35 protein-coding genes (1 of these 35 running past the window's edge) are annotated in these 56852 nt (G+C 42.1%); 22 read left to right on the top strand and 13 right to left on the bottom strand.

Going from position 1 to position 56852, the window contains the following annotated elements:
- The 7 genes from IEY67_RS06175 to IEY67_RS06145 all read left to right on the top strand — a co-directional run.
- Positions 1-2841, top strand: a 2841-nt coding sequence (locus IEY67_RS06175) for a SusC/RagA family TonB-linked outer membrane protein (protein ID WP_189086820.1), incomplete at its 5' end; no start/stop codon positions are given.
- Between the two features lie 24 nt (positions 2842-2865).
- Positions 2866-4287 carry a RagB/SusD family nutrient uptake outer membrane protein gene (locus IEY67_RS06170; RefSeq protein WP_183669134.1) on the top strand — a complete coding sequence of 474 codons (1422 nt, stop codon included), beginning with the start codon at positions 2866-2868 and terminating at the stop codon, positions 4285-4287.
- 420 nt (positions 4288-4707) lie between these two features.
- Entirely contained in the window at positions 4708-5871 is a 1164-nt protein-coding gene (locus IEY67_RS06165; protein ID WP_122357032.1) for a site-specific integrase, read from the top strand.
- A gap of 224 nt (positions 5872-6095) precedes the next feature.
- Positions 6096-7370 carry a replication-associated recombination protein A gene (locus tag IEY67_RS06160; protein ID WP_183669136.1) on the top strand — a complete coding sequence of 425 codons (1275 nt, stop codon included), beginning with the start codon at positions 6096-6098 and terminating at the stop codon, positions 7368-7370.
- 185 nt (positions 7371-7555) lie between these two features.
- Positions 7556-8623, top strand: a complete 1068-nt coding sequence (gene serC / locus IEY67_RS06155; protein ID WP_122376099.1) for a 3-phosphoserine/phosphohydroxythreonine transaminase — start codon at positions 7556-7558, stop codon at positions 8621-8623.
- Positions 8624-8627: 4 nt separating this feature from the next.
- Positions 8628-9551: an NAD(P)-dependent oxidoreductase gene (locus IEY67_RS06150; protein ID WP_183669138.1), complete on the top strand. Its 924-nt coding sequence runs from the start codon at positions 8628-8630 to the stop codon at positions 9549-9551.
- A gap of 124 nt (positions 9552-9675) precedes the next feature.
- Complete coding sequence (locus IEY67_RS06145) at positions 9676-10923, top strand: DUF1015 domain-containing protein (RefSeq protein WP_183669140.1); 1248 nt, start codon at positions 9676-9678, stop codon at positions 10921-10923.
- 64 nt (positions 10924-10987) lie between these two features.
- Here IEY67_RS06145 and IEY67_RS06140 read toward each other — a convergent pair whose 3' ends face one another.
- Together IEY67_RS06140 and IEY67_RS06135 are read right to left on the bottom strand one after the other, a co-directional pair.
- The gene (locus IEY67_RS06140; RefSeq protein WP_122357026.1) at positions 10988-11539 is read right to left on the bottom strand and encodes a DUF4833 domain-containing protein; all 552 of its coding nucleotides are present in this window, start codon (positions 11537-11539) and stop codon (positions 10988-10990) included.
- A gap of 3 nt (positions 11540-11542) precedes the next feature.
- Positions 11543-12010, bottom strand: a complete 468-nt coding sequence (locus tag IEY67_RS06135) for a WbuC family cupin fold metalloprotein (protein WP_122357024.1) — start codon at positions 12008-12010, stop codon at positions 11543-11545.
- Between the two features lie 101 nt (positions 12011-12111).
- On the opposite strand from IEY67_RS06135, the gene IEY67_RS06130 reads away from it, so the two are divergent.
- Positions 12112-14847 carry a substrate-binding domain-containing protein gene (locus IEY67_RS06130; RefSeq protein WP_183669142.1) on the top strand — a complete coding sequence of 912 codons (2736 nt, stop codon included), beginning with the start codon at positions 12112-12114 and terminating at the stop codon, positions 14845-14847.
- 184 nt (positions 14848-15031) lie between these two features.
- Positions 15032-15901 carry a carbohydrate kinase family protein gene (locus IEY67_RS06125; RefSeq protein ID WP_370861579.1) on the top strand — a complete coding sequence of 290 codons (870 nt, stop codon included), beginning with the start codon at positions 15032-15034 and terminating at the stop codon, positions 15899-15901.
- 179 nt (positions 15902-16080) lie between these two features.
- On the opposite strand, the gene IEY67_RS06120 is transcribed toward IEY67_RS06125, so the two are convergent.
- Entirely contained in the window at positions 16081-16572 is a 492-nt protein-coding gene (locus tag IEY67_RS06120; RefSeq protein ID WP_007652658.1) for an SPOR domain-containing protein, read from the bottom strand.
- A gap of 85 nt (positions 16573-16657) precedes the next feature.
- Here IEY67_RS06120 and dpp5 point away from each other — a divergent pair, with 85 nt between their 5' ends.
- The 7 genes from dpp5 to IEY67_RS06085 all read left to right on the top strand — a co-directional run bounded on the left by dpp5 (position 16658) and on the right by IEY67_RS06085 (position 32045).
- Positions 16658-18763, top strand: coding sequence for a dipeptidyl-peptidase Dpp5 (gene dpp5, locus IEY67_RS06115; protein WP_183669147.1), 2106 nt, complete (start codon positions 16658-16660; stop codon positions 18761-18763).
- Positions 18764-19117: 354 nt separating this feature from the next.
- Positions 19118-19705 carry a DUF3575 domain-containing protein gene (locus IEY67_RS06110; RefSeq protein WP_122376103.1) on the top strand — a complete coding sequence of 196 codons (588 nt, stop codon included), beginning with the start codon at positions 19118-19120 and terminating at the stop codon, positions 19703-19705.
- A 12-nt stretch (positions 19706-19717) separates the two neighbouring features.
- Positions 19718-21181 carry a DUF3868 domain-containing protein gene (locus IEY67_RS06105; protein ID WP_183669149.1) on the top strand — a complete coding sequence of 488 codons (1464 nt, stop codon included), beginning with the start codon at positions 19718-19720 and terminating at the stop codon, positions 21179-21181.
- 30 nt (positions 21182-21211) lie between these two features.
- Positions 21212-23158: an Mfa1 family fimbria major subunit gene (locus IEY67_RS06100; RefSeq protein ID WP_183669151.1), complete on the top strand. Its 1947-nt coding sequence runs from the start codon at positions 21212-21214 to the stop codon at positions 23156-23158.
- A gap of 600 nt (positions 23159-23758) precedes the next feature.
- The gene (locus IEY67_RS06095; protein ID WP_183669153.1) at positions 23759-24862 is read left to right on the top strand and encodes a FimB/Mfa2 family fimbrial subunit; all 1104 of its coding nucleotides are present in this window, start codon (positions 23759-23761) and stop codon (positions 24860-24862) included.
- 18 nt (positions 24863-24880) lie between these two features.
- A complete protein-coding gene (locus IEY67_RS06090) occupies positions 24881-26236 on the top strand; it encodes a hypothetical protein (RefSeq protein WP_183669154.1) in 1356 nt (451 codons plus the stop codon).
- Between the two features lie 13 nt (positions 26237-26249).
- On the top strand, positions 26250-32045 hold the full coding sequence (locus tag IEY67_RS06085) for a T9SS type A sorting domain-containing protein (RefSeq protein WP_183669156.1): 5796 nt from the start codon (positions 26250-26252) through the stop codon (positions 32043-32045).
- A gap of 75 nt (positions 32046-32120) precedes the next feature.
- Here the strand turns inward: IEY67_RS06085 and IEY67_RS06080 are convergent, their stop codons facing one another.
- From IEY67_RS06080 to IEY67_RS06070, 3 genes are read right to left on the bottom strand one after another with little or no spacing between them, the layout of a single operon-like run.
- Positions 32121-33470: an MATE family efflux transporter gene (locus IEY67_RS06080; protein WP_183669158.1), complete on the bottom strand. Its 1350-nt coding sequence runs from the start codon at positions 33468-33470 to the stop codon at positions 32121-32123.
- On the bottom strand, positions 33467-34234 hold the full coding sequence (locus IEY67_RS06075) for a peptidylprolyl isomerase (protein WP_183669160.1): 768 nt from the start codon (positions 34232-34234) through the stop codon (positions 33467-33469). The genes IEY67_RS06080 and IEY67_RS06075 overlap by 4 nt, the downstream gene beginning before the upstream one ends.
- Positions 34235-34253: 19 nt before the next feature.
- A complete protein-coding gene (locus IEY67_RS06070; RefSeq protein ID WP_183669163.1) occupies positions 34254-34925 on the bottom strand; it encodes a peptidylprolyl isomerase in 672 nt (223 codons plus the stop codon).
- A gap of 126 nt (positions 34926-35051) precedes the next feature.
- Here IEY67_RS06070 and IEY67_RS06065 point away from each other — a divergent pair, with 126 nt between their 5' ends.
- Positions 35052-36335 carry a DcaP family trimeric outer membrane transporter gene (locus IEY67_RS06065; protein ID WP_122356999.1) on the top strand — a complete coding sequence of 428 codons (1284 nt, stop codon included), beginning with the start codon at positions 35052-35054 and terminating at the stop codon, positions 36333-36335.
- A 157-nt stretch (positions 36336-36492) separates the two neighbouring features.
- On the opposite strand, the gene IEY67_RS06060 is transcribed toward IEY67_RS06065, so the two are convergent.
- Together IEY67_RS06060 and IEY67_RS06055 are read right to left on the bottom strand one after the other, a co-directional pair.
- On the bottom strand, positions 36493-39924 hold the full coding sequence (locus IEY67_RS06060) for a hypothetical protein (protein WP_183669165.1): 3432 nt from the start codon (positions 39922-39924) through the stop codon (positions 36493-36495).
- Positions 39924-41405, bottom strand: a complete 1482-nt coding sequence (locus tag IEY67_RS06055) for a Hint domain-containing protein (RefSeq protein WP_183669167.1) — start codon at positions 41403-41405, stop codon at positions 39924-39926. Before IEY67_RS06055 ends, IEY67_RS06060 begins: the two co-directional genes overlap by 1 nt.
- 424 nt (positions 41406-41829) lie before the next feature.
- Here IEY67_RS06055 and IEY67_RS06050 point away from each other — a divergent pair, with 424 nt between their 5' ends.
- From IEY67_RS06050 to IEY67_RS06030, 5 genes are all read left to right on the top strand, one after another.
- Positions 41830-42846 (top strand): FecR family protein, encoded by a 1017-nt coding sequence (locus tag IEY67_RS06050; protein WP_183669169.1) that lies wholly within the window; start codon positions 41830-41832, stop codon positions 42844-42846.
- A gap of 226 nt (positions 42847-43072) precedes the next feature.
- The gene (locus IEY67_RS06045; RefSeq protein ID WP_229800971.1) at positions 43073-46501 is read left to right on the top strand and encodes a TonB-dependent receptor; all 3429 of its coding nucleotides are present in this window, start codon (positions 43073-43075) and stop codon (positions 46499-46501) included.
- Positions 46502-46537: 36 nt separating this feature from the next.
- Positions 46538-48358 (top strand): RagB/SusD family nutrient uptake outer membrane protein, encoded by a 1821-nt coding sequence (locus IEY67_RS06040; protein WP_122376114.1) that lies wholly within the window; start codon positions 46538-46540, stop codon positions 48356-48358.
- A gap of 79 nt (positions 48359-48437) precedes the next feature.
- The gene (locus IEY67_RS06035) at positions 48438-49340 is read left to right on the top strand and encodes an alkaline phosphatase family protein (protein WP_122356991.1); all 903 of its coding nucleotides are present in this window, start codon (positions 48438-48440) and stop codon (positions 49338-49340) included.
- A gap of 30 nt (positions 49341-49370) precedes the next feature.
- Positions 49371-50711 (top strand): sulfatase family protein, encoded by a 1341-nt coding sequence (locus tag IEY67_RS06030; protein ID WP_183669171.1) that lies wholly within the window; start codon positions 49371-49373, stop codon positions 50709-50711.
- Positions 50712-50714: 3 nt separating this feature from the next.
- On the opposite strand, the gene IEY67_RS06025 is transcribed toward IEY67_RS06030, so the two are convergent.
- From IEY67_RS06025 to IEY67_RS06005, 5 genes are all read right to left on the bottom strand, one after another.
- Positions 50715-51311 (bottom strand): RNA polymerase sigma-70 factor, encoded by a 597-nt coding sequence (locus IEY67_RS06025; protein ID WP_122356988.1) that lies wholly within the window; start codon positions 51309-51311, stop codon positions 50715-50717.
- A 117-nt stretch (positions 51312-51428) separates the two neighbouring features.
- Positions 51429-52340: a glycosyltransferase family protein gene (locus IEY67_RS06020; RefSeq protein ID WP_122376116.1), complete on the bottom strand. Its 912-nt coding sequence runs from the start codon at positions 52338-52340 to the stop codon at positions 51429-51431.
- A gap of 87 nt (positions 52341-52427) precedes the next feature.
- Complete coding sequence (locus IEY67_RS06015; protein ID WP_183669173.1) at positions 52428-54482, bottom strand: M1 family metallopeptidase; 2055 nt, start codon at positions 54480-54482, stop codon at positions 52428-52430.
- Positions 54483-54585: 103 nt separating this feature from the next.
- Positions 54586-56124, bottom strand: coding sequence for an alpha-N-arabinofuranosidase (locus IEY67_RS06010; RefSeq protein WP_183669176.1), 1539 nt, complete (start codon positions 56122-56124; stop codon positions 54586-54588).
- 133 nt (positions 56125-56257) lie between these two features.
- Positions 56258-56852, bottom strand: partial view of a hypothetical protein gene (locus tag IEY67_RS06005; RefSeq protein ID WP_229800970.1) — the final stretch only. The gene runs 1373 nt beyond the window's last position; 595 of the gene's 1968 nt are visible here — the last part of the coding sequence; its start codon lies off the right edge, out of view; it ends in the stop codon at positions 56258-56260.

The raw sequence follows: 56852 nt of genomic DNA, 5'->3' as shown, positions 1-56852 counted from the left end.
TCTCTGATGAAGATCGTTTTAAAGTCTTCAAATCTGGCTTTGGATGAAGTAGTAGTTACTGGTTATGGAGTAACAAAAAAGGCTGCGTTTACAGGAGCAGCAACGACTGTCGCTGCTACTGCTATCACGAAGCAAAATGACTCTAATCCGATTAAGGCGTTAGAAGGTTCCGTACCGGGCTTACAAATGAATATAGGATCGGGACAACCTGGGGCCCCGGCTAATATCTTCATTCGTGGTAAGAATTCATTTAATTCGGGGACTCAGCCTTTGTATATTATCGACGGAGTTCCTTTTAATGCAGACCCTGTGGGTGTAAGAGCCTCAGAAGAACAAACGGTCAGCCCTCTTTCAACTTTAAATGCTGCTGATATTGAGAGTATGACTGTTTTAAAAGATGCAACAGCTACATCAATCTACGGAGCACGTGCCGCAAATGGGGTAATTGTTATTAATACCAAAAAAGGTAAAGGGGGAAAGACTACTGTAAACTTTACTGCAAAAGTAGGTATGGAGATGATGCCTGGTATGCCATCGAGTTATAAGCCTTTAAATGCAGCAAAATACCGTGAGTTATCTGCAGAAGCATTTCTGAATGACTGGAATACTTATGGAGAAGATGGTGCTACTGCAGCTCTTCAGAGTGAAAATGGTTTGAATTACCCATATACGAATCAGGGAATGTCTGATTTATTTGATTTATATATGGGAGTTGAAAAACCGGCTGATGTAGATTGGTTGAAAGAAGTGACCCGCAATGGATTGATTCAGGAATATGGAGTTGATGTTCAAAACGGTGGGGCAACAGAATCTGCTCCAAAGTTTTTTGCTTCATTTAATTATATGGATAATAAATCCATCGTTAAAGGGAAAGACTTAACACGTTACTCGGTACGTTTTAATTTTGAACAAGCCCCGTCCAAAGTTGTTAAGTATGGGCTTAATACAAATTTATCCTATACTGAAAGTAATATGGGGTCAGGTGGAGGATATTTCAGTGATCCTGTTACCCAAGCTTATATGCAATCACCACTTACTCCGGTAAGAGATGAAAATGGTAATTGGAATTTTGATACTGTTAATGGTTATAACCCAGTTGCCCAAAGAAGCGATCTGGGAGATAAGAGTACAGCAAAACAGTATCGTGCAATTATCTCTCCTTATTTACAGATCAATTTTAATAAGAATTTATTTTTCCTTTCCCGTGGTGGAGTCGATTTATATTTTGTAGATGAATTTGGTTATTGGTCATTCCTACAACCACAAGGAGCTGATATGAGAGGTATGGGTGAAAATAATTATTCTACCCGCATGCTTTTGAGTATTACTAATACATTGAATTATATCAACACATTTAATGAAAAGCATAATGTAAACTTTCTGATTGGGCAGGAAGGTCAGCGTACTAATCTGAAGGAAGCCTATCTGGCAGGTTCAAACTATCCGGTGGACTATTTGAATCAGGTAGCCAATGCGGCTGTTCCTGGAAGTGCAGCAACTTATAAATATAATTTATTGTTAGCATCTTTCTTTGTAAATGCACAATATGATTATGATAGCAAATATTATTTATCCGGAAGTTTACGTTATGATGCTTCGTCTCGTTTTGGTAGTAATAATAGATGGGCTCCATTTTGGTCACTAGGCGCAAAATACAGAATCTCTAATGAGAGTTTTATGGAGCCTGCCAGCGATTGGCTGAATAACTTGACAATTCGTGCCAGCTATGGTACTTCTGGTAATCAGGAAGTAGGAGATGTGAGATATTATTCTGCTTCATCATGGTATACTTCTCGTGACTTGTATGATTTTGGATATAATTATAACGGTCTTCCGGGAAGTGGCCGTATGCAGTCCGGTAATCCTAATCTGAAATGGGAACAGACTGGAAAGTTCAATGTCGGAGTTGATTTCTCGTTTTTGGATCGTTTTTCTGTCGAAGCAGACTATTATCATCACATGACGAAAGATATGGTATTTGCTGTACCTGTATCGATGGTTACTGGTTTGGCTGAGAATTATATGAACGTAGGAAAGTTATTAAATCAGGGATTTGAATTTTCGGTGAACGCTCTTTTGATGAATGTAAAAGATTTTAACTGGAATATTACAGTGACTGGTTCAAAGAATATCAATGAAGTTAAAAAATTGAGTAACAATAATCCGATTGAAACTTCTACGTCAATTACTGAACCTGGCAAGCCTTTGTATCAGTTTAAGATGAAGGAATGGGCAGGTGTAGATCCGGAAACGGGTAATGGAACATGGTATTTGAATGAAACAGGAACTGAAACAACAGATAATTATAATAAGGCCGCAAAGAGATATGTCGGTACAGCCAATCCAAAGTTCCAGGGCTCTTTTACAAACAATATGAAATGGAAAGGTCTAGATTTCTCATTCCAGTTGAATTATTCGGTTGGTGCTAAGATTTATGGAAATAACTTGCGTTATGATGAACAGGTTGGTGGTAGTTTGGGACAGAACTTTACTGAATATGTTTATGAAAACCGTTGGAGACAGCCGGGAGATATAGCTGAGGTCCCTAAATTAATGTATAATGACGGCAGAGCTGTTAATCAGCATTCAACCAGATTCCTAATGAATGGTAGTTATTTAAAACTGCGCTCAATAACATTAGGATATACATTGCCGAAATCTATGATTCAAAAGCTGAGTATGAATAATCTTAGAGTATTTGTGAATGCGGATAATCTCTTCACTGTAACGGCTAAAGATTATAGAGGTTTTGATCCTTCCGGTATTGGTGCAGATGGAGTACAATGGTGGAACTTCCCGATACCGAGAAATTTTGTAGTAGGTTTAACTGTTGGATTTTAATTAATAATAAAGAGGAAATAGAGTATGAAAAATATATTTAAATGTATTTTGGTCGTTGCTTGTTCTGTAGGATTAGCTTCCTGTGACTTCGATCTGGAAACTTATCAGGCTATTCCTACGGAAAATGCATTTTCGACGGTCGCAGACGTACAGAATGGTTTAAATGGAGCTTATCAGTCTTTTGGTACTTATCGGTTTTATGGAAACAACGTAGTTGCTATTGGTGACTTAGCTTCCGATGTAGCAGTAGCCGATCCTAAATCGGGACATGGCGTTACTATAAACAGATATCAAATTACTGATACGGAGTCAATCCTTAAAGAAGCATGGGAGTATGGATTTAGAGTATTGGACCGTTGTGTCCGTATGATTGAAGGTGCAAATAATTTGTTGGCAACGAATGCCAAGTTATCCGATGAAGATAAATCAAATCTTGATTTGTATATGGCTCAGGGATATGCACTAAAAGCTCTGACAAACTTTTATCTGGTTAATCTCTTTGGCTTACCTTATCAACCAGGTCAAGCTAATGCGCAATTAGGATTACCTTTATTGGATAAAGAGCCGTTGGAACCTTTTGTAAATATTGAAAGAGCGACAGTCGCACAAACTTATGAGCTTATTCTTGATGATATAGCATCTGCAAAAACTTATATGGAAAATGCCGGAACAGATGCCAGCAGTTCTGTAAATCAGTTTTATCTGAATGAAGCGGCTATCTATGCATTAGAGGCACGTGTTAATTTCTTTATGGGTAATAATGATGTTGCAAAAGCTTCAGCAAAGAAAGCGATAGAACTGAGAGCTTCCGGAGAAGTATCGGATCTGGTTTATCAAACGATGTGGTCTGATATTGCAATTACCGCTGAAGATATTTTTACGGTTGCAAAAACGAATGACGACAATCTTTCTGCTAACGCATTGAATACATTGTATGGTTCATATGGAGCTGTTCTGTCTTCAGGTATTAAGACGTTATTCGGTCCGGAAGATATTCGCCTGAAATTAATTGATAAGAATAATCGCCCGTTAAAGTTTGATGGTATACCGGCAGCACAGGCGGTAAGTAATATTCCGGTGTTCAGAAAATCTGAAATGTATCTGATGATTGCTGAAATAGAGGCTTTAGCTGGAAATATTGCTGCATCACAGGAAGCTTTATTCTATACAGCTAAAAGAAATCCGGCTATAAAGAGTGCATCAGAATTGCCTTCTGCTAAAGACGCTTTGATCAAATTTATTTCCGAAGAGAATATACGCGAATTCTTTGAAGAAGGGCATCGTTGGTATGATGTCCGTAGAACAGGAGAGAAAATTACTCCGAATGTTACAGGTGTAACTGGCTTTGATGTTTCTGCATTTGTGTATCCGATCCCTGCAGACGAAATTAATGCTGGCTATTGTGATCAACAAAATGAAGGTTGGTCTGATGGATTACCTCAATAAATAATTGTAAATGAAAGAAAGGCCTGGGTTTATGCTCAGGCTTTTTTTTTTGTAGTTACTTGAATACGTATATATAGTAACCGATACATTCTCATTTTTATTTTTCCGGAGAATAAAAAAAATGAAGCTTTAAGTTTCACTTTTAGAACCAATTGCTTTTTAACGGTGATTTTGTATCCATTTTGGAAAGCTACTTCTTGTTTTTTGTTTTTTATGATTAGTAAGTCTCTTTTATCTTTGTAGGCTCATAGTAGAAATGAGTTTTCCGAATCGATTGTTTTTTAAGGCTGGATCGGGGTAGGATTTCGTCTTTTCGGGACTTAGGTAAATAAGTAATAACAAATTTTTAATTTGTCTTAGACATAAGAAAGAACTAATTATTGTTCCTTCGTGTTTCATTCAGAAAATAAATTATATATCATGGAAAAAGTAATTTATAACTTAGTGTTTAACCGTAAGAAGCAGTTAAACTCAGAGGGTAAAGCTTTGGTTCAGGTGGAGGCCTACTTGAACAAGCAGAAGAAGTATTTTTCGACAAAGGTTTATGTGAAGCCTTTTCAGTGGGATGCAAAGAGAAAAGCAGTAAAGAATCATCCTAATATGGAGTCTTTAAACCAGTATCTGACTAATTTTATTGCAGAATTAGAACAGCTGGAGCTTGAAATTGTGCATAGTGGCAAGGAGTTTTCGTTGAATGATCTGAAAGAGAAACCTGAGGCAGGTCAGACTTCTTTTTCTCTGTTTATGAAAAATGAGATAACTCAGAGTAATCTGAAATTGTCAACATTGAAGAATCATTTTTCGACATTGCAGGTTCTGTCTTCTTTTAAAACAGATGTGAGTTTTAATGATTTGAGTTTTAATTTCCTTTGTGATTTTGAGCATTATATGTTGGTGAATAAATATCACCGGAATACGATAGCCAAACATATGAAGCATTTAAAACGTTATATAAACCTGGCTATCAACAAGGATCTGTTCGATTTGCACCGTTATCCTTTCCGTAAATACAAGATAAAGTATATGGAAAGCAAAAGAACTCATCTGACTCCGGAAGAACTGGGACAATTGGAAAGTTTAAACCTGAAAGGTCGCCGGACGTTGCAACGGACGTTGGATATGTTCCTGTTCAGCTGTTATACCGGACTTCGTTTTTCGGATATTGTCAGTATTACGAGGGAGAATTTTCTTATTATCGATGATAAAGTTTGGTTGATCTATTCATCAGTCAAAACAGATGTCAATGTTCGCTTGCCTCTGTTTTTGCTGTTTGACGGGAAATCTCTTCCTATTTATGAGCGCTATAAAAATAATCCGTGGACTTTGTTTGATATGCCGGCTTCCTCCAATTCAAACGTGAACAAGCAATTACGCCGAATTTGTAAGATGGCGGATATAGATAAGAAAGTTTCATTTCACACAGCACGACATACGAATGCTACATTATTATTATATAATGGTGCAAATATTACGACTGTGCAGAAACTTTTGGGGCACAAAAGTGTGCGTACGACGGAGATATACAGTAATATTATGGACATGACTGTCGTTCGTGATCTTTCGAGTTTGTCAAGTATTAAATGATATTGGGTAACGGCATTAGGGAACGTAGAGGAAATCAGAAGAATTTCCTGTGTTCTCTAATGTTTGTTTGACAAAATGTTATACTTACAATGGTGTTGCTTCGGTATTGAGGCTGTATTGTTGTCTTTTTGTTATAAAAATCTGTTCTCAAACATTCGCTTGAATGAAAATTTTTACGCGGGTTATACTTTGAAAAGTAAATAAAATATACGACTTTTGTCTGCATGATGAATCAACCTTTAGCAGAAAGATTACGTCCGAAAACACTGGATGATTATATCGGACAGAAGCACCTTGTAGGGCAAGGAGCCGTGTTAAGGAAAATGATAGATGCAGGCCGTGTCCCTTCTTTTATTCTGTGGGGACCACCGGGTGTGGGTAAGACTACACTGGCACAGATCATTTCCAATAAACTGGAGGCACCTTTTTATACATTGAGTGCTATCAGTTCGGGAGTGAAGGATGTGCGTGATGTGATTGAAAAGGCAAAAAGTAATCGCTTTTTCAATACGGTATCTCCTATTTTGTTTATTGATGAAATACATCGTTTTAGTAAATCCCAGCAGGATTCTTTGCTGAATGCTGTTGAAACGGGGGTAGTTACATTGATCGGAGCGACAACGGAAAATCCATCTTTTGAAGTGATCCGTCCGTTATTATCGAGGTGTCAGGTCTATGTGCTCAAATCGTTGGATAAAAGTGATTTGCTTACATTGTTAAATCATGCGATCAAAGAAGATATCGTATTAAAGGAGAAGGATATTGTCCTGACAGAGACGGACGCCATGCTTCGTTATTCAGGTGGGGATGCCCGGAAATTACTGAATATACTGGAACTGGTCATATCTGCAGAAGAAACGGATAAGATCGAGATAACGGATCAGAAAGTGGTAGACCGTTTACAGGAGAATCCGGCGGCATACGATAAAGGTGGAGAGATGCATTATGATATTATTTCTGCTTTTATCAAATCGATCAGGGGAAGCGACCCCGATGGGGCTATTTATTGGTTGGCACGTATGGTGGCAGGAGGGGAGGACCCTGAGTTTATAGCCCGGCGGTTGGTGATCTCGGCATCGGAAGATATAGGGTTGGCTAATCCGAATGCATTATTACTGGCAAATGCCTGTTTCGATGCCTTGAAGAAGATCGGTTGGCCAGAAGGACGGATCATCCTGGCTGAAACGACCATTTATCTGGCCAGTAGTCCTAAGAGTAATTCAGCCTATATGGCGATAAATGATGCATTGGCATTGGTTGAACGCACCGGGAATCTTCCTGTTCCGCTTCATCTGCGGAACGCTCCGACAGCTTTGATGAAGGAGTTGGATTATGGTAAAGAGTATAAATATGCACATGATTATAAGAACAACTTTGTAGAACAGGAATATTTGCCTAAAGAAGTGCTGAACCAGCGCTTTTGGAAAGGACAGAGTAACCCGGCTGAACAGAAACTGATCGAACAAATGAAGAAATTGTGGGGAGATCGGTTTCAGTAATTGACAATTCATAATTGAAACTAGAAAATTAACGGTATAAAAGACGGTGAGAATGATAAATATGTACCTTTTTGCTAATAATTTTCGGGTTTTGATTTTCAAATTTCAATTTAATTCGTACATTAGCCGCCTGTTTTCGAAAAACACGTTACTTAAATAATATATAACATTAAAAAGAAATTGATATGAAGAAGCACAATTTTTCTGCAGGACCTTCTATTCTGAGCGAATACACGATTAAGAATGCAGCAGCAGCTGTTGAGAATTTCGCAGGTACAGGGTTATCAATTCTTGAAGTATCTCATAGAAGTAAAGAATTTGTTGCAGTAAACGACGAGGCCAGAGCTTTGATCAAAGAGTTACTGGATGTGCCGGCTGGTTACGAAGTTGTATTTCTGGGTGGTGGTGCCAGCATGCAGTTTTGTATGGTTCCTTTTAACTTGTTGAACAAAAAAGCTTCTTATCTGGATACGGGGACATGGGCCTCTAATGCGATCAAGGAAGCTAAGTTATTCGGAGAAGTTGACGTTGTCGCTTCTTCAAAGGAAGCTAACTACACCTATATTCCTAAAGGTTATACGGTTGCAGAAGATTCGGACTATTTCCACTTTACATCTAATAATACGATCTATGGTACGGAAATGCGTTATGATCCCGATTTGAATGTACGTCTGGTTTCCGACATGTCTTCTGATATTTTCTCTCGTCCGATCGATATCTCTAAATATGATGTGATTTATGCCGGTGCACAGAAAAATCTGGCGCCTGCAGGTGTAACTCTGGCTATTGTGCGTACAGAAGCTTTAGGTCATGTAGATCGTGCTATTCCTACAATGCTGAATTACAATACGCACATCAAAAAAGATTCAATGTTCAACACTCCTCCTGTATTTCCGATCTTTGCAGCATTGCAAACATTGAAATGGTATAAAGAGTTGGGTGGTGTTGCTGTTATTGAAAAGATGAATCTTGAAAAAGCGGCTATCTTGTATGATGAGATCGACCGTAATAGATTGTTCAAAGGTACAGCTGCTGTAGAAGACCGTTCTATTATGAACGTTTGTTTCGTTATGAATGACGAATACAAAGAGCTGGAAGATGAATTCAATAAGTTCGCATCTGCTGCCGGTATGGTGGGCATCAAGGGACACCGTTCTGTCGGTGGTTTCCGTGCTTCTCTTTATAACGCTATGCCGAAGAGCAGTGTAGAAGCTTTGGTTGCAACAATGAAAGAATTTGAAAAACTACATTGATCCTATGACAAAAGTATTAGTTGCTACAGATAAACCTTTCGCTGCGATAGCAGTGAAAGGTATTCGTGAAGTGGTTGAAGGTGCAGGTTATGAATTGGCTCTTCTGGAAAAATACACGGATAAAAGTCAATTGCTGGATGCTGTTAAAGATGCAAATGCGGTGATCATCCGTAGTGATATCATCGATGCTCCGGTATTGGATGCTGCCAAAGATTTAAAGATCGTAGTTCGTGCCGGTGCCGGTTACGACAATGTGGATCTGGCTGCTGCGACAGCTCATAATGTATGCGTGATGAATACGCCGGGGCAGAACTCCAACGCTGTGGCTGAATTGGTTTTCGGTATGCTTGTATATGCTGTCCGGAACTTCTATAACGGGACATCCGGAACAGAGCTGATGGGAAAGAAACTAGGTATTCTGGCTTATGGTAATGTCGGCCGTAATGTGGCACGTATCGCTAAAGGCTTCGGTATGGATGTATATGCTTACGACGCATTCTGTCCGGCTGAAGTGATTGAAAAAGACGGTGTAAAAGCAGTTGCTTCTACAGCCGATCTGTTCAAGACTTGCCAGATTGTATCTCTTCATATTCCGGCAACAGCCGAAACAAAAGGTTCTATCAATTTTGAATTGATGAATTCGATGCCTAAAGGTGCTATCGTTGTGAATACAGCCCGTAAGGAAGTGATAGACGAGGCCGGTTTGGCAAAGATGATGGAAGAACGTCCTGATTTTAAATATATCACGGATATCAAGCCGGCTATCGATACCGATCTGGCTGCCAAATATCCGGACCGTTATTTCGGAACACCAAAGAAGATGGGGGCCCAGACTGCTGAGGCTAATATCAATGCCGGTATTGCTGCTGCAAAACAGATCGTTGATTTCCTGCAGAACGGTAACGAGAAATTCAGAGTCAACAGATAAAATTGAGAATTGAGAATTGAGAATTGAAAATAGGCGGATCGGTTACACTCCCGGTGAATCATTCGCCGTAATAATTTTCAATTCTCAATTTTCAATTATTTAGTAACCAAATAGATTTACTACCATGGCAAAGATCAAACCTTTTAAAGGTATCCGTCCACCGAAGGATTTAATAAAAGATGTAGCTTCACGTCCTTATGATGTGCTTAACTCTGAAGAAGCGCGTGAAGAAGCAAAAGGTAACGAAAAATCATTATATCATATAATCAAACCGGAGATTGATTTTCCGCGGGGAACAGATGAACATGATCCGGCTGTTTATGAAAAGGCGGCAGAGAATTTTCAGAAATTCCAGGATAAAGGTTGGTTAGTCCAGGATCAGCAGGAACAATATTATGTTTATGCCCAGACGATGAACGGACGTACGCAGTACGGATTGGTTGTCTGCGCGTATGTCGATGATTATCTGAAAGGTAATATCAAAAAACATGAGTTGACCCGTCGTGATAAGGAAGAAGACCGTATGAAACATGTACGTGTCAATAATGCCAATATTGAGCCGGTATTCTTTGCCTACCCTGATAATGCGGAACTGGATGTTATTGTTAAGAAATATACGGCAAAAACTCCGGAATATGATTTCGTTGCAGAGTTGGATGGTTTCGGACATACATTCTGGATTATTGATGATAAGAATGATATTGCCCGTATCACGGAACTTTTCGAAGCAATGCCTTCCTTGTATATTGCAGACGGACATCACCGTTCGGCAGCTGCTGCTTTGGTGGGTGCGGAAAAGGCTAAGCAAAATCCGAATCACCGTGGAGATGAGGAATATAACTATTTTATGGCTGTCTGTTTCCCGGCAAATCAGTTGACTATTATCGATTACAACCGTGTGGTCAAAGATTTGAATGGATTGACGGAAGAAGAGTTCCTGAATAAACTAAAAGCTAATTTTATTGTAGAAGAGAAAGGTACGGAAATATATAAACCGACGGCTTTGCATAATTTTTCGCTTTATCTGGGTGGTAAATGGTATTCGTTGACTGCTAAACCCGGCACTTACGATGATAACGATCCGATCGGCGTATTGGATGTTACTATTTCTTCAAATCTGATCCTGGACGAAGTTTTAGGTATTAAAGACCTGCGCTCAGACAAACGTATAGACTTTGTTGGAGGTATCCGTGGATTGGGAGAATTGAAACGCCGTGTAGACAGTGGTGAAATGAAAGTGGCATTGGCCCTATATCCTGTAACTATGAAACAGTTGATGGATATAGCCGATACCGGAAATATCATGCCTCCTAAGACAACCTGGTTCGAACCGAAATTACGTTCGGGGCTGGTTATTCATAAATTGGTGTAAAAGTGGTTTGTCTGTAAGATAAATAAGAAAGCGAGTGTGTTTATTATAAACACACTCGCTTTTATTATTTCTTGACTCTTTCAGAAACTTTGGCTCCCGTACTGGTGGAAATTCCCTGTAGCTCTACATATTCGACACTTAAAGGACTACCGGATTTGGTTTGTACATAGAGAGATTCCAGTATGGCCGGTTGATTGTCGATCGTTGTCATACAGACATATTTTGAATCCTGCTTGCAGATCTTTAGTTTTTTACCAGAATAGGCTGTCAGGGTCACTTCACTGAAATCGTCTCCTTCCGAAACCAGTTTGTATCCGTATGCCATCTTTCGCTGGAAATAACTTAAACCGTTGGTTTCTCCCGGCCGTTCTTCCCGGTTGACCCAGTAGACGTTGAGGGGAGTTTTAGTGTTCAGCTTGCCGTTTTCCAGATTCACATCGTAGCAGACCAGGTTTTTGTTGGTACTCCGGGCTATATGGAAAAGTCTTTCGCTTGTCGGATAGGTGTTCTCTTCCGGGTTACCTGCATATGAGGTCGCAATAAGGGTAAAAAACAGAATCGTTACGATTGATATTACCCTTTTTCCTGTATGACTGATTCTATTGCTATTTTTCATCTTTTATATTTGAGTGGCCAGATAAGTCATATATTCTTTGACACCTTTCTTATCGTCCGGTTCAGGACTCCATGATGCCATGTTTTCAGGATGTAGAGGGGCAAAAGGTCCCGGTTTCACCTCGTAGACAACAGTATCCGGTTCCAGGACCAGCAGGCAATGCCAGATACCGGGTTTGATTTCCGCACCATACGAACCGGCCAACGGATCAAGTAAAACTTTTTCCGTGATATTCCCTTGGTCGTCGAAAATGAATACGACTGCTTTTCCGCGAAGTAGCAGGAATATCTCGTCTTTGTCGGGATTCAGGTGACGGTGCGGACGGATATAAGTGTCTGGTTCCATTGCATTCAACAAACGATTGACCGGATCGTCCAACCGTTCGTGGAAGTTGTAATTCATACGGAGACGAGGCGATTGCTTTGCCTGTTCAGAAGTCTTGTCAAGTAGTTGTTTATCGATTATTTTCATGTTATGCAACAATTGTTTGTGGGACGAATGTACAAAATAAATTTTGTCTGTTATGCCGATAATCCGTACTTTTGTACGAAACCCTGAAAATCGGCTGCTTCATGAAACCCGTTATATACCGTCTTTGTCTGTTGATATTTATTCTGTCCCTAACAATTTCCTGTAGGCGGGGAGGGGAGGAAAAGGAGTTTGTTGTGGGTGTTTCCCATAGCTCTATTAACGATAGCTGGCGGAAAGCGATGATGCTGGATATGCAGGTGAAGGCTTCAGACTATCCGGGGATGACTCTTGATGTGAAGGACGCTGATGAAGATAATGATACTCAGATCAAACAAATTCGTGAGTTGATAAAAAAGCGGGTCGATCTTATTATTATTTCCGCCAATGAATCGGAACCTATAACAACGGCTGCTGTCGAAGCCTACCGGGCTGGAATTCCGACCATTATAATAGACCGGAAAATCTATTCGGAGGAATATACCACGTTCATCGGGGCGGATAATTACGAAATCGGTCGTGCTGCCGGGTTGTTTGTCAATTCCTTGCTGAAAAAAGAGAAGACGACAATCGTCGAAGTATGGGGGCGTGAAGGTTCCTCTTCTGCCCTTGACCGCCATAATGGATTTAGCGATGCTCTTATTCATAATAACAATGTAACTGTGAAAACCGTATATGGTCGCTGGCATAGGGATGAAGCAAAAGTTAATATTGCAGCATTGGGATCTTTTGAGAATATAGATATTGTGTATGCGCATAATGATCCGATGGCACTGGCTGCCCGGGAGGCGATTATGGAAGTCGATCCGCAAGCTGCGGAAAGGATCAAGTTTATCGGTATAGATGCTTTACCCGGTAAGGGGAAAGGGATTGAAGCGGTTCGCGACGGTTATCTGACCGCTTCATTTGTTTATCCTACAGGGGGGAGTACCGCTATAAAAGTAGCCTGGCAGATCCTGAACGGAATGCCTGTCTCCAAACATTATGCATTGACATCGGCCCTGATCGATAAGGATAATGCCGGAACCATCTATCTGCAGACCGAACAATTGGCTGATTATCAGGATCAGATCGAGAAACAGCGCAATAATCTGGATAAGATGTTTTCGGAATATCGTTTCCTTCAAAATTCGGTCGGTCTGATCTTGTTGTTGCTGGGAATAGTGATCTTGCTGGCTCTCTATGTGATACATATCTTTCGTAAAGTACAACGAAAGAACCATGAGCTGAAACGAACGAACATACAGGTTGAACAGCAACGGGAAGAACTGGCTGTAGCAAACCGCAAGATCGAACAAGCAACAACACGAAAGTTACAGTTTTTTACCAATGTCTCCCATGAGATCAAAACACCGCTGACGCTGATACTCGGTCCGCTGAATAAGCTATCTAAAGAACTGCCTCCCGATTCGCCGATCGCAGATGACATACATCTGATAAAAAAGAATGCCGACCGCCTGAAACGGGTTGTCAGCCAGTTGCTCGATTTCCGTAAGGTCGAGAGTAATAAAATGAATATGCGGGTAACGGAAATAGACCTGGTTGTTTTTATAGAGGATGTCAAGTCTTATTTTGAGACGATGGCGCAAAGTAAGCAGATACAATATACTTTTCAGCACGATGTATCGTCTGTACACCTTTGGGTAGATACGGATAAAATGGAAAAGATTCTGGCCAACCTGCTGTCGAATGCCTTTAAGTTTACGCCTGATGGCGGAACTATTACGATCCGTTTACAGGATCATGCCGGGTATGTGACACTTTCGGTAGAAGATAACGGGAAAGGGATCCAGCCTCAGAATCTCTCTGCTGTTTTCGATCAGTTCTTTACCGGCGATAACCTTACCGGAACGGGTATCGGACTGCATCTGACCCATGAGTTTGTGAGTATGCACAAAGGCAGTATTCATGTGGAAAGCGAACCGGGAAAACGCACTGTCTTTTTTGTCGAGTTACCCAAAGGAAAATCTCATTTTGATGAAACCTGCACGTTTGCCCCTTCCGTCACCGAGCTGTCGAGCGGGGTAGCTAATCTGGACACCCGCGAGATGGACGAGATCGTGAACCGGACATATGATTATACGATCCTGGTCGTTGAAGACGATCCGGATATCAATGCTTACCTACAGAAAGAACTGAAATCGAATTTCCGTATTCTGACGGCTGTAAATGGAGTCGTAGCTATCGATATTCTGGCAAAAGAAAATATATCTCTGGTCATAAGTGATGTGATGATGCCCGAAATGAATGGTTACGAACTGTGTAAACAGGTTAAATCGAATATCGCATTCAGTCATATCCCGGTTATATTGCTGACTGCCTTGTCTGATGATAAGCAGCGGATGTACGGTATTGCCAGCGGTGCCGACGAATTTATCCAGAAACCTTTCAATATCGAAGAACTGAAACTTCGTATCGTTCGCCTGTTGGAAGAGCGTGCCCGGTTGAGGAATGCCTTTACGCAGGAACTTCAGTCGCCTGCCATTTCCAACCTGAAAATAGGCAAAACGGAAAGTATGGATGATTTATTTATGCGTAAGTTTATAGCTTTGATCGAAGAGTCTTATCCTGATTCTGATTTCAGTATAGAGAAAGCGAGTGATATGCTGGGGTTGTCGCGTGTGCACCTTTACCGGAAAGTAAAGGAACTGACCGGTGTCACGCCAACCGACTTTCTCCGTAACTATCGTTTGAAACGTGCAGCAGCCTTATTGAGGGAAAAAGGTCGCAATGTGAATGAAGTAGCTTATGCTACCGGTTTTAGTTCTCCACCTTATTTTTCCAAATGTTTTAAAGCGGCCTATAACATTACACCTACCGAATACCAGGAAAAGGAATAACAATTGTTACATACGTGTAACGTGAGTATAATCTCTCTGTAGATAACTCTTTTATGTAACGAGGATTATTCTTTTTGTAGCATGTGTTATCGTTTGTCTCCATTGTATCCCCTAGTTTTGCATCATCGAAAACTAAGGGAAAAGAAAATCTTATATTATAAAGAATTAGTAGACCATGGAACGAATGAAGCAACAAAACAAAAGACCGGTAGTAGTCGGTATAGGTGAACTTTTATGGGATTTACTTCCCACCGGTAAAACAGCAGGTGGTGCACCTATTAATTTTGTTTACCATGCATCCCGTCTGGGAGCAGAGGGATATGCTGTCAGTGCCATTGGTGATGATGAGGATGGAGTAGATATCTTGAAAGAACTGGATAAAAACTCTATTCAATACCTGATCGAAAAAGTCCCTTATCCTACAGGAACAGTCAAAGTCGAACTGAAGGAAGACGGGATACCGGAATATACGATTACAGAACGTGTTGCCTGGGATCATATGTCGCCCACATCGGATGCAGTCGATCTGGCAGAGCGGGCGGATGCCATTTGTTTCGGAGCATTGGCACAACGTTCGACACAGTCGCGTGAAACTATTCAGGCCATCCTGTCATTTGCTCCGGATACAGCCTATCGTTTGTTCGATATAAATCTGCGTCAGCATTATTATAATAAAGGATTGATAGAAGAATCGTTATATCTTTCCAATGTCCTGAAGATGAATAGCGATGAGATGAATCAGTTGAAAGAACTATTCGGACTGAACGGGACGGAAGATGAAATAGCAGCCTGGTTTATGGAGAAATATAACCTGAAAATGGTTGTCCTTACCGCAGGAGCTTCTTACAGTACGGTTTATACTCCGGATGAAGTTTCAACATTACCTATACCGGAAGTAGAGGTAGTCGATACGGTAGGTGCAGGAGATGCATTTTCAGCCGCTTTGATCATGTCGTTGCTCAATGGCGGTACATTGAAAGACGCCCACAGATATGCTGTGAAGATTGCGGCCTTCGTATGTTCCAGCAAAGGAGCATGGCCAGCTTACGAATAAGAAAGATAATTCATGTATGTATAGGTTTTTATAGTTTAAGGCAAAAAGATGGTTAGTTTTTAGGTTTTTAGTTTAGGTTGGTGAAAGCCCGGAATATCCGGGCTTTTTATATTTACAGGTAACAAAAGAAAAGGGACATCCGTGATGGATATCCCTTTTGTATTTAGCCGAATAGCTTATTAATATTGTCTTTCCAGTAACCATGCATCCTGGAAGTCAGGAGCATACTTTGCTTTGATAGCATCGCGGCTGTCGGCTGCATCAGCTTTATCATCGAAGCTGGCAACGATTACACGCAACATACCTTGTTCGTTTTCACCTAATACCGCATTGTAGCCTGCATTCTGCATACGCTCTTTCAAAGAGTAAGCGTTTGTCTTGTTTTTGAAGCTACCGATAACAACACTGTAGCGTTTCAGACGGCTGGCGTCTTCACCCTGTGCAGCGCTGATTCTTTCCGAGCGAGTCGTTGCCGTAGAAGTTCTGGGTTTAGAAACCGGTGCAACTTCTTCAACAATCTCTTCTTCTTGTTCTACTACCTCAACAGGAGCTGTAGATTCTTTTTCTTTGGCTTGTTCGTAAGCAGCCTTATAAGCACTCTGTTTAGGTTTACATGAGCCGAATGCTAATACCATACTTATAGCGGCTCCAAATAACCAAATCTTATTCATACTGTTCAGTTCTTAAATTACTTGTGCAAAGATATAAATTATATTTACTAATTTCGCACACAGAATATAATATATTATAATGTACATGAATAAATCTATTGCAACAATGGTTATGGCAACATCCGTATTACTAGGTGCTTGTAATCAGGAAGCTAAGAAAGCAGAAGACACAAAACCGGTTATCGGACGTTCGGAAATCAAAATTGCCGACGGCCGGATGACGCCCGAAGCTCTTTGGGCCATGGGACGTATCGGCGGAATGAATGTTTCGCCCGACGGACAAAAAGTAGTTTACACCGTAGCTTATTACAGTGTACCTCTCAACACCAGCAACCGTGAAGTATTCGTTATGAATGCCGACGGATCTGATAACAAACAGATTACGCACACTCCTTTTTCGGAGAACGAAGCGACCTGGATCAAAGGAGGCAAGAAGATCGCTTTCCTTTCCGGTGAAAGTGGCAGCAGCCAGCTTTGGGAAATGAATCCGGACGGGACCGAACGCCGTCAGTTGTCGAACTACGACGGCGATATCGAAGGTTTCGCTTTCTCACCGGATGAGAAGAAGGTTTTGTTTATCTCTCAGGTGAAGACCGTACCGAGTACAAAAGATAAATATCCGGATCTGGACAAAGCGACCGGTATTATCGTGACCGACCTGATGTACAAGCATTGGGATGAATGGGTGACAACGGCTCCGCATCCGTTTATTGCCGACTTCGACGGAAATAAAGTGGGTAGCCCGATCGATGTGCTGGAGGGCGAACCGTTTGAATCGCCGATGAAACCTTTCGGTGGTATCGAACAGTTGGCATGGAACACCACTTCCGATAAAGTAGCCTATACCTGTCGTAAGAAAACGGGTAAGGAATATGCTATTTCTACCAACTCGGATATTTATGTGTATGACCTGAATACAAAGCAGACGGTCAATATCAGTGAGGGAATCATGGGATATGATACGAATCCGCAGTATTCGCCTGATGGTAAATATATTGCCTGGCAGAGTATGGAGCGTGACGGCTACGAAGCCGATCAGAACCGCCTGATGGTGATGAACCTGGAAACTGGTGAAAAGACATTTGCCAGCAAGGACTTCGACTCCAATGTGGACGGTTTCTGCTGGAGTGCCGATGCGCGTTCAATCTATTTTACCGGTGTATGGCATGGTGAATCGCAGGTATATAAGATCGATCTGAATGACGGTAATAAATTGACAGCACTGACTTCCGGTATGTATGACTATGACTCTGTCAACCTGCTGGGGGAAAATAAGTTGATCGCTAAACGCCATTCCATGAGCATGGGAGATGAGATCTATACGATCGACCTGGCAGATAATAATAAGGTGACTCAACTGACGACTGAAAACAAGCAGATTTACGATCAGCTGGAGATGGGTAAGGTGGAAGGACGCTGGATGAAGACAACCGACGGCAAGCAGATGCTTACCTGGGTGATTTATCCGCCTCATTTCGATCCGAACAAGAAATACCCGACTTTGCTGTTCTGTGAAGGTGGTCCCCAGAGTCCGGTCAGCCAGTTTTGGTCTTACCGTTGGAATTTCCAGATCATGGCAGCCAACGATTATATTATCGTGGCCCCGAACCGTCGCGGTCTTCCGGGCTTCGGTATGGAATGGAACGAACAGATCAGCGGCGATTACGGCGGCCAGTGCATGAAAGACTATTTCACGGCTATCGATGAAATGGCGAAAGAACCGTATGTCGATAACGACCGCCTGGGTTGTGTCGGTGCCAGCTTCGGAGGCTTCTCTGTTTACTGGTTAGCCGGTCATCACGATAAACGTTTCAAAGCATTCATTGCTCATGACGGTATCTTCAATATGGAAATGCAATATCTGGAAACAGAAGAAATGTGGTTTGCCAACTGGGATATGGGGGGCGCTTACTGGGAAAAGAATAATCCGGTGGCTCAACGTACATTTGCCAACTCTCCGCATCGCTTTGTCGATAAGTGGGATACGCCTATTTTGTGTATCCACGGTGAAAAAGATTACCGCATCCTTGCCGGTCAGGGGATGGCTGCTTTCAATGCTGCCGTACTTCGTGGCGTTCCTGCCGAACTGTTGATCTACCCGGATGAAAACCACTGGGTGTTGAAACCGCAGAACGGTGTATTGTGGCAGCGCACATTCTTCGAATGGCTGGATAAGTGGGTGAAGAAGTAAAATAAAGGTAGAAGGGTATTTAGTACTTCTACGTTTTCAATATAAGGATTGCTTCGGTCATCTGTAAGAAATTGCAGATGACCGAAGCAATCCTTTTTTTTATTTGTTTTCTTTGAAATGTCATGAAATACATGTTATTTCGAACAACTATGTTAAAACTCCCCTGAATTTGTACTAAACTTCTCCAATCTGATACCATATGTCAGATGTGAGTGACTGCCTATTGTTCGAATATTTATTTTTGTAAAACGCGAAATGTCATGATTTACATGATATTTCGAAAAAAGCATTTATTGATGGTTTATCTGTACTGAAACACAGGTAAATATAAAGAGAACTAAAAGTACAGTATCTATGAGAAACGTTTTATTACTAATTCTAATCTGTTATACCAGCTTCGTTTCCGCTAAAGAAGGCATACAAACGGACAGAGGACCAGTGGTTGCAATAAAGACCAATATCCCTTATTGGGCTACAGCTACTTTCAATGCCGGTGTCGAATTTCGTTTAGCCCGAAAATGGACATTGGAGCTCGAGGCCGGCCTGAATCCTTTTTCCGGCAAGAATGATGATGGTAGCTACGGCAAGTCGTTGAAACATTTGCGTCTGCATCCGGAACTTCGCTATTGGTTTTGCGAAAGCTTTTACAAGAGCTTTATCGGTATTCACGTACCTTATATATTATATAATGTATCCGACATTAAATTGTTGGGTACCGAAGGCGAGCGTCATCAGGGGTGGGGTACCGGTGTCGGTATCAGTTACGGATACCAATGGCTACTGTCGAAACATTGGAACCTGGAAGCTACGGTAGGCGTAGGTTATTTATACCTTGAATCGGATAAATATCCCTGTACCAATTGTGGCAGCAAGATTGAGAAAGTAAAGAAACATTATTTCGGTCCGACACAGGCTGCGGTAAGTTTTATCTATTTATTCTAAAAGAACTCCCTTATGAAACGCTTACTAACTATAACAACCATGCTATTCGGTGCCGCAACGATCCTGTCGGCTCAGGAGACTGTCTCTGGAGCCGTGCAGGAAGGCACAATTTTAGTAGAACGGAAACTGGTGGAAAAGGCCGATTCTTTTCTGATTGTGGATATGACTGTCAATATCAGTAGTATAGAGGTTGATCGCAACCGTTCAGTCGTATGTACTCCGGTGCTTCAGCGGGGAGACAGCCTACGTTTGCTGCCCCCGATCGTTATCAATGGGCGCGACCGTCATATCCTGTATGAACGGCAAGAACACGATATACAGCCGGAATCCCGTTTTGTAGTACGCCGTTATAATAAGCAGGAACAGCGGCTAGATTATCATGTTCGTCTTCCGTTCTGTAAATGGATGGAAAAGTCCGAATTTGCTTTACTAACTGACCTTTGCGGTTGTGGTTGGGAAGCCTTGCAGAACGATCGTACTGTCTTATTCCCGGTCAATTTGGCCGAACCGGTCGTATTGGCTCCACAACTGGTTTATGTGGCTCCGCAGGCCGAAGCCGTAAAAAGTCGTTCACTGGAGGGCAGTGCCTTTCTTGATTTCCCTGTCAACAAAACGGAAATCTATCCGGACTATCGTAAGAATCCACAGGAACTGAGTAAGATACGAGAGACTATCGAATCGGTGCGCAATGATAAATACGCAACGATCACTGAAGTGGATATCAAAGGATATGCTTCACCTGAAGGCGGATATGCCAATAATGCTTATCTGGCAGAGTACCGTGCTAAGGCTTTATTGGATTATGTACGTAATATGTATGACTTCGGGAATGCCCGTATGCAGGTTAATTTCGAACCGGAAGATTGGGAGGGATTCGAACTGCGTGTCGAAGCTTCCAATCTTCCGGAAAAGGAAGAAATATTAGCGATCATCCGAGCCGATGAACCGGCCGATTGGGATAAACGTGAGTGGCGATTGAAGATGCTTGCGGGCGGAATGCCTTATAAGATATTGCTACGCGATATATATCCGGCCTTGCGCCATTCGGACTACGTAGTGAAGTACACGATACGCAACTTTACGGTAGAAGAGGCGAAGGAGTTGCTTTACACTGATCCCCGGCAGTTGAGTCTGGAGGAGATGTTTCGGGTGGCACAGACCTACGAGCCGGGCAGCGACCGTTTCAAGGAAGTGTTCGAAATAGCGGTCCGTATGTATCCGGACGATCCGATATCTAACCTGAATGCTGCCAATATCGCTATCAGTGAGGGTAAACTAGGGCAGGCAAAGCGTTATCTGGCAAAGACAACCGATACGCCCCAGCGGCAATTGGCGGAAGCGGCTATCTGTATGCTTGAGAACGATCTGGATCGGGCAGAGAAGTTGCTCACCCCGCTTGCCGCACACGAAGATTCACCGGTGGCCGAGGCTGCCCGTGGCAACCTGAAGCAGATCAAGTTGAAACGCGAAGAATAATTAAAATTAATAACGTAATTCTATAACACAATGAAAAAGAAAAACTTTTATGGCTTATGGGTGGCCGCGCTGTTAATGATGGCAGGAGGTTGCTCTGAAGAATTGGATGGAGGAGATGACATTAATGATAGGGGTGATGGCAAAGGCGAAGAGGCTTATGTGGCTGTCACTATCTCTTCACCTACGACAAAAGCTTTAACGAAAGCGAATCCTAATGGTGGTGAAAATGGGGATGGTTTTAATGATGGAACACAGGATGAAAGAAAGATCCATGATGTGACAGTGATTCTGTATGGAGATAATGACGGTGGGAGTTTAAATAGTGTAACAGATTGGAACCAAACAGTGACTGCTGAAAAAAAAATTGTCGCAGTAGGATATCATAAATTGGATAATCCTGAGATCGCTCATCCCGGAGGTAATAATCATTCAAGTGTGACAGTTAAAATAAAGTCTTTAATTCCGAATTCACTTATTGATAAGGAGTTTGGTTTGATTTGTGTGGCTAACATTGGGGAACAGTTACAGAAGGCAATTTCTGGAGAATCAGGTAAAAAGATTGAAACAGTTGGGCAGTTAGGAGATTATCTTGTTGGAAGCAAGATCGAAGACATAACAGGAGATGCTAAAGATCGTTTTGTCATGTCTACCCATACGATGAGTATTGATGGCCTGGGTACTTCCAAGGTAAGTATCAGTACAGGAAATAATGAAACGAATCCGGCTGTGACTACTGCTTTTATTGAACGTCTGGCTGCGAAGATAGAGGTAAAAAAAACAGGTGGAGATGACGGTTATACAATAACTGATACAGGAAAGGAAGATGGAAACGAAATAGGGAAAGTTTTCCTTAAGAACTTCACTATCGTCAACCAGTTACAGGCTGGTACTTATCTGTTGAAACGTGTGACGGGAATAATGGATGAACTTAACACTTCAAATGATAACGATACTTATATTGGAGATGAAACATCTACGCCTACACCAAGTGGCTTGGCTACAAATTTTGTCATAGATCCATGGACACGCGGAAAAGATGGCTCTTTTAATATGATAACAAGGGCAACGGATAAATATGCCGCAGAAGGCGGAAGTACAAACTACAATGACTTATATAAGAACAGTTTTACTAACCAACAAACAGATCAGGGAATATCAGATAAACTATATAGTGATTTATTTAAGGATGAAAATAAAGACAATTGTCAATCTATTGGTGATGCTAAACCTGTCTACACCATGGAAAATACGACCTCTAAAGCAATGCAATGGAACGGATATTCAACAGGTGCTATCTTTGAAGGGGTGTATGTTCCGAAAGAATGGTATGTAGTGGAATCAGACGGTAATTACAAGCTTAGTGATAAACCAATTCCTAATGATGGATATGATGATGGTACCGCTACTGCAACTTTTTACGTCTACAATACGAATATCTACAATAGTCTTTGGGCTGTGTTTGCTGATTGGTTTGAAGATAGTGTAAGGGAAATCTTAGGTGATGGTGAAACAGAGGGAGAAGTGTATAAGAAGTATATGGGACTTTTTGATAATGGGACTTTTGATGCTGCTACAGATCAAAAACTAAAAGGTATAGAAGAGAGCGACCCAACAGGCTATTTAAAAGCAACATTAGATAAAAATTTAAAATTCAGTGAATATGAGGAAAATCTTAGTGAAATTGGGGCAGATCTCTATGAAAACGGTATCTCTGCATACCCTGACGGTAAGAACTATTATAAATATTGGATCAGGCACTCAAATAATAATGACCCTGATGTAATGGGTGTTATGGAATTCGCTATCGTTCGTAATAACATATACAACCTGACAGTTACGAAAGTTTCAGGTATGGGTGAATCTCCATTCAAACCTACTGATCCGGAAAATCCCGATGAAGGACAAGATCATTACATCAGCGTCGAAATCTACGTCAAAGACTGGGTAGTCCGTGAGAACGGTGACATCGAACTCTAACCTGTCTGTCCTGGGTGAATCAGCACTACCATACTGACTTCCCCGGCACTATAAGGCTGACCTTTATAGTACTATAGTCACCGCCTGTCCAACACTATCGTGCTACAATCTTAGTCTGGCAGGCATGAAAAAATACGTACGCTTTTGGATAAAAAGCCGTACGTATTTCCAATAACGGATCGGCAGCTTTTCCTGAATGAGTAGGCACCTGTCCTCAAATGAGTCGGCACCCATTCAAAATAGTTGCCGACCCATTTGAAACCATAGCCGGAGCGGATTTTACCGGCGGAATATCCGCCTGATACCTGCTCAGAATAAAGTTTTTACAAAAACAGCGTCACTTCATTCACCCTTGTGCACTGTTTCTTGATAATCAAACAATATAAGGGTGAATGACCCTGTCTTTCCGGCGTCACCTCGATGAATGAATAGCTTCAAACCCGGTGACGCCGAAAAAAGACAACCCTTCACCTGTGTATATATTATATATCAACAGGTAAAAGACAAAAGATGGATGGTGATTCCAATTCTGATGAAAAAGAAAATAAATCAAGTCTGCTGACTGACAACATATAAACAAGCAATTAAAACAGATCGAACATGAAACGATTTATCAAAACTTATACCCGACTAATCTCTTCACTCCTGCTGCTGGGAGCGTCTGCCTGCGATTATATTCACGACGACTCATTGCCGCCGTGTGAATTTCGCCTGCATTACGTGTACGATTATAATATGAAATTCGCCGACGCATTCCAGCATGAAGTCGATCAGGTCACCCTCTTTATCTGCGACGACCAAGGTGTTTTTCTTCAGCAGCGACAGATAGAAGGCGACGAATTGAAAACCAATGATATCCGTCTAGACCTGTCCCCCGGTACCTACCATCTTGTTTCGTGGGCGGGACTCGACGACGGTACTTACCGCCTGCCTCAGCTGACACCCGGCACCTCTTCGGTCGAAGATATACGCGTTCGTACCCTTCGTCAGCCGGACGGTACGCAACCCCTCGAACTTCATCCTCTCTGGCATAGCCTCGACACCATCGTCGTGACCGGCCTTGCCCATGAGGAGCAGACAATAGGACTGGCCAAGGACACCAACAAACTGCGCTTTGTTCTCCAAAACGTAAAAGGCGACAATATGGACGTGAACGACTTCACCTTCCGCATCATTGCCGACAACGGTTACATGGACTACGACAACTCCTTGCTGTCCGACCCGAAAATCAGCTATCTCCCTTACTATACTGAAAACGTAGAGATAGCTGCCGATCCCGATCCTGAGTCTACGGTCTCTGACCAGCTGGTTGCCGTAGCCGAAATGAACACCATGCGTCTGATGGCGGGCGAAAACTATCGCCTGATCGTACAGCATAAGGGCTGGGAAAAAGATGTGCTGAATATCAACCTCAACAATTACCTTTTGCTCACCAAAATGGAAGGCCATGACATCAGTGCCCAGGAATATCTGGATCGTCAGGATGAATATTCTATCATCTTCTTCCTGACCCCGATTACCTGTCCGGATTGCCCTGACCCTGACCCAACGCCTGACCCAACGCCTGATCCTGACCCCGATCCTGAGCCAACCCCCGACCCAGATCCCGACCCGACACCTGATCCTGATCCGGTCATCGGTTATGCGTGCTACACCATCCAGGTAAAAGACTGGGTGATACGTTTGAATGAAACGGAGTTATAACCTATAAAGAAAGTGCATATGAAGTACCGATTAAGAAATACGTTCTTTTTCTCGCTTTTATTGGTTTTCTTATTTGCCTGTTCAAACGAAGAACCGGACGGTCTCCTGCCGGGAGACACTAAGACAGTCGACTTCCGGCTCATGCTCTCTGCCAGTCAGGAGGAAAACTCCCAAAATACAACGCAATATGAAGGTATGCGTAATATCCTTGTAGTTATTACAGATAACGATGGCAAAATATTGCAGAGAGAAGAGGAAGATTTACAATGGGAAGAGGGGAAGGAGGCTATATTAGAGGAAGGTTTTTCAATGGAAGTCCCGAAAGAAGCAGCTTATGTGTATGCTTTTTCTAATTTGAATAGTCCGTTGTTGGAGAACAATGAAAATATTCTGGAGGCGTTGGAGGTGGGGAAGACGCTGCCTGTCTCATTTGATGAGCAAGGTGTTTTAAATGGTAGTATTCCTGATGCAAAAATAAAGAATGATGTTAAAATAGTAGTGGATGAGCGGAACTCTATCCCTATGTCCAGTCATCCCCACAAATTGGAGTCCGAAATGGTGGAAATACCTTTGTATCGTATGATAGCAAAAGTGAAAATGAGTATCGAGAATAAGACAGCCGGAGAGGTTGCTGTGTCGAAGATGACCTTGGAAAAGTTCCAGAATGATAGAAAGATTTATATGCTTCCTTATAAGTCTTTGGAAAATATAAAAGAAGAGGATATCCCTTTATTTCCAGATAACGATGCTACTGAATTTAGTGATGTAGATAAGATATTTTTCGAGCAAGATGAGGAAAGTAGTTTTGAATTAGCTACGGCTGATAAAAGAGAGGCTATATTTTATGTGCATGAGTCTATGTTGGATGGACAAGATAATATCAAAGTGCAGACTACTATTCAACGACAGGAAGAAAAAGAACAGAATCTGACCGGTGTAACCCATTTTACTTATGTACGTCGTAACGACTTGTTGATCATTCCCTTGGTAATTAGTGATTACTCTTTGGAAGTGACAGTCAGCGAGCAGCGCGCTCCGATAGGAGGGTATCCTTTTACATACGAAATGTCTCTTGTACCTAGCCTGGCCTATTCGATCAAGAATTCGGGTGAGCTGACAATCAAACTGGCTTTGATACAACAGAACCTTGATGGAACCGGAGGTAGTGGCGTTCAGTTCACAACAAAGGATTGGCAGTTGACATCGGATGGAAATGATGCTATTACCTGGAAAGATAGTCAGCCGAATGAGGGGAATGAGGTCACTCAAGTGACACTAATGGTTCATAAGCAAGGTAGTGCCCAGTTGTCATTTACAGCAGTGACAGAAAACAATAAGGAAATCTCATATACAATAGAACTTATTTATAAATAAACAAAAAGTAAATATGAAAAGGTCTCGATACAATAAAATAGTACGACCGGCTTATCTCTTACATTTGTTGTTGGCAATAAGTTGTATCGCTTATGCTCAGACAAAGGAAGGGGAGTATGAGCGTGGACATATCTGGCATGAAAAGGTGGATACGGTATATGTGTATCCTGGAGAGCATACTCGTATGTTTATACAAACCAAGGCTAACGGAGGTATTTATGGCTTTTCACGTTGGATAGGATTGGGAGATGAGGCAAAGGATGAGAGCTGGTATAAGACGCATTTTACATGGTTGCCCCGAAATCCAGGTGGTTTTAAATATGACGAGAAGCTAAACTGTTATATTGCAAATGATAAGTCGACACCGGCAAGTCAGCCTCATTATCGTTATGTAGAATATATTGCGGATGACGGGCAGACAACAGATAATTCCGGTATTATCGACTCTTTAGCCTGGGACGGAAGTGCGTGGAATGATTGGCAATGGGAGAATGGTCAGAATTATATCAACCAATTGCCGACAGCAATTAATATTCGTCGAAAGTTTATTATCAAAGATGCAAAGGCAAGATATGCGCAATTGAAAGCGGCACAGGAAGCATATCAAAAGTCGGCTGAGACAAAGGGGGATAATGATGCGCTTGTTGAAGACGGTTACTTTGAAAAATATGAAGTACATACACCTCTTCGTACTGAAAAGAATCATGGTTCGAAAGACTGGGAAACCGGTGTTAACTTCCGTTTGAAGGAGAGTCTGGCAAATTATTATGTCAAAGACTATAGTGGTGATTCTCAGGATAGCATTCATTATCATTGTGCAAAATATGTTCGGTGGAGAGTGTTTGATGAAAATAAAAAGGCTGTAGCTTATTGTGATATAAGAGACGGTAGTACAAACAAAGATGTTCCTACAGGCGGATATGTTGTCGAGCATGAATTTCCGACTTTGGGCTGTAAATATTCTGAGTATACAGGGAAAGGCACTGATGAACCTGGAAAAAATACAAGTATTATTACCAATGCAGCTGTTTTCTATTGTATGAATTTGCAAGGCCCTATCACTAAACAAACAGCAGGAGAATCTTTAACCAGATACATTACAGCCGATGTCTCTGCCGATAAAGAGAACTGGTTTCCTGTGGCCCTGATCACTGTTAAGCTGGAGCCTTATTCGGATCCCAGAACTGCAGGGGAATTGGAACAAGCAAAGGATTATAATTATCGTAAACGGAGCCAGGACTTATTGGATGAGGATGTGAGCTATGATTTGATTGCCGAAATCAATTTCGATGATCCTGAGGTGGATGGAAATAAGGTTGTTAAGGATCCGAAAGAAAATTACAGACCGACCCGTTTGAACAAAGAATCGTCCGAATATGCATTTGCCGATTTGAGTGCTTATGATCAAAATCTGAGGACTCCCAAGTCACGTACTCTCTCCCGTTCTGAATATGTGTTGTATAAAACATTGAATGTCGCTGGTATCAGTCGTGTAGGAAAGGAAGGGTACAATGACTATTTTTGTAAAGATGGATCATATTATGTAAAGGCGTATGATCGGTTATATGAGCGTTTGGTACTGAAGGGGGAATCGACCCCTGGTAAAATGGGGTATTTTTTATATTTGGATGCTATTGATGAGCCTGGAAGAATTGTCTCTTTACCCGTGGAAAATCAGCTTTGTAAAGGAACCAGACTTCTGGTGACGGCGTGGGTTTGCAATATGGAAGCGAAGACATCTAGCAGTATTGCAGGGGATATCGGCTTTACCTTCAAGGGATTTACAAGCGACGGAGAAGTCAAGGACTTATATAAGTTTTATACCGGTTCGATGAGGCATACTCCGGCAAAGGCGACTGATCGTGAATTGCCTCTGCGTCTGGAGTGGCAGCAGGTTTGTTTCGAATTTACCATTCCTGATAATATTGATTATGAATCTTATCGGTTGGAGCTGGCTAATAACTGTCAGCACTCCGATGGTGCCGATTATGCTGTTGACGAAATCAGGGTCTATCGCTCGACTCCTAATATCAATGTACGCCGAAAAGCTGCCTGCGATGCAAGCTCAGTCCTGCTGAGATCTGATTATGAAATGCTGTTGTATAATCTGGGTGTAACAAAAGATGAACCGGTTTGGGGGGATGATGCGGATTTAGATGATGAATACAAAAAGCAATATATATTGCTTCGTCTGGGGCTTAGTGGTTTAGATGATGATACTGATGGTCTGAAGAAAAGTGACTATTTTAAAAATCTGTATTTCTCTTTCCTGGAAGATTTTCATGTAACCCCGGTTACAAGAAGTGTGGATGATGGTACGCATAAATGGTTGGAATTGGATTATAATGGAAATGGTCATTTAGAGCGTTTCGGACGTGTTATTGTGTCGACAAAAGAAGAGTATATTCCGGCAAGTCAAGAAGATGCGAAAGAAATGGCTGCAAAATTGAATCTGGAAGCATTGAAAGAGTACAGGGAAAATTATTCAGCATTAAAACAATTAGCAGAGCAAAATATTATAGACTTACATGAAGCAAAAGGGCCTGGTTCATATACAGCAAACGACTTAGAAACAGCTTATCAACTATTTGCTGATTTGGGACTGGCTCCTATCAGTTGTGCCTGGAAAGTTTCCACAGAAGGCAATGACGCCGATACCGGGTATATTTTTCTGGCTGATATCAAGACAGCCCGTGAAGGGCAAGATACGGATGGTGGTGATAAGTTAGTTCCGGGAACAGAATACTATGCGATGTTGATTAATGGCTCTCAACAAGATGTTTCCGACGGGAGTAATGCCGATCCGCATTCTCCTTGTGCATTGATTGCTCCGTTTTCAGTGCTGCCTCCGCTTCGTCTTGTTATCAATGGAGAGTCGGATTATATCCAAAGTGGATATTGTTTTAACAATCCAGTGCATATCGATGCTACTTTGCAGGCATCTAAGCCGGATGGTGGAGTTATTCATTTTGAACCGGAGAATTATTGTTTTGATTGGTATTTTTTCCATGAAGATGAAGCTTCTGGTGATAATGATACCGATGGTGAGGGGAATGACAAAGGGGATGCAGAGACTGGAAATGGAAATCTTTGGCCGGATGAAGTAGTACTTTTGTTTGCTGACTTAAAACTATTCAGGGAAGATTTGAACAAAGATGTAAGTGGTGAACCCAAGAAAGGGAATGTTGAAGATTTGAAAGCATGGAATCCGGGGGCAGATAGCTTGAAGTCTATAAAGGAAAAGTTGATAAGTTTAGTGGAGGAAGGATCTTTGCTATTATCTGTCCATAGTCCGGAATTTACGTTGACTGAAGAGAATCGAATATTTTATGTTTTGCCTTTTACGGTAGACGAACAGGAATTAAAGGAAGAAATAGAATCTGTGACAGGTAGCTCGAATGCGTTACTCTGTTTGGAGCCTCAAAAAGTAGAGCTTGAAGCAACGACGAAGGCTCCTGTGATGAAACTTGGGCTTACCGACATACAGTATCCGGAGGATATGTCGGAAGTACCTTTACGTATTGGTCTGGAACAGATTAAAGAGTGTAGACGGGATGAATCATCTTTCTCAAAGGCTTCTCTGCAAATACCGGTGCGCCATATTGAATTGACAGATAATTCAAACGCAGATCACTTGGGTATTTCGTCGGTAGATTTGAAAGATTCCGTTTTGCTATACAAAATAAATGGTGATGTCGTTGAGGAACTTCCGATTGTCGCGGTGCTTACAGATATGAAAGCAGAAGAGAATGGAAGCGATAATTATATTCGTTTAAATTTCTTGCCGGATTTTGAGCCGCTCGAGGGGTATATCTATACTTTGATGATTCATTTCGAAGAGAGGACGATAGACAATAAGCGTATAGAGACTTGTGACGGTATCGTGTATCTTCCGCTTAAAATAGTTCCTCAATATTTGACATGGATCAGTGACGGAACTTCCCGTAACTGGAATAACGATGCTTTGTGGAGGCGTTCGAACAAAAAAGAACTTTATATGGGTAGCGAAGAAGACGCTGATGCAAACCCGGATGGCCTGAACCGGAATGATTTGGAGTATGCTTTTGCTCCGATGAACTTTTCATACGTGACAATACTTAAGCCTGAAAACAGTTCATGGTTGTATAAATTGACGGCAAAGGGAAGTAGTGATCAGTCATTGAATATGATACCGGAGGATAATTCTGACAGAATTGGAGATGCGACTGATCGCATAGAATATGATATGATGACACCGGAAGAGGTTGATGATGGTGTGTATGCAGCAGTAGCTTTTAATGGAAACCGTTGTAATGAAATTTACTTTAAGCCTGGAGCAACATTGATGGGGCAGGATTACTTGACTTACAAGAAGGCAAGAGTTGAGTTTGAGATGGTGAAGAACCAGAAATATTTCTTGTCATCTCCTTTGCAGGGTGTGATAGCAGGTGATATGTATGCACCGAAAGAGACTGGACGACAGGAAACAGAAGCTTTTAAGGATATAACTTTTGTGAAGAATCAAAACAATCGTTTTAATCCGGCTTTCTACCAGAAAACATGGGATAATAGTGCTAAGATGTATTTGAAAAATGAAAATGATAAGGTGTATGAAGCTGTTGCTTCCAACTGGAGTATCGAGTATAATGATGTATCGGTTCCTTATGAACCGGGTATTGGGTTTTATGGAAGTGTGGAGAATCTTAAAAATGGAACGGCTTTGGTGCGTTTGCCTAAAGCTGATACATTTTATGATTATTATGATACAGGAGGTCAAACGGATACAAACGATCAGCATAAGATTCCGTCAGAACAAAGTTTACGTGGTAGATTAGGTTTCGATATGGGAGTAACGGAGTTAGAAGCTGAAGTCATAAATGCTACCAACGGCTACTTCTTCTTTGTAGGCAATCCGTTTATGACCTATTTGAATATGGAAAAGTTTTTTGATGGAAATCGAGAGTTGATTAGAACTTACTGGACGGAATATGACGCATTTGTATTAAACAAAAATAACGAAACGGTAAGTACAAGCGGTAGTACTGGCGGTTTTCTGAAACCCATGCAAGGCTTCTTTGTTCAGAAACAGGATGCAGTTGAGGCGAAATCCCTTACTGTCACTTTTACTCCGAAAATGATGTCGGCGGATAATAATACCTCGCTTTCAACCCGTTCATCAGAAGGAGAAACTTTCCCGACTCTTTACATCTCAGCCAAACGGAATGACGAATGTAGTTCTATTTCCATTGTCAAACGGGAACAGGCTGATACCGACTACCGCATCGGCGAGGATGCAGCCGTATTATTGGATACGGACGAAAAACAGCATCCTGCTCTGTACAGCGTAGCCGGAAATCAGGCGGTGGCTATCAATCAAACGTCGGTTATTACCAACATCCCGCTGGGCATTTACAGCGATAACGCAGAAGATGTAACCCTCACTTTCGAGGGCATCGAACAGTTCGACAGTCCGCTTTACCTTTATGATGCCCTGCTGGATCAAAGTATCCGGCTGGATGCCCTGAACACACAGGTAACTGTTCCCGGTTCTACGCATGGCCGCTATTTCCTGAACAGTGGAAAAGAGGGGCTACAGGCAGAAAGCGATATTGCCATCTATTCTCCGGTAGCCGGTGAAATTGTAGTTGCCACCTCTTCCTCTGACAGACTGAAGACGGTACGGGTATATGATCTTTCCGGCAGATTACTACTCAGTCTCCAGTCAATAAACGAACCGGTCAAACGCCTCTATCTGGCAGGAGGCGTCTATGTCGTAAAGGTCTCAACCGAAAAGGGAGATGTGAAAAGTAGCAAAGTGATCGTGAAATAGTAAAGTAAATAGAGATAAAAAATCCCTTTTGTAATCGATTTTGTAGTGTATAATCGATTGCAAAAGGGATTTTTATTATTGTTGTTTTATAGGTTTCAGAGTGAGTTTATTAAACCGTCTCCAAAGCAATACCCCCAACGTCGTCAGACTTATCGGAAACCCGCACCAGATACCGATCGCTCCCCAGTCAAAGATAAATCCGCAAATATACCCGATCGGCAACGCCAGCCCGAAGTGGCAGATAAAAGCGCAGTAAGCCATATATTTCACATCCGAAATACCACGCAAAGCATTGGCGAACAATATCTGTAATCCGTCGCCGAACTGGTACAGAACAACCGACCAGGACAACAAAGCCACCATTGCCACCACTTCATGTTCCGGTGTAAACAAATATCCCATATTCTTATGGAATAACATAATAAATGAAACGAACAGGACAGCAACCCCCATGATCAGATGCAGTCCGGCAAAGGAAGCCTGACGAATATTCAGCCAGTCGCTATACCCTTTAAAAACACTGACCCGTATCGTAACTGCCGCAGCTATCCCGTAGTAAACCATAAACCCAAGCGTAGTAATAACACCCAATACCTGATGAGCAGCTAATGCCGTACTTCCTAACCATCCCATCATAATAACACTCAGGCTGAACGACCCTGTTTCAACTCCCATCAACAGTCCTACCGGAAAACCTAAACGTATCAGTTTAGAGAGATTCAGCCGGTTGACAACCCCATTTTTGAACCCCACTAAAAACTCCTTATACTTTTCCCTTCGGGTAAATAAAATATAGAAAACGATAAAAGTCAGGATACGGCTGACGAGCGTAGAAATACCGGCCCCTGTCAGTCCCAGTTCGGGAACGCCGCATTTACCATAGATAAGGAAATAATTACCTATAATATTCAGCACATTCGCCCCCAGCATGATCCACATCGGCGTGACCGTATCGGTCGTACCATCGCTGAACTGTTTGAACGAATTGAACAGCATGGCAAATATTACCGAGAATAGTTGCAGGATATAATAAGGAACGATATACGGCATCAACTCTTCCGGCTGCTTTAATATATCGATATTCAGTAAAAGCAGAAGCATCAGGCAACTCAACAGGACCCCGACGATGAAATTGATAAAAAGACTGTTCTTCAGTGTCTCACCGGCCTGGCGATATTCTTTGTTGGCATGCAGCCCGCCGATAATAGGAGTGAGGCCGTATGAAAAACCCATTCCGAAAATAAAAGCCAGGTTGAAGAAGTTATTGACGAACGAGGCGGCGGCGAGTTCGGCTGTACTGTGATGCCCCACCATAATGTTATCGGCAAACCCGACAATAATAATGCCCAGCTGTCCCAACATGATCGGGACACCCAGGCGTATTGTTTCTTTATAATGTTCTTTATAAGCAGAGAATTGTATCATTCAATGATTTCTACTGATTCGATAACCACATTTTCCAGCGGACGGTCCTGTCGGTTGGTCTTGACATTTTGGATGGCATCCACTACGTCCAGTCCTTCTACCACTTCGCCATAAACCGTATATTCATTATCCAGGAAAGGAACACCGCCGATTGTTTTGTAAGCTTCGCGTTGTTCCGGAGTCAGCTTGGCTTCCTCTTTACGTTTTTCCGCTTCCAGTTCGGTTTTACCTACCAGGGTATCGCGGATGATAGCCAGTTCCGCTTTGTCTCCGCTCTGGTAAGCCGCCTTGATCTTTGCCGCATTTTCTTTTTGCAGGCGGGCGAAAATAGATTGTTTCAGACGGCCTTCTTTTTGTTTCTCCATCTGATCCAGTTCGGCATCTTTGTAGACTTTACCGGTTACGATATAGAACTGGGATGCAGAAGATTCTCTTTCGGGATTCACCTCATCGCCGGTACGGGCAGCAGAGAGTGCACCTTTTTTATGGAAATATTTCGGATAAACGAACTCGGCAGGAACCGTATAGCCCAGGTCGCCGGCACCAAGCTGTTTGCTCATCGGAGCATCTTTGGATGTGACGTCACCTCCCTGGATCATGAAATCCTTGATCACACGGTGGAAAAGCAGGCCGTTGTAAGTTCCGTCCTCTACCAGCTTGATAAAGTTATCGCGATGTTTCGGTGTTTCGTTGTATAGTTTCAGTTTGATGTTACCCAGGCTGGTTTTCATCAACACCTGTGTCTCGTTTGTTTGCGTTTCCATTCTTAATTTCGTTTAATGATTATTTATCGACAACTTTCATTGTCTTGATCTTTATATTCTTTAACGGCCTGTTGTCTTCATTTGTTTCGACAAATTGGATTTTATCGACAACTTTCATACCTTTTATGACTTCACCGAAGACTGTGTACTTGTTATCCAGGTGCGGAGCACCACCTTCCAGCATGTAAGCCTGACGCTCTTCCGGAGTGAATGTCCTGTTTTCGGCCTTTTCCATCTTATCCAGTTCCATTTCCGTATAGAACTTTCCGGTGACGATATAGAACTGCGTTCCGGATGAGGCACGTTCCGGATTTTCATCGTCGCTGGTACGGGCAGCGCATAACATGCCGCGTTTATGGAAATATTTCGGATAGACGATCTCTGCAGGGATGGTATAACCCGGATCTCCGTCGCCGAGATGCTGTTCGATAGGAGCATCTTTCGAGTTGATGTCACCTCCTTGTACCATGAATTGTTTGATCACACGATGGAAAAGTAATCCGTCGTAACGGTGTTCTTTCACATTTTTGATAAAATTATCCCTGTGTTGTGGAGTATCGTTAAATAACTTCACTTTGATCTTTCCCATATCGGTATCGATCAGGACAAGTGTCTCAACTTCCTGCGCTTGCAAATGAAAGGATGACAATATTCCAATAAGGAGTAAACCTATAGCAAACAGCTTTTTCATCTTCGTTTTATTTTGTTATTAAGGCAACAAAAATAGTTACTTTTAGTCGTTAACGCAACCTTTTAACACAACCTTTTCATGCAATGCTTGTTCCTTACTGGTAAAACGTCTAAACAAAACACATTTATGAAAGCATTTGTTAAAGGAGCAGCCTTACTGCTCGGGTTAGGTCTACTGTCTACCCATGCCCAGGCTCAGAAAGTGATCATCAAGGATGAGGAGCCGAATTCAATCCTGTTCATATCCCGTGACAAGGCGGGCGATGAGATTATCCGGATACTGAACGAAACCCAGAATCAGCGTTTCCACGAACCGGGTATTCCCCGTTTCCTGCTGACCGACCGCAAAGGCCGTTTCGCCCTGGGTATCGGCGGATATGTAAAGGCAACAGCCGAATACGACTTCGGCGGTATTTCCAAGGATATTGATTTCTACCCTGCACTGATCCCCAACAAAGGTGCGTCACACGTAAGAAACCAGTTCCAGATGGATGCAACGACCAGTACGGTCTTCCTGAAGTTGGTAGGACATACCAAGCATTTAGGTGACTTCGTTGTCTATACCGCCGGTAATTTCCGCGGTGACGGTAAAGGGTTTGAGTTGAGAAATGCTTATGCATCTTTACTGGGTTTCACACTCGGATACGACTACGGTTCGTTTATGGACCTGTCGGCTATTCCTCCGACGATCGACTTTGCCGGACCGAACGGGATGGCTATCTATCATGCAACGCAGTTCCGTTATGAACGTGCCTTCGGAAAAGGATGGAAAGCCGGTATCGGTGTGGAAATGCCGGTTGTGGACGGGATCACCAATGACAAGCTGAGTATCGGTTCACAACGTATGCCGAATTTCCCGGCTTATCTGCAATACGGATGGAACTCAAAAAGTCACCTGCGTGCGGCCGCTATCGTCAGAAGTATGACCTATGATAACCTGGTAGCCAATAAAGCCGAATCGGAAACCGGTTGGGGTGTTTTACTCTCCACGACTTTCAATGTCTGCAGCAAAGTGCAGGTGTACGGACAAGGTGTTTACGGAAAAGGTATCAGCCAGTACATGAACGACCTGAGTAACCTCAATGTGGATATTGTTCCCGATCCGGCCAAATCCGGCCACATGCAGGTGCTTCCGATGATGGGCTGGTATGCCGGTTTGCAGTACAATATCACTCCGAAAGTATTTGTTTCAAGTACTTACAGCCAGTCCCGCCTGTACAGTGACAACGATTACCCTGTCACTCCTTCCGAACAATATCGTTACGGCCAGTATCTGGTGGCAAACCTGTTCTGGAATATAACGCCCGACCTGCAGGTGGGTGCCGAATACCTGAGAGGATGGCGTACGGATTTCAACGATCAGACACGCCATGCCAACCGGATGAATCTGGCAGTACAGTATAGTTTCTAAATGCATAGTATCCTCTATGAGGTATTTGGGATTATCTGTATAATTATTGTAAATAGGAAACGACAGAATTTGAATATTATAATTTGATATTCGAATTCTGTCGTATTTTATTTATACAATATCAAATATACTGTACCAGAAACAAATTTGTCTGTGATTAAACATTCAACGTTTCTTCAAGTTGTTTCGCATATCTAAATAAATCGAATTTTTCAGAGATCCTCCTCATAGAAATGACATAATTATTTTTTGTAAATATAATCAGTCCTTTTTTTTCTTTATTGGTATAACATATGTCTCCGATCCCGACTTCTTTATTTCTGGAAAGTTCCGGGGAAGAGATTAGAGAGAGTAACTGCGTCAGTACCATCCTAAGGGCATTTGTATTTTTGCATATATAATATCTTCCATTCACTTCTTTGGGGAATGTTATTTCGATCTGATTTGCAGTGCTTACTTCTTTATAATTGATTTCTTGCAGAGCTTTTGAAACCCCGAGGCGTTCATCTGTTATCTTGTGGAATCTCTCTTCTTCCTGTACAGCGTTGAGTGCTCCAAAAAATAACTCACATGGAGTTTGGTTCACGACTAACCTTTCTCTGTAAAAAATTCCGGCATAAGGCTCAGTAATATTGATAAATGGATCATAGGTATATGAAAAAGCAATATCTATCGGTACCTGTGGAATGGCTCCAACGTTAGTGGATGGGGTTGGACCAAAGTCGAGGCTCAAGCACGCATCATATAATCGCATTGAATAGAAAGTCGCCACTGTTGGATCATAATCTACAGCAACAGCATGGAAACTGAATCCGCCATTAAATGGAACTCCCCATCCTGCAAATCCTATTGGGATGATCGGATTTGTTTCGATAAAATTGAAAGAAGAGGTCATTTTTGTAACCGTTAACGGAACTCCTTGAAGTCCACATAAGTATTGAATGATAAACGCGCAGTCCATACAGTTGATCGTGTATTGTTGACCTAACACAGTAGAGTCTGTTAATAATGTAGGAATGTCTAACATCATATGCAGAGCCAATAATGGATTTGGAATAATGTAGAGAGATGCTCCATTCACAACATCATAGACATAATCAGGAATCGTATTGTTATGTATGGAGTCATTAAAACCTATTGTTATAGCCGCTGCAATTCCCATAGCTATTGGGGGGAGATAATTCGTGTCCTTGATTTTTTCTCCATGTTCATAGATTTTCTGACAGAGATCCATTCCTCTGATAGAGGGATATTCTTTGGTAGCGTCATATGCAGTCTTATATTCACAGACAAGAGGACGTGTCGGCTTATTATTGAGTACATAAAGGGAGGTAAATGTTCTCCCCATATTTTCTCGGCACTTCTTAATTTCTTGATAATATTTCCAGTACATACAAATATTGTACTTGGCTGGGGATGTATTAAAATCTTCTTTTGAGAATGGTAATTCGAAATTTATTGTTTTTGTTTCATTATTCTTGATTGAAAAAGCCGATGATTGAAGAGATATCTGTTTTCCTGTCGCAGGATGTGTGAGGCTTACGTAAATAAGTGTGGAAGCCGAAGTCACATTCGACAGATAGGCTTTAACAGTAACGCTCATGATCATTTTTTTGATGTCATTTCTTACAATGGCAGCCAATGCAGGAACTTGTTCCGAGTTCTTGGAAGATTGCCATTCAGGAAATTCCATTGGTGTATTGATATCCTTTTTTATATGGATAGCACCTGTTTCTCCATCTGAGTTTAGATCATACTGAACGGATACAAGTCGTAGTTGGACATCTTTCTCAGTAGGTGTCGGGGTAGGAGTGGGAGTAGGTGGAGGATCAGGACGGTCATCTGAATTCTTATCGATATCCTGGTCTGCTTTGGAACCAATGGAACGACATATCTGTGTAAATGTGGCAAGTGTTACAGTGGTAACGGCAAGTCCTGTAATTACCTTTGTCTGTGTGTCCATCGTGGCTGCCCTGGTCATAGTAGCTATAAGTGTCCTATACCAGCCTTGTGTAAGTCCTCGAAGCCATTGCATAAATGATTGAGTTGTAATATGAGGTGTTGTATCCATCATTCTGGTATAGCCTGCCCGCCGACGGAGTTGATTTAAAAAAGAAGCTATCCGGAGATACCAGGCGACGTTTGTATTGTAGCTATTGAGACTTCCTACAAAAAGAGTTGAATAACTCTCTTCCAGCAATCGTGCCATAAATTCGATCTGCCATTTTTCATCCTTTGTATAAGTATCCCATTTAGGATCAGAGTCAGGAATGTAAATTGAAAGAGTTGTAGGCATAATTCCAGCTCTGGCATCTTCTGCCAGTGCCAGTCCTCCTCCCTTTCCATGAAAACCGATCGATTGGCAATTTAATAGGTTAATAGCATCTTCTTCATAAAAAATGTAATTTGACGTTAGGTGTTTATCGAAGAAATAAGGAAGATTTATCTTGTATTTCATAACCTCTTCAGCGGATAATGCAATATCGAATTCGGCAATATAAGAAATATATCCTTCCATTGCAGTTTCGTAATCTGCAACTAATTCTTGATCGATTGAAACACCAAAGACTTTTCCTTCCTCCATTCCGACATCTATTGGGGTAGCGAGGGAAAATGCTTTTTCTTTGTCGTTGGTATAAATTTTCAGTTGATTATTTGTCACAGTGATTGCAAAATCCGACCATTCATTCAACATCATTTCACCTTCCCCTTTAAACTCGGTTCTGCCTGCGGTGACAATTATATGATAAACATTTGTTTGGTCTTTATCATGAACAAGATCGATTTTGATTCCCTTGTCACTGCCTAAGGAATTATTTGCAAAAATGGTCATGGTTTCATTAGCGCAATATGCCGGATTGATTTTACCCATGCAAGTATAGGAATATACAGGAGTATTCGTATTCTTTTCAGGTTGTTTTTCATCAATATAAGCATAGTTCTTTCCATTTAAGAATAATGCAGGAGTAAGCGTATAGAGACAACTCAATCCTTTTGCACAGACTTCTATTTTAGCAGGTCCTTTATCTATGATCTGAGCTTCTGTGAAATCAATCCAGGCATATAGAGAAGTTACCGGAGGTGTCCCAACTGCATAGGATAGGACTTTTTGTTCAGTCAGACATTCTTTATAGAATCGGACAAAGGAAAAGTATCCCTTGATTTTTTCTCCTATAGTAAAACCTGTGGTATTTTCCGATTGTGACCCACTTTTTTTTATGACCTGTGACTTTTCGGTATTATCTATGCTCTTAATGGAATGTTGCAGGATTTTATAACCATTTAGATAAAAAGTCCATATCTGTAAATCGTATGTTACGGTAAGATTCATGAAAGTGCCAGTGACAACAGGCATGATTTTTACCGGAGGACATTTGGAATCCTGACGATACCAGATAAACTCTTCCTCCATGTACAGACACAGACTGTCTGCATGGGAAACAATAATTCCATCGTTGGTATTCATGGGATATAACTGGCATTCTACAGAGAACGCCTTTTCTTCTGTAAAACCGGGTATTTGTTCTATCCAGACATAATTATTGTTATATGTCTTTATCCCTCTGAAACTATAAGGACTATTTGCCATTATTTATTCTCCTTTAGATAGTTATGTAATTTGTCAAGTTCAGCTTTTAAGGCTGGGGCTATTTTGTCTATAACCGGATTCATTTTCTGGGTAACAGTATTTACGTCTCCGATTACGATATCTTCGCAAATGATGCAAGGCTGATTCTCTGTTTTTGTAATTTCCAGATTATAGACCATATCATCGTTAGGTATGTTATAAAGAAAATATATTTCTTCGTAAACGTTGTCACTGGTGAGCACTCTCATTCCGGCATTGATATCTTTTGCCATGAATAAGCCTTGATCGGTGAAGACGGCATGACTTTCTGTTAAGTGGATTTCTTTGCCGTGTATAGTACGAATACAGACCAGCGTATTTTCCGGTCCCTGAAAAGTATTTATAACACAAGTGACACCATGTGGACTCATAACCTGATCTCCGATTCGTATAAGTTCAACAGGTTTTTTACTTCCGTCGGCCATTAAAACCCGACAACCTTTGGCTATACAACCTAAGCGTAAATCGAGCTTTGGAATCTTTTTACAATTAGGTTCTAACTTTTCTTCATCGAATGTACTGGATACATGAATATGTTGTGGCTCACTAAGTCCTTGGCAAGAAAATTCTATGTATAAATCGTAATCACACTTGTTGATGGCATAAAAGAACTCTTTGCTAAGTGTCACAAGCCAATCAGGGTCAAAATGCCACTCAAAAGAATTTTTATTCCATGAGTAAGCTATTTTAGTATTACTATATTTTCTGCTACCGATACCCCAATCAATTTTAAGAACGGTTTTACTTTTATCTACATTTTCTACGGTTTTACTTACTTTGGCAGAACCGCTTGTAGCCATTTTAAGAAATACTTCCTGTCCGTTATATTCAGCGGAATAGTCATAATCTACATATTCTCTGCTACCAGGAGACCTTCCATAATAAACCAATATTTCAGGAATATTGGGTCCTAGTGGTTGTTTTGCTGGATCATTCACTGTAATGTCCGAAACAACAGTGTCTGCTTCCAGATATATTATATCCTCTGTTTTCCCGGATTTAAGAAATTGTTCTTTATTGCCTTGCCAGATAGTTGTCAATGTCACTATCAATTCTTTTGATGCAAAGTGGCTTAAATCTACATTTTCTATTAAAATATCATAGGTGGCATATTGCTTTTCATAGAGAGTTTGATACCCACTTCCAATAAATTCTCCGGAAGTGCTGATAATTCTCCAGCGTGTGTCGATCCATTGTGCTATTTGGGTTAGTGAAATAATAACTTTCCCTTTAATGACTTTTGATGCGGGTTTATAAACTGCCCATGCGATATAAGGATCATCTTCCAGCATCTTCTTTTTTGCCGCTTTTTTTAAGATACCATCTGGAGTATTTTTTATTAAAGCATGAATCAAAGGGAACTCTTCTTCTGTTCCATAAAGCTTATAGAGTTCTTGATGCTCTATCAGACAAGATTTTTTCTTTTGATTTTTTTGTTCCATAATCATTCAATTTTGAGTGTGTATAAATATGTGTTTTAAAATATGCATCCAATGAAAGTGGGTGATTCTTCAAATGTCATTAGCAAAAGTAAGTAGAAGGAATATAGAATCATTCCAGAAGATTTTTAATTAAAAAAATATGTTATCTTCTTTATAAATAATGACTTATTTGTGTTTTTTCTTGATTGGAATTTATGATATAAGAAAAAATTGATGATTTCAGATAGTTCTTAATCAACAATACCTTTTTGCTACTATCTCAGGAGATTTCTTTTTGTCATCTTACCCAAAAGAAAGTATTGGTATGGTTATATAGTCTAATGTTAATACGTGTTAAAACAAACAGCTTTGACCCCTAGATAAAAAGAGGTTGTGTGTATCCTTTATAAACAGACTTAAAAACAGTCATTTTATAAAGATACTTATGAGAGACACGATCATCATATCGCTTCTTCAAAAATATATAAAAGATCAATGTTCGGAACAGGAGTTGCGGACATTGCTTCAATGGCTGAAATCTCCGGACAGCCATGCCGGGCTGGATTCTGTTATCCAGCCGCTTTGGGATGCTATCGATAGGGATATGGTCCAACCGACTTCAGAAAGGGAAACAGAATTACGCAAAGAAGTTTCTTCCTTATTATCAAAGATCGAACATAAAAATAAATCCGCTAACACCAGTGTTAGGAATAAAAACCGTTTGAACGGTTTTTATCGGATTGCTGCTATTTTAATTCTTGCTTTCAGTGTGACGTTCGGTTTATTAAAAATCTATGACCGTCCGCAACAGATGATTACTTATACGGAAAAAATATCAGCAAAAGGCGAAAAGAAAAGTATACGGTTGGCAGATGGCACGAAGATCATTCTTAATTCTGATACAAAGGTTCGCATCCCCAATAATTTTAATAAAGAAGAACGTACCATAGAGATAGAAGGAGAGGGATTCTTCGATGTGACTCCCGATCCGGATAAACCTTTTGTTATAAAAAGCGGAGAGGCCCAGGTAAAGGTATTGGGTACTTCATTCGATTTCAAATCTTACAAAGAAGATGAATTTATCAAACTAACCGTATCGACAGGAAAAGTCAGGGTAAATGTTGCCGACCAGGACCTTCAGCTGGCTGTTTCACCGAATGAACATCTTTCGATCAATAAAATAGACGGGAACGTCCGTAAGGAAACCATTGAGGAAAACAACTATATAAAGTGGATACATGGTTCCCTGTATTTTAACAAAGAACCGATCCGTGAAGTAATTAAAACAATCAACCGTACTTATAATCGAAAAGTGATTCTACAATGTAAAGATTGTGATTACCGCATCACGGGTACTCATGATAACAAAAGTATCGAGGCTGTAATTGAAGCCATCTGCTTTACGACAGGACTTCGAAGCCGACTCGAAGGAGATAATATTATATTATATGATAAACATTAAGTCTAACCATTAAAAAAACGGAATGCCTATGATAAACACTAGATGATAAAATATATGAAAAAAGCAGTAGTGCTGCTACACTACTGCCTTCACTGATTTTCAGCAGGGACCTTCAGAACAGTATTGAGCCACTGGGTTGTAAAGTATCTCTGCCTGTCTTAACAAACATCATTTATTAAAACATTACAAATGTATGAATTATAATCTAATCTATAACAAGACTCTTATGCGAACTTCGTTAACCGTTTGTGCTATCGCTCTGTCGTCGCAGTTACTTTGCGCGGAAGGAGCTTTAGGGCAAAGTCTTAAAGAAAGCGACATCACGTATGTGGTGAAACAGACGTCAGTCAGCGACGCTTTTGAACAATTGAGTAAAATCACCGGCTTTAATTTCTTTTATGACGAATCCGTTTTAAAAGGCTTGAAAAATGTAAGTGTACAAATTAAAGAAGGTTCGATAGATGCTATTCTGAATGAATTATCCCGCCAGACGGGATTGTCTTTTAAAAAGATCAATAATACGATATCGGTCAGTCGGGGACAAGCCAAAGCGTCTTTTCCGGCTGTTGAACAAAATGCCAAAAAAGTAACCGGTACTATCCGTGATAATCATGGCGAGCCTATTATTGGTGCTAACGTGTTTGTAAAAGGTACTACCAGTGGTACTGTGACCGATATGGATGGTAATTTTTCTCTGGAAGTACCGGAGAAAGGAACTTTGGTTGTTTCATACATTGGTTATCTGACAAAAGAAATGCCGATAGGAAAAGGCCAACAGAGCGTGGAAGTTGCATTGATTGAGGATACACAGGCTCTGGATGAAGTCGTAGTAGTCGGTTTTGCGAAACAGAAAAAAGCCAACCTGACCGGTTCCGTAAGTAGCGTTAAAATGGATGAGGTGATGGGAGACCGCCCGGTTCCGACTACAGGTGCTTTGTTGCAGGGAGCAGTTCCGGGATTACAGGTTACTTCCGGTAGCGGTGAGCCTGGTGGCGGTTTGGATTTTAATATTCGCGGTACAACGAGTATCAATGACGGCGACCCCCTTATTCTTGTCGATAATGTGCCGTTCTCCGGTTCGTTGAACTTACTCAATCCGAATGATATCGAGTCGGTTACGGTCCTGAAAGATGCGGCATCTGCCTCTATCTACGGAGCTCGTTCTGCTTTTGGTGTTATCCTGATTACAACCAAAGGGGTCCAGAAAGAACAGAAAGTACAGCTGACATACAGTAATAATTTTTCTTTTTCAAAGCCGACGAATTTGCCGGTAAAAGCGAATCCGCTCCAGACCGTTCAGGCATATTCGGATATGGGTTATATAACATATTATTCCGGTCAGACTGTGGATACATGGCTGGATCTGCTTCATGAATACGGTTCTAATCCGTCTGCTTATCCGGATGGATATGCAGATATAGGTGGCATGCGTTATCAGTTGGCACAAACGGATATAATGAAGGATTTCTTGTCGGAAACAGGTTTCCAGCAGAAACATGATTTTTCTGTGAGCGGGGGTACCGAACGTTCTTCATACCGTATTTCTTTGGGATATACGGGTTCCGATGGTATCATGACAACCGATATGGATAGCTATAAACGTTATAATGCGAAAGGTTTTATCAGTTCGAAAATAACGAACTGGCTGACAGGACAGTTGGATCTTAGTTTCTATAAATCGGATAAAGGCATGCCCAGCGGTGCCAACTATTCCAAAGCGGTGTGGGCTCCGTCTTACAACCCGACAGGGATGATCACGATCAATGACGAAGATCTATATTCCGGTACAGCAGGTAACCTGACTCGTCTGGGCGGTCAGAACACGAATGCGATCTCTGATACGCGTGTCTTCGCCAAATTGATAGCAACGCCGATCAAAGACATGGTTTTGAATGCAGAGTTTACATATGATAACCTGAATGAAACTGAGACAAAGTATTCAAAACGTATCCGTTTTGCCAATGCTGATAAATTCTCGGAAGAATACACTTCTGATTATTCAACGTATAGCCGCCAACGTGCTGTTACAAATTATACGGCTTTGAACATTTACGGTTCATACGCTAAAAGCTTCGCCGATAATAATTTCTCTTTATTATTAGGCTACAACCAGGAATCCAATCATTATGATTATCTGAAAGCTGAAACTTCAAATATGATCAATGACGATATGCCTTCGATTTCCCAGTCTGTGGGTGTACAGAAAGCGTATGATAAGTTTACCGAATATACGGTGATGGGATTTTTCGGACGTTTGAATTATGACTATGCAAACCGTTACCTGCTTGAGCTGAACGGACGTTATGATGCTTCTTCCAAATTCCCGTCGGGTAGCCGCTGGGGATTCTTCCCGTCTCTGTCTGTGGGATGGAGAGTGATGGAAGAAAGTTTCATGGAACCGTTGCGCGATTATATTCCTGAATTTAAGATCAGAGGATCAATCGGTACGGTTGGTAATCAGAATATCGATCCCTACCAGTTTGTACCAAGTATGGAATCTGAAAAGTCGAAATGGTTGGATAATAATACACAGCCTATTACTCTGAAGCAGCCGGGTCTGGTAAGTGGAAATTTCACCTGGGAAACGGTTCGTACCTTAAACCTCGGTTTCGATATCAGTGCCTTGAAGAACCGTCTTTCCGCCAACTTCGACCTTTTCCGCCGCGATACGAAGGATATGTTGACCAGCGGATCGCAATTGCCTGCTACTTTGGGTGCAACAGCTCCTTTACAGAACGTAGCCGATTTGAAATCTACCGGTTTCGAACTGGAGTTGGCATGGCGTGACCAGATCGGTAAAGTACATTATAATATCGGTTTCAACCTGTATGATTACAAAGCTTATATCACAAAGTTTAAAAATAATGTAGCCGGTGTGATTCGTACTTCTGATAATAAAACCTATGTGGAAGGACAACAGTTAGGTGAAATATGGGGATATGTAACTGATCGGTTGTACACGGTCGATGACTTTGTAGAGGGAACTTTGGATGCGAATCTGAAAAATGGTACCCTGAAAGACGGTATTCCTCATGTGGAAGGTGTGAAACCGAATCCGGGTGATATGATGTTCAAGGATTTGGATGGCAACGGTATCATCAATTCAGGAAATGAAACGATTTATGATCCGGGCGACCGTAAGATTATCGGGAATAACTCATTACGTTTCCAATATGGTATAAACGGTGGCTTGTCATGGAATAACTTCAGCTTCTCTTTCCTTTTACAGGGAGTTGGAAAATGTGACAAATGGTTGACAAACGATTTGATCTTCCCGTATTATTATGAATTCGGTACGATCTATGAACATCAATTGGATTACTGGACTCCTGAAAATACCGGAGCTTTCTTCCCTCGTTTGTATGAAACAGGTATGAGAAATACGAACTATGCAGCGAATGTTCGTGCCCAGACAAAGTATCTGACTAACGGAGCTTATCTGCGGGTGAAGAATCTGACACTGGGATATACAATCCCTCAGAGTGTAATTTCTAAAATTGGTATCAGTAACCTGAGAGTGTATGTTTCAGCAGAAAATCCGTTTACGTTCGATCATATGCCTAAAGGTCTCGACCCGGCGGTCGAAAGTAAAGCGAACGGACTGGGTTATCCCTTCATGAGTTCGTATGCCTTTGGCTTCAGCGTAAGCTTGTAATTCTGTATTATTATGAAACTATTAAAAAGAAAGAATATGAATTTGAAAAAATATATCGTATTACCGGTCATCGCTTTAACCGGTTTGGGATTGACGGGCTGTTCAAGTGATTTTTTGGATAAAATCCCCTTGGACCAGCAGACTGAAGCGACTGCATTTGAAACGAATGATAACTTCAAAACGTATGCCTGGGGATTGTATGAATATTTCGACGGATTTCCAACGGATGGTGGTTATACACCGGCCAATATATCGAGTGAGTATGATACGGATAATATAATTTATGCCAATTCCGGAGGAGAGTCCGATTATGCATATCAGTTAAAGAAATTACCGGCGACCAGCGATTCCTGGAGCTTTACGTTTATCCGTCGTGTAAATATAATGTTGCAGAATATCGATGGTTCTTCCATGAGTGATGTCGATAAAGACCACTGGAGAAGTGTCGGTTACTTTTTCAGAGCTTTACGTTATTTCGATATGATGGCGGCTTATGGCGATGTGCCCTGGATCGACAGAGTGCTGGATGATACGGATACGGAAGAACTTTATTGTGAGCGGACTCCGAGAGACGAAGTCGCCAAACATATTCTGGAAGAGCTGCAATGGGCAGAAGAACATATCAAAGAGGATGGTACAGGGACAAATACGATCAATGTTCATGTTGTCAGAGCCCTGATTTCCCGTTTCGGATTGTTTGAAGGTACATGGCGTAAATATCACGGATTGAATGATAGCGAAACTTACCTGCGGGCTTGTGCAGATGCTTCAGAAAAGTTGATGAATACTTATCCTGCTATCATGTCTAATTATGATGATCTTTATAATTCGGAAGAATTGGTTGGAAAAACAGGGGTGATCCTGGCTAAACAATATGAAACGGATATGGTAACCCATAGTATTACACGCGTGATCCGCTCTTCGGCATGGTACGTCGACCTGACAAAAGATGCTGTTGACAGTTATCTATGTTCAGACGGACGTCCGGTTTCTACCAGTAAGGTGTATGAAGGCGATAAGGATCTGAATGCCCAGTTCCGTCACCGTGACCGCCGTTTATATTGGACGGTAGTTCCTCCATATAAAGTGAACCTGACAGGTGCCGCCGGTACATCATTCGGTTGGGAGCATACCGGAGTTGCCAGTGATCGTGAATATATTGACTATATGGAAGAAATAGGTGGCTCGGCGACAGGCAAGAGTTTACCGGTATCTAACTTCGTCGGGTATCAGGTTTCCGGTTTCCCTCATTTCCGTAACTACCCGAACGGACAGGGATTCCTTGTTAGCCATTTAGGGTTCTATTTCTGGAAATATTATAACCGTCACGTCGATAATATGGCGTTGCGTTCTTCTACTGTCGATTATCTGCTATTTGGTATAGAAGAAGTGATGCTGAACTATGCTGAAGCTAAATTTGAATTAGGTGAATTTTCTCAGTCCGTAGCTGATGCCACTATCAATAAACTTCGTGTTCGTGCGGTTATTCCATCTATGAATGTATCGGAAATAGATGCTTCCTTCGATTTGAACAGAGACCAGAGCGTAGATCCCGTGTTGTGGGAAATCCGTCGTGAGCGTCGTATCGAACTGATGGGTGACGGTTTCCGTTTCCGTGACCTGAAACGTTGGAAGAAAGGGGAATATGTGAATAAACAACCATTAGGCGCATGGGTGAAGAGCAGTAACTATGGTGGTAAGCTCAATATTCTCAATGGGGCTGATGAGGGATATTCTATCCTGTTCGCAAAACCGTCGGGATGGCTGGAAAAATATTATCTGGAACCTATCCCTACTCAGGAAATAGCGTTGAATCCTAAGTTAAAACAAAACCCGGGTTGGGAAACTGCCGAATAATTAATATCAATACTCTCTTAAAGGTTGTTTCCGGACTGTGTTGTCGTAGAAACAACCTTTATTATTTAATACATAAAATATGGATACTAGAAAATATTTATATATCGTTGCTTTTATTTTTTTATTTGCCAATGTTTCGTTTGCAGCCAAATGGAAGGCTAAACATGTCATATTGATCGGTCTCGACGGCTGGGGAGCCTATAGCGTGGAGAAAGCGGAAATGCCCACGGTTAAGAAATTGATGGCGGATGGTTCCTATACGTTGAAAAAAAGAAGTGTACTGCCATCTTCCAGTGCTGTGAACTGGGCATCCATGTTTATGGGGGCAGGTCCTGAATTACACGGATATACGGAATGGGGATCGAGAACACCGGAACTTCCTTCGCGGGTATTGAGTAAAGACGGCATTTTCCCGACTGTATTTGGCCTGTTGCGTGAATCGGAACCGAAGGCTGAGATAGGTTGTGTCTGCGAATGGAAAGGGATCCGTTATGTTGTGGACACCCTGGCGCTGAATTACGACAAGCATGTGGCCGAGGCTTCAAAAGAACCCGATGCTACGGCTCGTTATGCTGTCGACTATATCCAATCGGCCAAACCGAACCTGTGTGCGGTCATTTTTGATAACCCGGATCATATCGGCCATGCGGATGGCCATGACACCCCGGAGTATTATAATATGCTGAAAGTATTGGATGGTTATATCGCTCAGATCGTAGAAGCTGTAAAAAATGCCGGTATGTTGGATGATACGATCTTTATTGTTACTTCCGACCACGGGGGGATCAATAAAGGACATGGTGGTAAGACGATGCAGGAAATGGAAACAGCTTTCATTATTTCCGGAAAAGGAATCAAGAAAGGTTATGAATTTTCTGAAAGCATGATGCAGTTTGACACGGCAGCCACTATCGCTCATATCTTCAATCTGAAACAGCCGCAGGTATGGATCGGCCGTCCGATGTTACAGGTATTTAAGTAATAAGGAAAAGTGACAGGAAAGAAAACAAAAATGAATAATCATATAAAAATAGCTTTAGCATTGCTGCCGGTACCTTTGTGCCAGGCAGCCGCTAAAGAAAACAAGACCACCCGCCCGAATATCGTTATTATTTACTGTGACGATATGGGGTATGGAGATATAGGTGTGACGGGACATCCGGATATAAAGACTCCTAATCTGGACCGGATGGCTCTGGACGGTATGCGCTTTACGAATTATTACAGTGCATCCCCGGCTTCAACAGCAAGCCGTTATTCCTTATTGACAGGACGTTATCCGGTGCGTGCCGGCTTCCGCTGGGTACTGAGCCCGGATGCAGAAAGAGGTATTCATCCCCGCGAACTGACGATGGCCGAATTGCTGAAAGAGCAGGGATATGCTACGGCTATCTATGGCAAGTGGCATCTGGGAAGTACGAAGAAGGAATATTTGCCTTTGCAGAACGGCTTCGATGAATATGTAGGTCTTCCGTACAGCAATGATATGATCCCCCCGAAATATCCGGATATAGCTTTGATGTGTGGAAATGATACGCTCAAAATGAATCCCGACCAGTCGGAACTGACAGCGCTTTACACGGAAAAAGCGATATCATTCATTAAAAAGCATAAGGAAGAAAACTTCTTTGTCTATGTCCCTTATGCAATGCCTCATGTTCCGTTATATCCCGGAAAAGCCTTTATCGGCAAATCCAAGAGGGGTACTTACGGCGATGCGGTGGAAGAGATCGACTGGGGAGTAGGGGAGATTTTGTCTGCTCTAAGGAAAGAAGGTCTTGATAAGAATACGATCGTTTGGTTTATGAGCGATAACGGGCCCTGGCTGCCCCGGAACGAGGAAGGCGGATCGGCCGGTATCTTCCGCGACGGTAAAGGCAGTACCTGGGAAGGGGGTGTCCGTGTACCTTGTTTCGTTAGCTGGGCGGGCCATCTGAACGGTCAGGTCAATGAAGAGGTTATAACTTCCATGGATGTTTTTGCCACTTCCGTATGGATGGGCGGTGCAGCTATTCCGACAGACCGGGTCATCGACGGAAAGAATATAGCCTCTTACCTGGGATACGAAGGTGTGGCTCCGAAACCGGAAACGCCATTCTTCTATTTTGGTATCGACCATCAGCTGATGGCGGTACGGAAAGGCAAATGGAAGTTGCATGTGAAAACATACAGCCAGTTGGGACTGGATTATTTTAAAGGTGAATTGCCTTTACTGTTTAACATAAATGCCGATCCTTCGGAGAAATATAATCTGGCTACCAAATATCCGGATATAGTAAAGGAATTGACGGCCCTGATAGAAGAAAAGCTGGAAGAAGTTAAAACAACCGGCGACTTTTTCAGTAATAACTAAGTATTATTTATACAGGATAAAAGCTGCCAGCAACAGGCTTATGGACATATCCGCATGTTTGCTGAAATAGGCTTTTATAAATTTGAGTGCCTCTGAAATATGCTCCTGCACGGTATTGACCGAAATACCTAATTCGGCTGCAATTTCCTTATGAGACATACTTTCGATGCGGCTCATATTGAATATCTTCCGGCGTTGCGGGGGAAGCTGGCTGATTGCATTCTGAAGGATCACCTGATATTCAGTGTAGATTATTTTGGAGTCGATCGCTTCTTCCTCCGTAACTTTTTGTGTGGCAAGTATTTCTTTTACCTTTTCATCGATATCGATATCCCGGAAATAATTAAGAATCCTGTTGCGTGCCATTGTATAGAGAAAAGATGAAAAAGAGAGGTCCGGGTTGATGAAGTTACGTGATTCCCAGATACGGATAAATATTTCCTGAACGATATCGTTGGCTTCTTCTTTTGATTTGAGTAAATGGAGGCAGAAGTAATACAATTTGTCTTTATAGCGCACATATAGTTCACTGAAAGCCGCTTCATCATTAAGAGTGAGTAAGATGGCTAATTCCGTGTCTGTTTTTTCTTTGATCCCCATGTGTGCGATTACATAATTTGGAACAATATTACAGATTTTTGGTGAGAAAAAGAAATTCCCGGTAGAATAACTGAAAAATAACAGCTCTACCGGGAATTTTGTATGATTGTTCAGTTGTTAAAACAGCTTTTCTGGATATTCACCAGCATCGACCAATGCCTGGATCTTATCGACAACTTCCTGACGGTCTTCCGGATAAGTTACTCCGAACCATTTGCTGTTCGTATCCAATACTTTTACAGTAGCCGTACTGGTGCTGATCAGCTTATCGACCATCAAAGGAATGAAAAATTCGCTTTTCAGATTTTCCATATTCTTCGGATCGCTCAGGAACACTTTGAAGAAATCTTTGCTGTAAGCGAAATAGTCGGGTGTGAAGCCCCAGAAGTTCATACTTACCGGAGTAGTGTCGGGAGTAGCCACCCATTCGCCGTCGTCGCCGATGTATTTAACTTCACCGTCCAGACGCTGGATCTTGGTACGTTCAACAACAGAAGTCAACAACTCGTTTTCGTCTGTGCTGCAAATACCACGGGAAACGGTACCGCTTTCGCTCAACGTATTTCCTACGCGGAAACCGACCATTGCATACGTGTTTTCAGAACCGTCAGGCAGTGCTGAAAGGAATTTGCCCATTACCTGGAAAGAATCGCGGCCATAGAAGTCGTCACAGTTGATTACAGCGAACGGTTCCTTGATCACGTCGGCACCCATCATAACGGCATGGTTCGTACCCCATGGTTTTGTGCGTTCTGCCGGGCAGGTAAATCCTTCGGGAAGATTATCGATAGCCTGGAATACTAATTCGCAAGGAATATGACCTTCATATTTAGAAATGATCTTATCACGAAAATCTTGTTCAAAATCTTTGCGGATAACAAAGACGAGCTTTCCGAAACCGGCTTGAATAGCATCGTAGATTGAATAATCCATGATTGTTTCCCCGTTAGGACCTAGTCCGTCCAACTGTTTCAAACCTCCGTAGCGGCTACCCATACCGGCAGCCAGTAGAAATAATGTAGGTTTCATAATTCTTTTATTTTAATTAGATAGTGTATTTTTCATTCTGCCGACAAAGGTAGAAAACAATTGATAATACACAATTGTGATTTGTGATTAATTTCTGTTTAAAACTCGAACAGCCAGGCAATATTCCCCAGGTTTGAGATTGTCGGCAACGATAAAATATCCCTGTTCCAACGAACCAGCAGAAAGCTCCTGCCAGTTATCGGAAGGGGTAGGGCGGTACATGACGAGCACTTCTTCCGGACCGTCTTTCAACAGCTCGCTGTCCAGATACTTTTTATCGATCGTAAACGTTCCGCTTAACGAACAGGAAGCAGGGATATGACCGGCTATGCGCCAATAATGAGTATCCGATAAAAGAATATCCGACTTTGTCTGCATGGCGTCCGGTGCCACCCAATAATGTTGTAAATAGACATTTACCGGGTCCTTTACCTGCTTACACTCCAGTTCAAGGTTATACCCGGGCAGAGAATATTGGCCGGGATTATTGATTGATAACTGCCGGGTAAAAGAAGCTAATGCTACATCGTTGTTTCTGTTGACGACCCAATAGGCCGGTTTGAACGAAGTTTGCGTCATGAACGAAGGTTTTTCTCCGGTCGCCGTCACTTCTATCTCCGTGCTTTCTTTCCCTGTTTCGTCGAACAGAGTGATCGGGACACGTACATTATGCCCGTATTCGTTGGCATGGCATAATTTCTGTTCCAGAAAGATTGTTTCCTTATATCCGTCGTTCACCTGCGTGGAAACGATCGAATCGATCTCGAACGCCGGAAATCCGGGTTGTTTTATCCACAGGTTGAAAAAATCATCCAGGTTTTTCCCGGTATGGACCGACAGGAAGTCTTTGAATTCGTCGGTTGTGACATGCCGGAAGGCAAAAGTATCTATATAGTCTTTCAGGGCAGGTATCAGCAGGTCGTCACCGAGGTAATAACGTAACGTATGCATCACGGCTGCTCCTTTGTAGTACGTCGCTATGCCGTAGGTGTGTTCCTGCGGCATTCCCTGTAAAGGATAATAACCTCCGTCGTAGTTTAAGGAACTGGAAAGAACGAACAAAAGATTACCCTCAGAATCGTTTTTTGCCTCCTGTTGTGAGAACAGGTCCTGAAATACCAGTTCCTGGCAGAAGGTCGTGATCCCTTCGTTTAACCACATGTCTCCGGCTGTGGCACAGGTCACTTTATTCCCGAACCATCCGTGTATCAATTCGTGAATGATATATAACTGATAATCGAGGGTAGGCTGTGGATTCATCGGCATGGATATATTCCCCACATGCTCCATAGCACCTCCGGGACTGTTGACGGATACGTATCCTACCCGGTCGAACGCATATTCGCCGAATCGTTTTTCCATGCTCTCCAGTATTCCGGGGACGATCGCATAGGCTTCCCTGGCATTTTCGACCTCCTGGGGTAATACGTATATATCGATAGGCAGTGTTCTGTCGGCTTGTCGGTGGCTCATTTCGATCTTCCGGTAATCACCGACCGCCACATTGACCAGATATTCCGGGATTGGCTGGTTGACAGTCCAATGCCATGTGGTCGTTCCGTCCCCGTTGGAGACCGTATCTTTCAGCAATCCGTTCCCGATCGCTTTCAGGCCGCTTTCAACTCTGAAATGAAGGTCGAAAGTACTTCTCGACCGGAAATCATCGACGGCGGGAAACCAACCCCGTCCGTAGCTATGGGGGATATCATTGATCGATGCTCCCATATTATATGCCATTCGCAGACTGTCGTTAAATAAGAATCCTCCAAATTCGGCAGCAGCCGGGGTACCGTGGTATGCGATGGAAACCACCGATTTGTCACCTTCATTCAGAGGGGAAACCAATGGTATCCGCAGCAAAGTATCATTGTATTGATAACCGGAAAGGAGCGAACCATTCACCCAAATACTGTCTATTTCCATTTGTCGCAAAAGCAAAGGAACATATTTCAGGTCATCCATCTTACTCCGGATGGATATATCTGCTTTGCCGTATAATGTCTGGTCTTTGAAATTACGGATATCGAAGTGCAGATTGTGGTGGGTGACTTGTATAGTATCGTAAATCCGGAATTCTGTTTGAGCATGAACGGTCTGCCCCGTTAATAAACATGCCAGTAGTATTTTTGGTAAGAGTTTCATTCGAGTGAGATTATTATCCCGCAAATGTATACAATTTAAAGGAGGCGCAAACCATCCTACCGGCACGAATTTACCGGCAGGATGGTAAAATACGATGAAAAAGTTACTTCACTTCCAGTACGACGATCGATTTGGCAGGAAGATTGATATTCAGCCGGCCTTTTTCCACTTTGGCACCGTTGAATACTGTCGGTTTAACCACGTCCGGTTGCTCGAAAGTGTTATGGTCGTTGATGGAACCGGATGTCAGTATCCGGCCACTTACCCCGGATATCTTCTCGCCTTGCAGGTCGAGGGATATATTTTGTGCATTGTCGGTATCCACATTGGCGAGTGTGATATGGATCGAGCCGTTCTTATCTTTCGAAGCAGATGCGCTCAACATAGGAACTTCCCGGTTGTCACGTACTTTCGTTTTATCGCAGATCAGATCCATCGGAAGATATATGGCATCCTGATGTACTTTATACATTTCAAAAACATAGTAAGTCGGAGTGAGCAACATCTTCGGGCCGTTCGTGAGGATCATGGATTGAAGCACGTTGACGATCTGGGCGATATTGGTCATTTTCAGGCGATCGGTGTATTTGTGGAATACATTCAGTGAAAGAGCGGCGACGAAGGCATCGCGCATCGTATTTTGCTGATACAGGTGTCCGTTGATCGTTCCCGGTTCTTCATCCCACCAGGTTCCCCATTCATCGAGCATCAGGGCGACGTTCTTTTTCGGATCGTATTTATCCATGATGGTAATGTGCTTTCTGATCACATCCTCTATTTCCAGGCACTTGCCCATCGTCCAGTAGAAATCGTCTTTATTGAAATCCGTTGCCGATCCTTTGCTTCCGTTCCAACCTGCGACGGTGTAGTAATGCAGGGAAAGCCCGTCCATACGGCCGCCTACGTTTTGCATCAGCACTTCCGTCCAGTTGTAATCATAGTCGCTGGCACCGCTGGCAATCTTGAACAGGCGGTTTCCGTCGTAATTGCGGCAATAAGTAGAGTAACGCCGGTACAGATCGGAATAGTACTCCGGACGCATGCTGCCGCCGCAACCCCAGCTTTCATTTCCTACCCCGATGAATTTGACCTTCCATGCTTTGTCGCGACCGTTCTGGCGGCGCAGGCGTGCCATCGGGCTGTCGCCTTCCGAAGTCATATATTCAATCCATTTCGCCATTTCTTCCACGGTTCCGCTACCGACATTGGCACTGATATAAGGTTCGCATCCGAGCAGTTCGCAGAGGTTGAGGAACTCGTGAGTCCCGAAACTGTTGTCTTCAATCGTTCCGCCCCAGTTGTTGTTTACCATTTTCGGACGGTTCTCTTTCGGACCGATACCGTCCATCCAGTGATATTCATCTGCAAAACAGCCTCCGGGCCAGCGAAGATTAGGGATTTGTAAGTTTTTCAACGCATTGAGAACATCGTTACGGTATCCCTGTGTGTTGGGGATATCGGAATCGGGACCGACCCAAAGTCCGCCGTATATACAGGTTCCCAGATGTTCGGCAAACTGTCCGTAAATATGTTTACTGATCTGTTGTGTTCCCTGTTGGGGATACACACGGATACTTGCCTCTTTTTGGGCAAATAAGGGTAATGCCAGAAAAGCGAGGGCACTGATGAATAATTTTTTCATGATATGATACTGTGATTTTTTTTATTACGTGTCAAAATTACGTTATATTTTCCAAACCACAGTATCATTATTCGGTCAAAATAGGGGATTTATCGATCAAAATAGGGTAATAATTGTTTTTTCTACAAATATTCTACTCTATTTGTGGCAGATCGATAGCGTCCAACTTTCTTAATGTTTCCAATCTGAAAGCTCCGGGCCAGGCGACCAGCCATGAATTGATCCTGTCAAAACGGGGAGCTGCATCCCAGTTCCAGTGACTTTGCAGATAGGCTTCATTCTGGGAACCGACGGGGCGGACACGTCCGTTGATCACTAATGTTCCGTCGGAGATCAATTGGCAACCGTTATTCCAGATGGCGATTGCTTTTTCTTTCCATTGGCCGTCACCGGTCAGTTTAGCCAGTTCCAACCATTCCGGCACCCAGAACAGGGCGTATGGATCCAGGTGGTGATGCTGTACGGAAACCGAAGTACCACCGAATGTCTTATAATTGTATTGGGTGAAATTATCGTCTTCCGGGTAAACACCGTTGTAATGCCATAGCCAGGTCGATAAATAGTAGGAGATAGCAACGGCATCGTCCAGGTATTCTTTGTTATTTGTCAGCTTGTATAATTTCAGGGCCGAACGCAGAAGGGAGATGGACGATTCCTTGTCGATACACCAGGTATCCAGAGCACCGGCGGTAGAATATCCTTTCGTTTTCAGTTCACTGACATAATGA

The sequence above is a fragment of the Parabacteroides faecis genome (assembly GCF_014647375.1).
Classification (GTDB): domain Bacteria; phylum Bacteroidota; class Bacteroidia; order Bacteroidales; family Tannerellaceae; genus Parabacteroides; species Parabacteroides faecis.
Note: the sequence above shows the minus strand (reverse complement) of the source record. Positions and strands in the feature narration are given on the sequence as shown.

Bases quoted from the DNA above. Each gene is read 5' to 3' on its own strand.
- IEY67_RS06145 (WP_183669140.1), top strand. From the start codon at position 9,676: ATGGCAAAGATCAAACCTTTTAAAGGTATCCGTCCACCGAAGGATTTA.
- IEY67_RS06110 (WP_122376103.1), top strand. From the start codon at position 19,118: ATGAGAAACGTTTTATTACTAATTCTAATCTGTTATACCAGCTTCGTT.
- IEY67_RS06060 (WP_183669165.1), bottom strand. From the start codon at position 39,924: ATGGCAAATAGTCCTTATAGTTTCAGAGGGATAAAGACATATAACAAT.
- IEY67_RS06095 (WP_183669153.1), top strand. From the start codon at position 23,759: ATGAAACGATTTATCAAAACTTATACCCGACTAATCTCTTCACTCCTG.
- IEY67_RS06040 (WP_122376114.1), top strand. From the start codon at position 46,538: ATGAATTTGAAAAAATATATCGTATTACCGGTCATCGCTTTAACCGGT.
- IEY67_RS06065 (WP_122356999.1), top strand. From the start codon at position 35,052: ATGAAAGCATTTGTTAAAGGAGCAGCCTTACTGCTCGGGTTAGGTCTA.
- dpp5 (WP_183669147.1), top strand. From the start codon at position 16,658: ATGAATAAATCTATTGCAACAATGGTTATGGCAACATCCGTATTACTA.
- IEY67_RS06030 (WP_183669171.1), top strand. From the start codon at position 49,371: ATGAATAATCATATAAAAATAGCTTTAGCATTGCTGCCGGTACCTTTG.
- IEY67_RS06050 (WP_183669169.1), top strand. From the start codon at position 41,830: ATGAGAGACACGATCATCATATCGCTTCTTCAAAAATATATAAAAGAT.
- IEY67_RS06150 (WP_183669138.1), top strand. From the start codon at position 8,628: ATGACAAAAGTATTAGTTGCTACAGATAAACCTTTCGCTGCGATAGCA.
- IEY67_RS06085 (WP_183669156.1), top strand. From the start codon at position 26,250: ATGAAAAGGTCTCGATACAATAAAATAGTACGACCGGCTTATCTCTTA.
- IEY67_RS06070 (WP_183669163.1), bottom strand. From the start codon at position 34,925: ATGAAAAAGCTGTTTGCTATAGGTTTACTCCTTATTGGAATATTGTCA.
- IEY67_RS06140 (WP_122357026.1), bottom strand. From the start codon at position 11,539: ATGAAAAATAGCAATAGAATCAGTCATACAGGAAAAAGGGTAATATCA.
- IEY67_RS06125 (WP_370861579.1), top strand. From the start codon at position 15,032: ATGAAGCAACAAAACAAAAGACCGGTAGTAGTCGGTATAGGTGAACTT.
- IEY67_RS06055 (WP_183669167.1), bottom strand. From the start codon at position 41,405: ATGGAACAAAAAAATCAAAAGAAAAAATCTTGTCTGATAGAGCATCAA.
- IEY67_RS06035 (WP_122356991.1), top strand. From the start codon at position 48,438: ATGGATACTAGAAAATATTTATATATCGTTGCTTTTATTTTTTTATTT.
- IEY67_RS06130 (WP_183669142.1), top strand. From the start codon at position 12,112: ATGAAACCCGTTATATACCGTCTTTGTCTGTTGATATTTATTCTGTCC.
- IEY67_RS06120 (WP_007652658.1), bottom strand. From the start codon at position 16,572: ATGAATAAGATTTGGTTATTTGGAGCCGCTATAAGTATGGTATTAGCA.
- IEY67_RS06015 (WP_183669173.1), bottom strand. From the start codon at position 54,482: ATGAAACTCTTACCAAAAATACTACTGGCATGTTTATTAACGGGGCAG.
- IEY67_RS06135 (WP_122357024.1), bottom strand. From the start codon at position 12,010: ATGAAAATAATCGATAAACAACTACTTGACAAGACTTCTGAACAGGCA.
- IEY67_RS06170 (WP_183669134.1), top strand. From the start codon at position 2,866: ATGAAAAATATATTTAAATGTATTTTGGTCGTTGCTTGTTCTGTAGGA.
- IEY67_RS06100 (WP_183669151.1), top strand. From the start codon at position 21,212: ATGAAAAAGAAAAACTTTTATGGCTTATGGGTGGCCGCGCTGTTAATG.
- IEY67_RS06075 (WP_183669160.1), bottom strand. From the start codon at position 34,234: ATGGAAACGCAAACAAACGAGACACAGGTGTTGATGAAAACCAGCCTG.
- IEY67_RS06080 (WP_183669158.1), bottom strand. From the start codon at position 33,470: ATGATACAATTCTCTGCTTATAAAGAACATTATAAAGAAACAATACGC.
- IEY67_RS06010 (WP_183669176.1), bottom strand. From the start codon at position 56,124: ATGAAAAAATTATTCATCAGTGCCCTCGCTTTTCTGGCATTACCCTTA.
- IEY67_RS06025 (WP_122356988.1), bottom strand. From the start codon at position 51,311: ATGGGGATCAAAGAAAAAACAGACACGGAATTAGCCATCTTACTCACT.
- IEY67_RS06090 (WP_183669154.1), top strand. From the start codon at position 24,881: ATGAAGTACCGATTAAGAAATACGTTCTTTTTCTCGCTTTTATTGGTT.
- IEY67_RS06045 (WP_229800971.1), top strand. From the start codon at position 43,073: ATGCGAACTTCGTTAACCGTTTGTGCTATCGCTCTGTCGTCGCAGTTA.
- IEY67_RS06020 (WP_122376116.1), bottom strand. From the start codon at position 52,340: ATGAAACCTACATTATTTCTACTGGCTGCCGGTATGGGTAGCCGCTAC.
- IEY67_RS06165 (WP_122357032.1), top strand. From the start codon at position 4,708: ATGGAAAAAGTAATTTATAACTTAGTGTTTAACCGTAAGAAGCAGTTA.
- IEY67_RS06105 (WP_183669149.1), top strand. From the start codon at position 19,718: ATGAAACGCTTACTAACTATAACAACCATGCTATTCGGTGCCGCAACG.
- IEY67_RS06160 (WP_183669136.1), top strand. From the start codon at position 6,096: ATGATGAATCAACCTTTAGCAGAAAGATTACGTCCGAAAACACTGGAT.
- serC (WP_122376099.1), top strand. From the start codon at position 7,556: ATGAAGAAGCACAATTTTTCTGCAGGACCTTCTATTCTGAGCGAATAC.